This is a genomic window from Serratia proteamaculans, from assembly GCF_946227095.1.
Taxonomy (GTDB): domain Bacteria; phylum Pseudomonadota; class Gammaproteobacteria; order Enterobacterales; family Enterobacteriaceae; genus Serratia; species Serratia proteamaculans_E.
The window spans coordinates 115,343-172,392 of sequence record NZ_CAMISV010000012.1; the positions used below are offsets into that span (position 1 = coordinate 115,343).

Annotated in this window: 54 protein-coding genes and 1 pseudogene (2 of these 55 running past the window's edge); 37 read left to right on the plus strand and 18 right to left on the minus strand. The window is 56.4% G+C overall.

The window, feature by feature from the left end:
• Positions 1–79: pseudogene (locus OC597_RS26665) on the minus strand (GNAT family N-acetyltransferase); its annotated part reaches 17 nt to the left of the window's first position; the annotation flags it as partial.
• 127 nt (positions 80–206) lie between these two features.
• Positions 207–872 (minus strand): 7-cyano-7-deazaguanine/7-aminomethyl-7-deazaguanine transporter, encoded by a 666-nt coding sequence (locus OC597_RS21105; RefSeq protein WP_261259497.1) that lies wholly within the window; start codon positions 870–872, stop codon positions 207–209.
• Positions 873–1,092: 220 nt separating this feature from the next.
• On the opposite strand from OC597_RS21105, the gene tusA reads away from it, so the two are divergent.
• Positions 1,093–1,344: a sulfurtransferase TusA gene (gene tusA / locus OC597_RS21110; protein WP_219015106.1), complete on the plus strand. Its 252-nt coding sequence runs from the start codon at positions 1,093–1,095 to the stop codon at positions 1,342–1,344.
• Positions 1,345–1,359: 15 nt separating this feature from the next.
• Here the strand turns inward: tusA and OC597_RS21115 are convergent, their stop codons facing one another.
• From OC597_RS21115 to OC597_RS21130, 4 genes are all read right to left on the minus strand, one after another.
• A complete protein-coding gene (locus OC597_RS21115) occupies positions 1,360–2,478 on the minus strand; it encodes a DUF4056 domain-containing protein (RefSeq protein ID WP_261285749.1) in 1,119 nt (372 codons plus the stop codon).
• Positions 2,478–3,614, minus strand: a complete 1,137-nt coding sequence (locus OC597_RS21120) for a BamA/TamA family outer membrane protein (protein WP_262210376.1) — start codon at positions 3,612–3,614, stop codon at positions 2,478–2,480. The genes OC597_RS21115 and OC597_RS21120 overlap by 1 nt, the downstream gene beginning before the upstream one ends.
• A complete protein-coding gene (locus tag OC597_RS21125) occupies positions 3,614–4,678 on the minus strand; it encodes a hypothetical protein (RefSeq protein ID WP_262210378.1) in 1,065 nt (354 codons plus the stop codon). Before OC597_RS21125 ends, OC597_RS21120 begins: the two co-directional genes overlap by 1 nt.
• A 171-nt stretch (positions 4,679–4,849) precedes the next feature.
• Positions 4,850–7,165: a zinc/cadmium/mercury/lead-transporting ATPase gene (locus OC597_RS21130; RefSeq protein WP_262210380.1), complete on the minus strand. Its 2,316-nt coding sequence runs from the start codon at positions 7,163–7,165 to the stop codon at positions 4,850–4,852.
• Between the two features lie 613 nt (positions 7,166–7,778).
• Here OC597_RS21130 and OC597_RS21135 point away from each other — a divergent pair.
• Positions 7,779–9,242, plus strand: a complete 1,464-nt coding sequence (locus OC597_RS21135; RefSeq protein WP_261425628.1) for a serralysin family metalloprotease — start codon at positions 7,779–7,781, stop codon at positions 9,240–9,242.
• 52 nt (positions 9,243–9,294) lie between these two features.
• On the plus strand, positions 9,295–9,672 hold the full coding sequence (locus OC597_RS21140) for an AprI/Inh family metalloprotease inhibitor (RefSeq protein ID WP_261425626.1): 378 nt from the start codon (positions 9,295–9,297) through the stop codon (positions 9,670–9,672).
• Positions 9,673–9,709: 37 nt separating this feature from the next.
• On the opposite strand, the gene OC597_RS21145 is transcribed toward OC597_RS21140, so the two are convergent.
• Positions 9,710–10,336, minus strand: coding sequence for a lysoplasmalogenase (locus OC597_RS21145; protein WP_261259476.1), 627 nt, complete (start codon positions 10,334–10,336; stop codon positions 9,710–9,712).
• 160 nt (positions 10,337–10,496) lie between these two features.
• Between OC597_RS21145 and OC597_RS21150 the strand changes: the two genes are divergently transcribed.
• A complete protein-coding gene (locus OC597_RS21150) occupies positions 10,497–10,862 on the plus strand; it encodes a DUF2500 domain-containing protein (RefSeq protein WP_262210383.1) in 366 nt (121 codons plus the stop codon).
• On the opposite strand, the gene OC597_RS21155 is transcribed toward OC597_RS21150, so the two are convergent.
• The gene (locus OC597_RS21155) at positions 10,863–11,135 is read right to left on the minus strand and encodes a DUF1145 family protein (protein WP_006317223.1); all 273 of its coding nucleotides are present in this window, start codon (positions 11,133–11,135) and stop codon (positions 10,863–10,865) included.
• On the minus strand, positions 11,125–11,745 hold the full coding sequence (rsmD, locus tag OC597_RS21160; protein ID WP_262210384.1) for a 16S rRNA (guanine(966)-N(2))-methyltransferase: 621 nt from the start codon (positions 11,743–11,745) through the stop codon (positions 11,125–11,127). Before rsmD ends, OC597_RS21155 begins: the two co-directional genes overlap by 11 nt.
• A 223-nt stretch (positions 11,746–11,968) precedes the next feature.
• Here rsmD and ftsY point away from each other — a divergent pair, with 223 nt between their 5' ends.
• From ftsY to rpoH, 4 genes are all read left to right on the plus strand, one after another.
• Positions 11,969–13,513 carry a signal recognition particle-docking protein FtsY gene (gene ftsY / locus OC597_RS21165; RefSeq protein WP_262210386.1) on the plus strand — a complete coding sequence of 515 codons (1,545 nt, stop codon included), beginning with the start codon at positions 11,969–11,971 and terminating at the stop codon, positions 13,511–13,513.
• A gap of 5 nt (positions 13,514–13,518) precedes the next feature.
• Complete coding sequence (ftsE, locus tag OC597_RS21170) at positions 13,519–14,190, plus strand: cell division ATP-binding protein FtsE (RefSeq protein ID WP_012004692.1); 672 nt, start codon at positions 13,519–13,521, stop codon at positions 14,188–14,190.
• The gene (ftsX, locus tag OC597_RS21175; protein WP_012004693.1) at positions 14,180–15,133 is read left to right on the plus strand and encodes a permease-like cell division protein FtsX; all 954 of its coding nucleotides are present in this window, start codon (positions 14,180–14,182) and stop codon (positions 15,131–15,133) included. The genes ftsE and ftsX overlap by 11 nt, the downstream gene beginning before the upstream one ends.
• A gap of 315 nt (positions 15,134–15,448) precedes the next feature.
• On the plus strand, positions 15,449–16,306 hold the full coding sequence (gene rpoH, locus OC597_RS21180) for an RNA polymerase sigma factor RpoH (protein WP_085116506.1): 858 nt from the start codon (positions 15,449–15,451) through the stop codon (positions 16,304–16,306).
• 59 nt (positions 16,307–16,365) lie between these two features.
• Here rpoH and OC597_RS21185 read toward each other — a convergent pair whose 3' ends face one another.
• Genes OC597_RS21185 through panM form a run of 3 tightly spaced genes read right to left on the minus strand, consistent with a single transcriptional unit; the run spans position 16,366 to position 20,016 of the window.
• Positions 16,366–18,363: a hypothetical protein gene (locus tag OC597_RS21185; protein WP_262210413.1), complete on the minus strand. Its 1,998-nt coding sequence runs from the start codon at positions 18,361–18,363 to the stop codon at positions 16,366–16,368.
• A 46-nt stretch (positions 18,364–18,409) separates the two neighbouring features.
• Positions 18,410–19,627 (minus strand): DUF3142 domain-containing protein, encoded by a 1,218-nt coding sequence (locus OC597_RS21190; protein WP_262210389.1) that lies wholly within the window; start codon positions 19,625–19,627, stop codon positions 18,410–18,412.
• Entirely contained in the window at positions 19,624–20,016 is a 393-nt protein-coding gene (panM, locus tag OC597_RS21195) for an aspartate 1-decarboxylase autocleavage activator PanM (protein ID WP_085116510.1), read from the minus strand. Before panM ends, OC597_RS21190 begins: the two co-directional genes overlap by 4 nt.
• Before the next feature lie 406 nt (positions 20,017–20,422).
• Between panM and OC597_RS21200 the strand changes: the two genes are divergently transcribed.
• The 11 genes from OC597_RS21200 to ugpQ all read left to right on the plus strand — a co-directional run bounded on the left by OC597_RS21200 (position 20,423) and on the right by ugpQ (position 31,893).
• Positions 20,423–21,538 (plus strand): branched-chain amino acid ABC transporter substrate-binding protein, encoded by a 1,116-nt coding sequence (locus tag OC597_RS21200; protein ID WP_012004698.1) that lies wholly within the window; start codon positions 20,423–20,425, stop codon positions 21,536–21,538.
• A 116-nt stretch (positions 21,539–21,654) separates the two neighbouring features.
• Positions 21,655–22,581 carry a high-affinity branched-chain amino acid ABC transporter permease LivH gene (livH, locus tag OC597_RS21205; RefSeq protein ID WP_012004699.1) on the plus strand — a complete coding sequence of 309 codons (927 nt, stop codon included), beginning with the start codon at positions 21,655–21,657 and terminating at the stop codon, positions 22,579–22,581.
• Positions 22,578–23,861: a high-affinity branched-chain amino acid ABC transporter permease LivM gene (locus tag OC597_RS21210; protein WP_261463632.1), complete on the plus strand. Its 1,284-nt coding sequence runs from the start codon at positions 22,578–22,580 to the stop codon at positions 23,859–23,861. Before livH ends, OC597_RS21210 begins: the two co-directional genes overlap by 4 nt.
• Positions 23,858–24,625: a high-affinity branched-chain amino acid ABC transporter ATP-binding protein LivG gene (gene livG / locus OC597_RS21215; RefSeq protein WP_262210393.1), complete on the plus strand. Its 768-nt coding sequence runs from the start codon at positions 23,858–23,860 to the stop codon at positions 24,623–24,625. The genes OC597_RS21210 and livG overlap by 4 nt, the downstream gene beginning before the upstream one ends.
• Positions 24,626–24,628: 3 nt before the next feature.
• A complete protein-coding gene (livF, locus tag OC597_RS21220; protein ID WP_085116513.1) occupies positions 24,629–25,330 on the plus strand; it encodes a high-affinity branched-chain amino acid ABC transporter ATP-binding protein LivF in 702 nt (233 codons plus the stop codon).
• Between the two features lie 198 nt (positions 25,331–25,528).
• A complete protein-coding gene (locus OC597_RS21225) occupies positions 25,529–26,716 on the plus strand; it encodes an aminotransferase-like domain-containing protein (RefSeq protein WP_099065495.1) in 1,188 nt (395 codons plus the stop codon).
• 190 nt (positions 26,717–26,906) lie between these two features.
• Positions 26,907–28,226 (plus strand): sn-glycerol-3-phosphate ABC transporter substrate-binding protein UgpB, encoded by a 1,320-nt coding sequence (gene ugpB, locus OC597_RS21230; protein WP_261259405.1) that lies wholly within the window; start codon positions 26,907–26,909, stop codon positions 28,224–28,226.
• Between the two features lie 113 nt (positions 28,227–28,339).
• A complete protein-coding gene (gene ugpA / locus OC597_RS21235) occupies positions 28,340–29,227 on the plus strand; it encodes a sn-glycerol-3-phosphate ABC transporter permease UgpA (protein WP_099065493.1) in 888 nt (295 codons plus the stop codon).
• Complete coding sequence (gene ugpE, locus OC597_RS21240; protein WP_135314718.1) at positions 29,224–30,069, plus strand: sn-glycerol-3-phosphate ABC transporter permease UgpE; 846 nt, start codon at positions 29,224–29,226, stop codon at positions 30,067–30,069. The genes ugpA and ugpE overlap by 4 nt, the downstream gene beginning before the upstream one ends.
• Before the next feature lie 4 nt (positions 30,070–30,073).
• Positions 30,074–31,150 carry a sn-glycerol-3-phosphate import ATP-binding protein UgpC gene (locus tag OC597_RS21245; RefSeq protein ID WP_261259389.1) on the plus strand — a complete coding sequence of 359 codons (1,077 nt, stop codon included), beginning with the start codon at positions 30,074–30,076 and terminating at the stop codon, positions 31,148–31,150.
• Entirely contained in the window at positions 31,147–31,893 is a 747-nt protein-coding gene (gene ugpQ, locus OC597_RS21250; protein ID WP_261259386.1) for a glycerophosphodiester phosphodiesterase, read from the plus strand. The genes OC597_RS21245 and ugpQ overlap by 4 nt, the downstream gene beginning before the upstream one ends.
• A gap of 62 nt (positions 31,894–31,955) precedes the next feature.
• Here ugpQ and OC597_RS21255 read toward each other — a convergent pair whose 3' ends face one another.
• Complete coding sequence (locus OC597_RS21255) at positions 31,956–32,285, minus strand: hypothetical protein (RefSeq protein WP_261259377.1); 330 nt, start codon at positions 32,283–32,285, stop codon at positions 31,956–31,958.
• 151 nt (positions 32,286–32,436) lie between these two features.
• Between OC597_RS21255 and OC597_RS21260 the strand changes: the two genes are divergently transcribed.
• Positions 32,437–33,300 carry a carboxylate/amino acid/amine transporter gene (locus tag OC597_RS21260; protein ID WP_085116521.1) on the plus strand — a complete coding sequence of 288 codons (864 nt, stop codon included), beginning with the start codon at positions 32,437–32,439 and terminating at the stop codon, positions 33,298–33,300.
• A 31-nt stretch (positions 33,301–33,331) separates the two neighbouring features.
• Here OC597_RS21260 and metR read toward each other — a convergent pair whose 3' ends face one another.
• Positions 33,332–34,282 carry an HTH-type transcriptional regulator MetR gene (gene metR, locus OC597_RS21265; RefSeq protein WP_261259376.1) on the minus strand — a complete coding sequence of 317 codons (951 nt, stop codon included), beginning with the start codon at positions 34,280–34,282 and terminating at the stop codon, positions 33,332–33,334.
• A gap of 105 nt (positions 34,283–34,387) precedes the next feature.
• Between metR and metE the strand changes: the two genes are divergently transcribed.
• A complete protein-coding gene (gene metE / locus OC597_RS21270) occupies positions 34,388–36,664 on the plus strand; it encodes a 5-methyltetrahydropteroyltriglutamate--homocysteine S-methyltransferase (RefSeq protein ID WP_261285757.1) in 2,277 nt (758 codons plus the stop codon).
• Between the two features lie 90 nt (positions 36,665–36,754).
• On the opposite strand, the gene OC597_RS21275 is transcribed toward metE, so the two are convergent.
• Positions 36,755–37,591, minus strand: coding sequence for a dienelactone hydrolase family protein (locus OC597_RS21275; RefSeq protein WP_261285758.1), 837 nt, complete (start codon positions 37,589–37,591; stop codon positions 36,755–36,757).
• 506 nt (positions 37,592–38,097) lie between these two features.
• Between OC597_RS21275 and udp the strand changes: the two genes are divergently transcribed.
• The 12 genes from udp to hemB all read left to right on the plus strand — a co-directional run bounded on the left by udp (position 38,098) and on the right by hemB (position 48,765).
• Entirely contained in the window at positions 38,098–38,859 is a 762-nt protein-coding gene (gene udp / locus OC597_RS21280) for a uridine phosphorylase (RefSeq protein WP_085116533.1), read from the plus strand.
• 172 nt (positions 38,860–39,031) lie between these two features.
• Entirely contained in the window at positions 39,032–39,814 is a 783-nt protein-coding gene (locus OC597_RS21285) for a tyrosine-protein phosphatase (RefSeq protein WP_261259367.1), read from the plus strand.
• An 87-nt stretch (positions 39,815–39,901) separates the two neighbouring features.
• Positions 39,902–40,432 (plus strand): DedA family protein, encoded by a 531-nt coding sequence (locus OC597_RS21290; protein ID WP_261259365.1) that lies wholly within the window; start codon positions 39,902–39,904, stop codon positions 40,430–40,432.
• Positions 40,433–40,572: 140 nt separating this feature from the next.
• Positions 40,573–42,120: a DNA recombination protein RmuC gene (gene rmuC / locus OC597_RS21295; protein ID WP_261463638.1), complete on the plus strand. Its 1,548-nt coding sequence runs from the start codon at positions 40,573–40,575 to the stop codon at positions 42,118–42,120.
• A gap of 79 nt (positions 42,121–42,199) precedes the next feature.
• The gene (gene ubiE, locus OC597_RS21300) at positions 42,200–42,955 is read left to right on the plus strand and encodes a bifunctional demethylmenaquinone methyltransferase/2-methoxy-6-polyprenyl-1,4-benzoquinol methylase UbiE (protein WP_085116537.1); all 756 of its coding nucleotides are present in this window, start codon (positions 42,200–42,202) and stop codon (positions 42,953–42,955) included.
• Between the two features lie 13 nt (positions 42,956–42,968).
• The gene (gene ubiJ / locus OC597_RS21305; RefSeq protein ID WP_261259352.1) at positions 42,969–43,577 is read left to right on the plus strand and encodes a ubiquinone biosynthesis protein UbiJ; all 609 of its coding nucleotides are present in this window, start codon (positions 42,969–42,971) and stop codon (positions 43,575–43,577) included.
• Complete coding sequence (gene ubiB / locus OC597_RS21310) at positions 43,574–45,205, plus strand: ubiquinone biosynthesis regulatory protein kinase UbiB (RefSeq protein WP_261285760.1); 1,632 nt, start codon at positions 43,574–43,576, stop codon at positions 45,203–45,205. The genes ubiJ and ubiB overlap by 4 nt, the downstream gene beginning before the upstream one ends.
• An 80-nt stretch (positions 45,206–45,285) precedes the next feature.
• Complete coding sequence (gene tatA / locus OC597_RS21315; RefSeq protein ID WP_085116539.1) at positions 45,286–45,549, plus strand: Sec-independent protein translocase subunit TatA; 264 nt, start codon at positions 45,286–45,288, stop codon at positions 45,547–45,549.
• A 3-nt stretch (positions 45,550–45,552) separates the two neighbouring features.
• Positions 45,553–46,119 (plus strand): Sec-independent protein translocase protein TatB, encoded by a 567-nt coding sequence (gene tatB, locus OC597_RS21320; RefSeq protein ID WP_261463640.1) that lies wholly within the window; start codon positions 45,553–45,555, stop codon positions 46,117–46,119.
• A gap of 3 nt (positions 46,120–46,122) precedes the next feature.
• Entirely contained in the window at positions 46,123–46,893 is a 771-nt protein-coding gene (gene tatC / locus OC597_RS21325) for a Sec-independent protein translocase subunit TatC (protein WP_085116541.1), read from the plus strand.
• A gap of 52 nt (positions 46,894–46,945) precedes the next feature.
• Entirely contained in the window at positions 46,946–47,728 is a 783-nt protein-coding gene (gene tatD, locus OC597_RS21330; protein ID WP_261285762.1) for a 3'-5' ssDNA/RNA exonuclease TatD, read from the plus strand.
• Positions 47,729–47,742: 14 nt separating this feature from the next.
• Positions 47,743–48,765, plus strand: coding sequence for a porphobilinogen synthase (hemB, locus tag OC597_RS21335; protein WP_261259327.1), 1,023 nt, complete (start codon positions 47,743–47,745; stop codon positions 48,763–48,765).
• Positions 48,766–48,809: 44 nt separating this feature from the next.
• Here hemB and rfaH read toward each other — a convergent pair whose 3' ends face one another.
• On the minus strand, positions 48,810–49,298 hold the full coding sequence (rfaH, locus tag OC597_RS21340; protein ID WP_261285763.1) for a transcription/translation regulatory transformer protein RfaH: 489 nt from the start codon (positions 49,296–49,298) through the stop codon (positions 48,810–48,812).
• Positions 49,299–49,542: 244 nt separating this feature from the next.
• On the opposite strand from rfaH, the gene pepE reads away from it, so the two are divergent.
• From pepE to fre, 3 genes are all read left to right on the plus strand, one after another.
• On the plus strand, positions 49,543–50,268 hold the full coding sequence (gene pepE / locus OC597_RS21345; protein ID WP_261259323.1) for a dipeptidase PepE: 726 nt from the start codon (positions 49,543–49,545) through the stop codon (positions 50,266–50,268).
• 88 nt (positions 50,269–50,356) lie between these two features.
• On the plus strand, positions 50,357–51,853 hold the full coding sequence (ubiD, locus tag OC597_RS21350) for a 4-hydroxy-3-polyprenylbenzoate decarboxylase (RefSeq protein ID WP_099065500.1): 1,497 nt from the start codon (positions 50,357–50,359) through the stop codon (positions 51,851–51,853).
• Positions 51,854–51,903: 50 nt separating this feature from the next.
• Positions 51,904–52,605, plus strand: coding sequence for an NAD(P)H-flavin reductase (fre, locus tag OC597_RS21355; RefSeq protein ID WP_085116546.1), 702 nt, complete (start codon positions 51,904–51,906; stop codon positions 52,603–52,605).
• Between the two features lie 171 nt (positions 52,606–52,776).
• Here the strand turns inward: fre and fadA are convergent, their stop codons facing one another.
• Positions 52,777–53,940 (minus strand): acetyl-CoA C-acyltransferase FadA, encoded by a 1,164-nt coding sequence (gene fadA / locus OC597_RS21360; RefSeq protein ID WP_262210403.1) that lies wholly within the window; start codon positions 53,938–53,940, stop codon positions 52,777–52,779.
• Between the two features lie 10 nt (positions 53,941–53,950).
• Entirely contained in the window at positions 53,951–56,140 is a 2,190-nt protein-coding gene (fadB, locus tag OC597_RS21365; protein ID WP_262210405.1) for a fatty acid oxidation complex subunit alpha FadB, read from the minus strand.
• A 453-nt stretch (positions 56,141–56,593) separates the two neighbouring features.
• On the opposite strand from fadB, the gene pepQ reads away from it, so the two are divergent.
• Positions 56,594–57,050 carry the 5' end (the start) of a Xaa-Pro dipeptidase gene (gene pepQ, locus OC597_RS21370; protein ID WP_262210406.1) on the plus strand. Its footprint extends 875 nt past the window's final position, so only the first 457 of its 1,332 coding nucleotides appear in the window; it begins with the start codon at positions 56,594–56,596; the stop codon falls past the right edge of the window.

Below are 57,050 nucleotides of genomic sequence, written 5' to 3' on the forward strand. Positions count from 1 at the left end.
GTAATAGCCGATAATCAGCCACTTCGCCTTTCTTTTCCAGCTGAACAATCTGATAGTGACGGCCGATGAGCATCATCAGCGGCTGTGCAGGCTGCCGAATTCGGGGATTTGTTGGTACAGGCGGTGAATTTCTTCGAGGGTGGCGTGGCGGGGGGCATAGTCATGGCGGCCTCTGGGTCGATGCAGGCCGCCAATGATAACACGGGTCAGCCTGCTTGCAGGCTGCCGTCGCCTTGGCGGGCGGCAATACGCTTAAGCAGCATATTCAACAGAACGCCATACATCGGCAGGAAGAACAGCATGCAAATCAGCACTTTGAAGCTGTAGTCCACCAGGGCGATCTCAACCCAGTTGTTGGCCATAAAAGCATCGCTGCTCTTGTAGAACGCAATAAAGAAGAACGACAGCGTATCGCTGATATTGCCGAGGAACATGGCTGCTGCGGGGGCAACCCACCAGGCACTGCGCTGACGCAGGCGGTTGAAAACGTGAACGTCGAGGATCTGACCGAGTACATAAGCCATAAAGCTGGCGACGGCGATACGCGCCACAAACAGATTAAAACTGCCCAGTGCGGCAAAGCCCTGCCACTCACCCTGATAGGTCACGGTGGAGATCACGTACGAGATAAACAGCGCCGGTACCATCACCGAAAGAATGATACGTCGCGCCAGTGGGGCGCCGAAAATTCGCACCGTCAGATCGGTAGCCAGAAAGATAAACGGGAAGGTAAATGCACCCCAGGTGGTATGAAAGCCGAAAATGGACATCGGCAACTGCACCAGGTAGTTACTGGAGGTAATGATGACAATATGGAACAGTGATAGCCAGACTAACGCGGTAAGGCGCTGCCGAGCAGTAAACGAATACATGTTGTAGCCTTTTTAATAGTGGGGTGAGGGAACCCAGAATGTCTTGTCTACGCCGCGAAATAAGCTGCGCGGCCGCATGATACGCGTTTGCGCAACCAATGCAATGGTTAAATTTAACGCAAACGTTAACGCATCTTGCACAGAAAAACTACCGGCGTAAACTAGGCGCTGATGAGATGCGGCGAGCGTTCGCCGATCGCTTTTGACCGAGAAAAATTGCATGACTGACTTATTTGCCCAGGCCGACCAGACGCTTGATGCGCTGGGACTGCGTTGTCCGGAACCGGTAATGATGGTACGCAAAACCGTGCGCCATATGGATGACGGTGAAACGCTGCTGATTATTGCTGATGATCCGGCCACCACCCGCGACATTCCGGGTTTCTGCCGCTTTATGGAACACACGCTGGTGGCGCAGGAAACCGACGCCGCGCCTTACCGCTATTTATTGCGTAAAGGCGTTGAACGTTAATAACCATTTGTTTACTTAGCGTTTTTGCAATATTTGCTGTGCGTCCAATGCGCGAGCATGCCATGCCAATCCATTGAAGTCCGGCGGGCGGTAATAGTGGTGCGGAGCCGGTAGATTGCGCATGGCATCCGTCGGCCAGAGCTGCAGCTCGCCCAGGTTTGCCAGCCTGAATCCCTGAACCTGTAGCGGTAACATCAGGCGCTGTGGGGCGGTCTTCTCGAACGTAGGCAGCGCGGGCAGGCGATTGCTTGCGGTGGTGTAATCCCGTTTTAACACCAAAAACTTCTCCGGCACCCGGCGATGGCTGTCCCACCAGTCACCGTCAATACCGTCAAACTGCCGCTGAGTTGCCCTGATGGATACCGCGCCAAGCTGGTGCAGAGCCTGAGGGAGCAGCCTCTCCATGGCGCTGTTGTAGGCAGTGAGAGATACCGCCTGTCCTTGCAAAATTGCATCAATCGCCAGTCGTGCCCCCAGCAGATTGGAATACAAATCCTCCGGTGAAAAAGCCGAGACCTCCTCAGAAAATCCCGGTACGGAACGGTAGCCATACCACTGTGCAATCTCATGCCATGCCGCCATTTGAAAGGCGATTTCCCCTGCCAAATAGGCCGCCAGCGTATAGCGCTGTGCTGCATCCTGAGGTGGGGTAAAGGCGTTAAGCTGTATGCGACGCGTTGCCAGCTCAGGGCTAAGATCGATATGCCACTGCTGACCCAATCGGGGGAGCAGTTGGCTGAACAGGAAGAGGGTATTGTCGGCGGTATCGCGTACGTGAGCGATATCGATAAATCCCCCCCGATGGCTGTATATCAATCCCAATTGTTCACTGCCAAACCCCAGCAAGTTGCTGATGGCGTTGAAAGCGCTGTCGTTATAGTGATGGGTGCCAAGCCGGTCTGCATCCACCACGTTACTCAACTGATAAAACGGCACTGGGATGCCCAAGGCTTGCGCTTTGAGGTTATAACCAAAGGCGCAGCAGGGACGTAAACCGTCCGGCGGTGACAGAGGCGCCGTCACCGGCCAGGCTATCCGGCTTTCGCGGGTGGGTTGCGAGGTGAGCAGCGTTTCCAGTTGCTTGGCGGGCAGCATAGGGGCAAACAACAGAAATAGCAGCACAACAGAACGCATTAAAAAGCCTCCCCAACCTGAAAGTAAAATCCGCTGCTTCCACGCCCGATCCCAAAATCGAGCCGTACGTTCATTTGCGGTTTGAATTCAAAGCGATAACCCGCACCCAGCGTGGGTAACCAGGGCCCCTGGCCCAGATCGCCGGCCTTATCGCTTAGCGTTCCGGCTCCGGCCCAAAGCACATAACCGTGCCGCCAGTTCAACTTGCGACGGTACTCTATCTGGCTGCTGAACACATTCCTGTCGCGGTAGCGGCCTTGATAATAGCCACGCATTCGTTTGTCATCGCCCAGCTCAGACAACCTGTCCCAGGGGATATCACCAGTGGTCAGGCGGCTGTAGGCATCAAACGCCAACACGCTTTTCGCACTCAAACTGTGATAGGCATTGTATTGACCCTCAACGGCATTGAAACGACTGTCGCCGCCCAATTCCGGTGCAAAATAAGTGTCGCTCAGACGAATAAACTGGCCGCGTGTGGCATTAGAAACGAAATCACGCGTATCGTAATTCAGCGAACCGCTGATCCCCGAGCTTAACGATGAAACCCCGGCTTTTTGGGCCCTGAACAGGCTGCTGTCACCCTCTTCAGTTTTGCTGGCGTGCGTTGAGGACAAATCCCAGCCAATCCCAGCGTAGGTTGCATTTGCAATGCGGTACAGCAGCTGTGGTGCTATCTGGAATGACTGCTGAGTATACTTTTCCTTGTTACCGTCGTTATGCCCAGCCTGGTAGCCGGTGCCCCAGAAGTAGGTAGGCATATTATTGAGCGAACCGTCGGCAAAGAAGCGCCATTGGTCTTCAGCGAAAAAACTGTGGTTTTGAAAACCAACACCAAAGGCTCCGGTCGAGCTGAAAAAGCCTTTTAACGCCAGCGTCGAATTTTGACTGATGCTGTCATGGCGGTCTGGTCGGTATATCCCCACCACGGCGGTGCCGATGCCAAGACCGAGTTCTGGAGTATAAAACGGGCCGGGCAAGACACCCCAATCGATGGTTTTACTGCTGTCGAAATGGTTGTTAGACCCCAGAGGGGCCAACATTTCATCTATTTGTTGATGTGACAACAGAGCGGCATGGGCACCGGACAGCAGAACCAACAAGACCAGGGGCAAACTGCGAATCGATATCGCCATCAGAAGCGATATTCACCCGAGACCATAAAGCTGTTGCGTTGGCTAAAGCCAAACTCGGTCAACAAGTTAAAGTGTCGTGTGATCTCATATTGCGTACCGAGCAAGATATTCCAGGGGGATTGCAGATGCTGCTTTACCTCGAAACGACCTTCACCTTTCTGATTGGCCAGGGCCATCAGGGACTGAAGTTCTGCCGGCATTCTTAAATCAGACAGGCTGCCTTTGAACTCTTGCTGCACGTCCTGATACATGGTGCCGACCCAGAGGTTTAGATGAGTCTGCCCACTGATACCGGGCACCAGGAAGCGGTAACCTACGCGGGGTGACACCGTCAACGCGGAAATTTGGCCATCAAGGATATCGAAATTGGTGCGGGTGTAGTTGGTATCAACCGAGGCGAACCAGTTCTCATATCCCCCGACCAGCGTGGCACCTGCGCCGTAAGTGGTGCCCTTGAAATCGAGTTTGAAATCCAGATCGCGTAGCGTCCCTTGTTTATTCATGCCGTGTACGACATCGGCGATGATTTTTTCCATCATTTCTGTGTGTTGGCTGGGATCGGCATCAACGGAGACCTGGGACAACGAACTGCCTTTGGTATGGCCGACGATGCCGTAAACATTGAGGAACGGCAGCACCCAGGTATCCAGCCGCATGGTTTCCGTTTTGCTCTGCTCGCGGGTTTTGCCCACATCGATTTTGAACAAATTGGATGGCAGATTGAATGTGTCCCAACCTAATCCAGTAAAGTTGATGCTATCGACGTTAATATTCTGCCGCATGTTCATGTAATTGATACCGATCCCGAAGGGTTCCGGCAGGTCATAGCCGCGGGCTCGTGCTTCATCCCCCCAAATAGGCAGCAGGCGATGCTCTGGCTTGGATTTCGCCGTAGGCTCAGGGGATTGGGATGCCGGCAAGGTATTTTGGGTGATGAACATGGGGCGATCTGCTTTATCGATGAGCTGTGCGGTGGCGGCAGAATCAGGCTGCTGCGCCAGAGCCAGTGTAGGGATAAAAAGGAGGGTGCTCAGGTTCAGAGCTTTAAAATATGACGATTTCATTCGACCATTACTCTAATAAGCTTCATGGGCTTACCGGATTTCAGTGAATAGGAGGCGGAAGAATATAGTAAAGGCATGCTTTGATTATGGTTATTACGTGCGCCTTGCCGCTGTTATTTTTTAGGTCTGTGTGTCGGGGCGCCATAGGTGGCGCCCCGACACGCTGTTTTATTACTGACGCTTCTTCAGCAGTCGCAGGGCATTGGCGGTGACCAGCGCGGTAGCGCCAGAGTCAGCCAGCACCGCCAGCCACAGTCCGGTCAGGCCCAGCAGGGTGGTGATCAGGAATACCCCTTTCAGCCCCAGTGCAATGGTGATGTTCTGCCGAATATTGGCGTGTGTGGCGCGTGAGATGCGGATCATTTCCGCCACGCCCACCAGCCGGTTATGTGTCAGCGCCGCGTCGGCGGTTTCCAGCGCCACGTCGGTACCGCTGCCCATCGCGATGCCGATACTGGAGGCTTTCATCGCCGGTGCATCATTGATGCCGTCGCCGATCATCGCCGTTGGCCGCAGTTCGCTCAGTTCGGTTACCGCCTTCACTTTATCTTCCGGCAGCAGCCCGGCCCGGTAGTCCAACCCCAGCTCAGTGGCAATCGCCGCCGCCGCGCGCGGGTTGTCACCGGTTAACATCACCCCGTTGATCCCCAGCGCTTTCAGTTCGGCAATCGCCTGTTTGGCATCGCTACGCAGTGTGTCACGCAGTGCCAGCAGGCCAATCGGCACGCCGTCTTCCAGAACCACCACCGCCGTTTTACCGGCATTTTCCAGCCGTTCGACCTGACTGGCACCCTGTGGAGTGAGCAGGCCAGCGGCCAGCTTGGCGGGAGCACTGATCAGCAGGGTTTTGCCGTCGATCATACCCTCGACCCCAACGCCCGCCAGTGCGCGACGGCCCTGTGCCAGCGGCAGGGGCACGCCATACTGTTCGGCGCGGTTGATAATCGCTTGCGCCAATGGGTGATGGGAACCGGCCTCGACGGCAGCGGCCAGGGTCAGCAGTTGCTGTTCGCTGATGCCATTGAGCGGTAGCACATCGGTAACCGTCGGTTTGCCTTCTGTCAGCGTACCGGTTTTATCGAAGGCGATGGTTTGCACCTGGCCTAACTGCTCCAGCGCCGCACCGCCTTTAATCAGAGCACCGCGACGGGTGGCGGCTGCCAGCCCGGAGGTGATCGCCGCCGGGGTAGAGATCACCAACGCACAAGGACAGCCGATCAGCAGCAGGGTCAGGCCGCGATAAATCCAGGTATCCCAGGGTTGTGCATACAGCAACGGGGGCACCAGGATCACCGCGATGGCCAGCAACATAATTGCTGGGGTGTAGTAACGGCTGAAACGGTCGAGGAAACGTTCGATCGGCGCACGGCGCTCTTCGGCTTCTTCAATCAGTTGCAGAATACGGTCGATGGCGTTTTTACCCGGCTCGGAAATGACCTTCATCTGTGCGGCCTGATCGACCGACAAACTGCCCGCTGCGACTTTCTGGCCCTGCTGACGTTCGACCGGTACAGATTCGCCGGTCAGGGCGCTTTCGTCGAAGCTGGCAAACGGGTTGAGCAGCTCGGCATCGGCCGGCAGACGGCCGCCGGGGGCAATTTCAATCACATCGCCGGGGCGCAGGCTGGCAACGGGGACGCGCTTGCGTTGTGTTCCCTGCAACAGCAGGGCGTCTTCCGGCACCAGCTCCATCAGTGCCTTCACGCCGCGTCGCGCGCGGTTAGCGGCATAGGATTCCAGCATCTCGCCAACCATAAACAGCAGCAATACCATTGCCGCCTCGGCGGTAGCACCGATAAAGAGTGCGCCAATGGCCGCCACGCTCATCAGGGTTTCGATGGCAAACGGTGTGCCGGAGCGGATCAGTCGTACCGCCTTGGTAGCGACCGGGGCCAGGCCTACCAGCGTGGTGGCGATAAAGGCAATGCGGCTTAGCTCGGGGTTGACCATGCTGAGTGCCCAACTGACGATCATCAGCGTAGTGAGCAGCAACAGTGGGCCAAACTCGCCGAGTCGCGACGTTTTTGGCAAATCGGCTTGGGTGGTCTGGCTGCCGAGCAGGGTAAAGCCAGCTTGTTTCACCGCATCCTGAATGCGCAGGCTGATATCGGATTGGGCGTCGACCACCAGTTTTTCGGTGGCAAACAGTACGCGGGCGTTGTCGACACCCTGAAGTGCGGTCACCGCATTTTCAATTTTCTTGGCACAGCTTGGGCAGTCCATACCCGTGACTTTCCAGCTGTAGCGTTGGCTACCGGAGAGAGGGGCGGCAGTTAACCTGTCGTTTTCCTCATCCGGATCCTCATGATCGTCAGTGCTGCAACCGCCAGCGCCATGATCGTGCGTATGGGCATGTTCGCCAGGGCTGGCGACATTTGGCTTTTCACTGCTGCAACCGTGCTGGGTTTTACTGTGGCTGTGGTTGCAACCGCAGCCGCCTTCCGCATGGTGATGTTCCTGATGATTATGCTTTTCATGGTGAGTCATAGCGTCCCCCTCCGGGCCGTTAATGAAGTTCATTGGGCAGACTCTACACCCTGGAGTCAACTCCAGAGTCAAGCGACGGATGAGAATTATTGCTAACTGTGAGGCGGGAGTTATCGCGGTGATGTAAGGCCGTTAGGCGAAATAATAAAATGTTATTCCAATACAAACTTAAAAGTTCCGGTGGCTAATAATAAAGAGTTATTAATCTATAACTCTTTAGCTAAATTTAACTTTTTGTCACTTAAATGCCAGCACGATCCGCTTGCACCTGCAGGCCGCATTTTTGTTGAAGTTTGTTGCCAACATGTGACTATTAAGTTTCATTTAGATTGTAAAGATCGCCAAAAACCAGCATAAGTCTCCTTCGTTGTGAAAATATATAGCTGATTATTTTATGTTCAGTTTTGCGAGCCTGCCTATAATTGGAATCGATTACCATTTATAGCGGTAATCTTATTTGCTGATATATATGCATTAATTCTATCTAACACACTGCCGGTAACGGCGCATAAGTCCCTTCCGGTTAGCTGGCGGATCGTTCTCCGTGGCTAGCGGGCAGGTTATGTCTATCTGTCTGATTGATAACGATCAGCTAATGAGTGGAATCGAACCAATGCAATCTACTAAAAAGGCAATTGAAGTTACTGAATCCAGCCTCGCAGCGACCGGGTCCGGCTACAATGCTGTAGACGATCTGTTGCATTACCACGAGCGTGGCAACGGGATCCAGGTTAATGGCAAGGACTCATTTTCAAACGAACAAGCTGGGCTGTTTATTACCCGTGAGAACCAAACCTGGAATGGTTATAAAGTTTTTGGGCAACCGGCCAAATTAACTTTCTCGTTCCCGGACTATAAATTCTCTTCCACCAACGTCGCCGGCGATACCGGGCTGAGCAAGTTCAGCGCGGAACAGCAGCAACAGGCCAAACTGTCACTGCAATCCTGGTCTGACGTGGCCAATCTCACCTTCACCGAAGTTGCCGCCGGCCAAAAGGCCAATATCACCTTTGGCAACTACAGTCAGGATCGTCCCGGCCATTATGACTATGGCACCCAGGCCTACGCCTTCTTGCCGAATACCATTTATCAGGGCCAGGATCTGGGCGGCCAGACCTGGTACAACGTCAACCAATCCAACGTTAAACATCCGGCCAGCGAAGACTATGGCCGTCAGACGTTTACCCACGAGATTGGTCATGCGCTGGGCCTGAGCCATCCGGGCGAGTACAACGCCGGTGAAGGCAACCCAACCTACAATGACGTTACCTATGCCGAGGACACCCGCGAGTTCAGCCTGATGAGCTACTGGAGTGAAACCAACACCGGCGGTGATAACGGCGGACACTACGCAGCGGCACCGCTGTTGGATGACATTGCCGCTATTCAGCACCTGTATGGTGCCAACCTGTCGACCCGCACTGGTGACACAGTGTATGGCTTTAACTCCAATACTGGCCGCGATTTCCTCAGCACCACCAGCAACTCGCAAAAAGTGATCTTTGCTGCCTGGGATGCGGGCGGTAATGACACTTTCGACTTCTCCGGTTACACCGCCAACCAGCGTATCAATCTGAACGAGAAGTCCTTCTCCGACGTGGGCGGCCTGAAAGGCAACGTGTCTATCGCGGCGGGTGTGACTATTGAGAACGCCATCGGCGGCTCGGGCAATGACGTGCTCGTGGGCAACGCGGCCAACAACGTGCTGAAAGGTGGCGCGGGCAACGACGTGCTGTTTGGCGGTGGTGGAGCGGATGAACTGTGGGGCGGCGCAGGCAAGGATATCTTTGTTTTCTCTGCGGTCAGCGATTCCGCACCGGGCGCTTCCGACGTGATCAAGGATTTCCAGAAAGGCACCGATAAAATTGACCTGTCGTTCTTCAATCAGGGCAAACAGGCTGGCGATCAAATCCACTTCGTCGATCATTTCAGCGGTGCAGTGGGCGAAGCCTTATTGTCCTACAATGCGTCAAATAACGTCAGCGATTTGGCACTGAATATCGGTGGCCATCAGGCACCGGACTTCCTGGTGAAAATCGTGGGTCAGGTAGACGTCACCACTGATTTTATCGTGTAACCGTGAGGGTAACGCCCGGCGTAATCTGGCCGGGCGTTATGCAGGAGCCGATATGAAAGGCAGCTTGGCGCGTGCCGCCATAATGGCGGGGAGCATAATGGTTACGGGGGCAGTTATGGCCAGCAGTTTGGTTCTTCCGACCGCGCAGTCACTGGCGGGACAATGGCAAGTCGCTGATGCACAGCAGCAGTGCCAGATCGAGTTTTTGGCCAGTGAACAAAGTGCAACTAACGGCTATCACCTGGTGGATCGGCAGGATTGCCTGAAGAAAGTGTTAACGGCTGAGGTGGTCGGCTGGCGTCCGGCGCCGGATGGCATCGCTTTACTACAGGCGGACGGCAGTACGCTGGCGTTCTTTTCGCGCGACGGGGATATTTATCGTAACCAGCTTGGTGCGGATGACGGCCTGACGCTGAAGGCGCTGTTGTAATCATAGCGGGTTCGGCAGCCGAACCCGCCCTGAGAAATTACAGGTAAAGCGAACGTACAATCAGGAAATGGCCGGAGAAGTAGCAGAATGCCACCAGCGCATCGGCCGCGCGGAAGGTAAAGCGATAGCGATTAAGCAGCCACACTACGTTGGCCAGCAACAGCAGTGAGGTCCCCGCCAGCAGCGAAAAACCAAAATCGGTGCTGCGCATGAAGTATTGCTCCCCCGCCAGCCACACCATCAGCAGCGTCATCGCTACCAGAGTGGCAATCGGCCAGCGCATCTCTTCCAGCCGGGTCCAGATAGTCGCCAGCAACAGCACCCCAATCACCAGCAGCGCCAACGGCAGCGGCCAAAACAGGCTGAAAGTCATCTGACTGGCGAAGCTCAGGGTATACAGCAGGTTCGACAGGAAAAATGCGCCAATGGCATACAGCACGCGTTCACGCGGTAGCAGCAACAGAGCGTCGGCGATCAGCGTCGCCAACAGGCCAAGAACGATCAAATAGCCCGCAGCGCCCAGAACCGGCGCTTGCCAGGCCAGCAATAACAGCAGCAACAGGGTAACCGGTTTAAACACCCAACGTTGCCAGCGTGGCCCGCGGTAGGAGGCATCAACGAACAGCCAACCGGAAAAGAATACGGCAAGGAACGGCCAACTCATATGTCTTCCTTATTCATTATGGGAGCCACAGCCTCCGGCTCCAAATTGTCACCAGTGTCACTTCCTGATTGCAGTGTAGGCAGCGCGCCTGCAATCGACAATGCTTTCTTGAGAATGCTATGTTTACGCCGATTTAACTGCGAAGGGAATGGGAATCAAGATGAGTAAGCCGCCGCTGTTTTTTGTCGCCGTGATTGCGTTGATCGCCGTACTGGCGACGCATCGCTATTTCAACCAGCGCCGTTCGGAGGCGGAAAACGACCGCGCACCGGTGCGCAGCCTGCAGGTCACGGTGAGCGATAAACGTGAATTCCCCGTCGCCAAGACCCGCGCGCCCCAGCGTGAGACAATGGTCAACGAACCGATGAACTATGAGATCGTGTTCAGTCCGTTGGGCGGCAGTGAGGATATTCGGCTACGGCTGAAGCAGTGGCAATACCATCCGATAGAAAAGGGCGCGCAGGGCACGCTGAAGATGCAGGGAACTCGCTACCTCTCCTTTACCGCCCAGTCGGCGCCGCAATAGTTATTTTCTTTTGATCGGCGGCTGTTTTTTCTGCCAGGCCAGCAGCTCGAAGACGCCAAAGATGAAGATCTTGGCTTCCTGCCAGTAGCTTATCGGCTGATCTTTAGGTTGCGTCGACTTCAGCAATACCAACTGCAGCCCGTGCATCACCACCATAAAGAACAGCGCCACGTCGATGAAGTACTTCAGCGGCTTGGGAAAAGGGTGGAACAGGTTGGAGAGCAGAAAGCCCCATACGCACAGCATCAGCAGGCGACCCAGATTAATCAGCATTGTCGGTTTTCTCTTGAGAACGGATATAAAGACGGTAAGCCACCTGACCGGCCACTTTTTCACGGTGTAGCTGCCAGTTGGCCGGGACGTCCGTGGCGGCGCTTTCGGCTTCGGCTTCTACATAGATCCAGGCCTCGTCGGCCAGCCAGCCCTGTTGCTCCAGCAGCGTGACGGTTTCCGCCAGCAGCCCTTTGCGAAACGGTGGATCGAGGAATACGACGTCAAACGGCTGAGCTTTGCCCGCCAACCAGCTTAACGCGTTGGTATTGACCACATTGCCTTTCCCTTGCAGCAACGCCAGATTTTTTTCCAGCTGCTGTGCCACCGGGCGTTCAAACTCCAATAGCGTGACGCTGCCAGCATAGCGTGACAGCGCTTCCAGGCCGAGTGCACCGCTACCGGCGAAACAGTCCAGGCAGCGCGCGCCCTGGATCACCGGCGCCAGCCAGTTGAACAGGGTTTCACGGACGCGGTCGGTGGTCGGACGCAGCCCAGGGCTATTCGGTACCGGCAGTTTTCGCCCGCGCCATTGGCCGCCGATAATGCGGATCTGCCCGGCCGCAGCCTGAGCCGGTTTTTTGGCCGACGCCCGTGGCGATATTCTTGTCATAGGTTTGCTTTATTTCTTTCTGGGGCGGTGAAGGCCGCACAAGTTAACGAAAAGTTGCCTCTATTCTACCGGTGAGACGCGCCGGGGGAAACGGTAAAACTTTGTTGCCTGATTTCACAGCGGAAAGCATACCGGATGCGTGTTGCTGCGCGAGGGAAAGTGATAGACTCGGCGGAATAATTATCAGTATAAGCAAGCCTTCGGTACGGAGTAGAGTCATAACATGGCAAAAGATAAGAAACGCGGGTTTTTCTCCTGGCTGGGCTTCGGCCAGAAAGAAGAAGAGCAACAGCAACCTGAAACGTCGGTAGAACCGGCGGAAAATCAGGCCGTGGAAACACCGGCTGAACCGGTTGTTCCCAAGCTGGATGACCAGCTCCCCGCCCAGGAATCTGAACCTGCCGCCTCCGTAGAGACCCCTGGCGAATGGGACGGCAGCCTGACCGGCGAACATATCGCCGAAAGCGTGCCGGTGGTGACCGAGCACTCTGCACCAGCAGAAACGCTGGCGGAAGAAATTGTTGCTCTTACCGAACAGGTGGCGGCAGATCAACAACCTGTGGTAGCGGAAGAGATCGCCGAGCCGATTGTCGAGCCTGAGCCGGTTGTCATGATTGAACCGACAGTGGTTGAGCCCGAACCAGAGGTGATTGCGCCAGAACCGGTTATCGAACCAGAACCTGAAGTGATTGCACCTGAGCTGGTTATCGAACCTGAGCCAGAGCCTCTGCCGGCCAGCGTGGCGCTGGAGCCGATTATCGTCGCACCGGCCATTATTGAAGAGATTGAAGAACAACCACTTGAGCTGCTGGCCCCTGCGGTGACTCAGGAACAGGAGCGCCCGACCAAAGAAGGCTTCTTTGCCCGCCTGAAGCGTAGCCTGGTGAAAACCAAGCAGAATCTGGGTTCCGGCTTTATCGGTCTGTTCCGTGGCAAGAAAATTGATGACGATCTGTTTGAAGAGCTGGAAGAACAGCTGCTGATTGCCGACGTCGGCGTGGAAACCACGCGTAAAATCATTACCTCCCTGACCCAACACGCCAGCCGCAAGCAGTTGAAAGATGCTGAGGCGTTGTACGGCAAGCTGAAGGAGGAAATGTCTGAAATTCTGACTAAAGTTGAACAGCCGCTGGATGTTAGTGGTAAAACCCCGTATGTCATTCTGATGGTTGGGGTGAACGGCGTGGGTAAAACCACCACCATCGGTAAGCTGGCTCGCCAGTTCCAGGCGGAAGGCAAATCGGTGATGCTGGCAGCAGGGGATACTTTCCGTGCGGCGGCGGTGGAGCAGTTGCAGGTGTGGGGCGAACGTAACCGTATTCCGGTCATCGCGCAGCAAACCGGCGCAGACTCCGCCTCGGTGATTTTCGATGCCGTACAGGCCGCCAAGGCGCGCGGTATCGACGTACTGCTGGCCGATACGGCAGGGCGTCTGCAGAACAAAGCGCACCTGATGGAAGAGCTGAAGAAGATCGTCCGCGTTATGAAAAAACTGGACGACCAGGCCCCCCATGAGGTTATGCTGACTCTTGATGCCAGCACCGGACAAAATGCGGTCAGCCAGGCGAAATTATTTAATGAAGCCGTAGGCTTAACCGGTATCACACTGACTAAACTGGACGGTACCGCCAAGGGCGGGGTGATCTTTGCCATTGCCGATCAGTTCGCTATCCCGATTCGCTATATCGGCGTTGGGGAAGGCATCGAAGATTTGCGGCCGTTTAAGGCTGACGATTTTATTGAGGCACTTTTTGCCCGAGAGGATTAATACGGATGATTCGCTTTGAACAGGTCAGTAAAGCTTATCTGGGCGGACGGCAGGCACTGCAGGGGGTAGATTTCCATCTGCGCCCGGCAGAGATGGCGTTTCTGACCGGCCATTCCGGCGCGGGTAAAAGTACCCTGCTGAAACTGATTTGTGGCATTGAACGGCCGAGCGCCGGCCATATCTGGTTTGGTGGTCACGACATCAGTCGCCTGAGAAACAGTGAGGTGCCGTTCCTGCGTCGTCAGATCGGCATGATTTTCCAGGATCACCATCTGCTGCTGGATCGTACGGTGTATGACAATGTGGCGATGCCGCTGATTATCGCCGGTGCCAGTACCGAAGACATCCGCCGCCGCGTTTCTGCTGCGCTGGACAAGGTCGGGCTGCTGGATAAGGCGAAAAACTTCCCGATCCAGCTTTCTGGTGGTGAGCAACAGCGCGTGGGTATTGCCCGTGCGGTGGTGAACAAACCGGCGGTGCTGCTGGCGGATGAGCCAACCGGTAACCTGGATGACGCGCTGTCGGAAGGCATTCTGCGCCTGTTTGAAGAATTTAACCGTGTTGGCGTGACCGTGCTGATGGCCACCCATGACACCGGGCTGATTGCCCGTCGCAATTACCGCACTCTGCGCCTGAGCCAGGGTCGTATGGCTGGAGGAGCGCATCATGGCGAATAACGCAAAAACCGCCAAGAGCAAAGCGCTGCGCGGCGGCTGGCGTGAACAATGGCGTTACGCCTGGATGAACGCTATCAAGGATATGCTGCGCCAACCCTTGGCAACGCTGCTGACGGTGATGGTGATTGCCATCTCCCTGACACTGCCGAGCGTGTGTTACATCGTTTGGAAAAACGTCAGTACCGCCGCGACCCAATGGTACCCAACGCCGCAGTTGACGGTTTATCTGGATAAATCCCTCGATGACGACGCGGCGGTGAAAGTGCTCGATGCCATCAAGGCGGAAGCCGGCGTAGAGAAAGTGAATTACCTGTCGCGCGAAGAGGCCCGGGGCGAATTCCGCAACTGGTCCGGCTTTGGCGGCGCACTGGATATGCTGGAAGAGAACCCACTGCCAGCGGTAGCCATCATCACGCCGAAAATGAGCTTCCAAAGTTCCGACACCCTCAATACCCTGCGCGATCGCGTGGCGGCGGTACAGGGCGTGGATGAGGTAAGGATGGATGACAGCTGGTTTGCCCGCCTGGCGGCGCTGACCGGGCTGGTGGGCCAGGTCGCTGCGATGATCGGCGTGCTGATGATTGTGGCGGTGTTCCTGGTGATTGGTAACAGCGTGCGGCTGAGCATCTTCAGCCGTCGTGACACCATCAACGTGATGAAGCTGATCGGTGCGACCGACGGCTTTATCCTGCGGCCGTTCCTGAACGGTGGGGCGATGCTGGGCTTCTTTGGCGCATTGCTGTCGTTGCTGTTGTCCGGCGGGATGGTGTGGCGTCTGGAGTCTGTGGTCACCGGCGTGGCCAAGGTCTTTGGCACCACCTTCACCCTGCACGGGTTAGGCTGGGATGAAGCGCTGTTGCTGCTGATTGTCTCCGCGATGATCGGCTGGATCGCCGCCTGGCTGGCGACGGTGCAACATTTACGTCGATTTACACCACAATAAAGTTTTTTTGGTATACTCTTCTCCTGCTGCTCCGAGCGTGTTGCGGGAGAAGAGCTACCGGCACCAACCCAAGCACCATCCAGTCTCTTCTTTGCGCACAAATTCCCTATCGGCCTGAGTCTTCGTCACGTATTGTCATGCACAATATGATCGAAAAACTGTGAACTAATAGGGCGGAACACGGTCAAAATCTGCAGCAAAATGTTATGGTGCCCGGCGTGTGGACCGCTTTTGCAATAGCAACTGCCGTAGAATCAATCATTTCCCCGCCGTGATAATCACCTGCATGATCTGTTTTTTCAAGAGAGGGTTTGAATGACCAAAGAAATGCAAACTTTAGCTTTAGTGCCCCTGGGCAGTTTGGAAGCCTATGTTCGGGCCGCCAACACCTATCCGATGCTGACGGCAGAGGAAGAGCGGGAGCTGGCTGAACGGCTGCATTATCAGGGCGATCTGGAAGCCGCTAAGCAGCTCATCCTGTCTCACCTGCGCTTTGTCGCTCATATTGCCCGGAATTACTCTGGTTACGGCCTGCCGCAGGCGGATCTGATCCAGGAAGGTAATATCGGCCTGATGAAAGCTGTTCGCCGCTTCAACCCAGAGGTTGGGGTGCGTCTGGTTTCCTTTGCGGTGCACTGGATCAAGGCAGAAATTCACGAGTATGTACTGCGCAACTGGCGTATCGTTAAAGTTGCGACCACCAAGGCACAGCGTAAGCTGTTCTTTAACCTGCGTAAAACCAAGCAGCGTCTGGGCTGGTTTAATCAGGATGAGGTGGAACTGGTGGCCCGTGAGTTGGGCGTGACCAGCAAAGACGTGCGCGAGATGGAGTCCCGCATGGCGGCACAGGATATGACTTTCGATCCAACGCCGGACGACGACGCCCGTGAAGGTCAGTCGATGGCGCCAGTGCTGTACCTGCAGGATAAAAGCTCTGACTTTGCCGAAGGTATCGAAGAAGATAACTGGGAAAGCAACGCCGCAGACAAACTGGCCTATGCGATGGAAGGCCTGGACGAGCGTAGCCAGCATATCATTCGTGCCCGTTGGCTGGACGACGACAATAAGTCCACGCTGCAAGAGCTGGCCGATCAGTACGGTGTCTCCGCTGAGCGCGTACGCCAGCTAGAAAAGAACGCCATGAAGAAACTGAAAATGGCGATCGAAGCCTAATCCCGCGTAAGCGTTAAAAAGCCCGGCTAGCCGGGCTTTTTTGTGCCTGAAATTCGGCGTTATGGGGCAACGGCGGCGAAGTCCGGTGCCGGGCAGCTATAGCCAAACTTGTTGGCCCAGGGGTAACGAGTCCCGGTGTTGATATAGCGCTGGTACAACGCCTGACCGGTTTTTGCATCACGTTTGATCACCCAACCGGCGGCATTACACAGCACGGCAGCATAGGCCTGGCTTTTTGGCGGCAGCAAGTCGGCGGCCTGTTGAGCCAGTGTGACGGCCTGCCAACGATAGTGCAGGAAGCGATTATCCTGCGGTGGCAATGCCGCTTTGGCCCGCGCGGCCTCTGCGCTGCTGATCCAACTCTTATGCTTCAATTCGCGGGTATCAAAGGCATCCCCCAGATAGGAATAGCCCGCGTCATAAATCGCGTAATCCGGCGTCATCTCATAACCGGTGAACGTTAACCCCTGGGTGCGTAGCAGCGTTGCGGCCTGATAATAGGCTTGGGCGCGCGCCAGTTTATCGGTGGTTTTGTCCTGCGCCGTTTTCAGCGTATCGGCGTACTGTTGCGCCACCTGGCGATAGTTAGGGATGTCAAAATAACCCATGGCCTCTTGAGGACGTCCGGCGCGCATCAGCCGCCGCGCCAGCAGTTCACGCAATTGCACTTCCGGCGTGAGGGGCTGGCCGTTGTATTCGTCCGGGTTGACCGGTTTCAGCGGCGTGGTCGGCGCTGGCGCATGCTTATCGACAAAGCCTTTCAGTTCGTCGACGGTCAGCACCCGTTCGGCCACGTCGGCGACGTCCGCCCAATAAAGCGCTTTGCCGCGATACAGGAAATCCATTGCCTGCAGATAGTCACCGCGATCCAACGCCAGGATCGCCTGTTCCCCGGCCACCCGACACTCGGGGACGATAGTTTCCGGCGTAAAGTCTGTATTGCGCTGCTCGCCCCAGCTTTCACTGGATGGGAAAGCGGCCGCCGCTTTGGCGTAGTCTGCGGTCGCGACTTTAACATCACCGTCACGCAGCGCCATCTTGGCGCGCAGCCACCAGGCCAGGCCGCTGTCACCGGCGTGTTTCAGCAGGCTGGCCGCCATCGGATATTGTCCGGCGCGGTAAGCCAATGCCGCCAATCGATCGCTGCCGCTGAAGCCGCTTTTTACCGAGGCATCCAACAGCGTCAGAATTTGGCTGACGATCTGTGTTGAGCGGCTGCTGGTGCCGTCGGTGTCGGCCATTTGCAGATTACTGCTGCGGGCGAACAGTTCGATGGTCACCAACTGTTGGATCAGCGGATCGGCAATCGCCTGTTTTAGCGTCTCGAAGTGGTCAGGGTTGACCAGATAACTGGAGACGTACTGCAGCGACAGTCCACCTTCTTGATCGCCCTGTGCCGCCTGCTGCGCATACAACCGCGCCGCTTGAGTGACGTCATTCAGCCACAGGTGAATACGTGCCTGTTGCCCCAGGCTGCTCAGCGCCAGCTGATCCGGATCGGCCGTGCCGGTTTTCACTCGCTCAATCACCTGCTGGAAAGCCGCCAGCGCTTGCTCCAGCTGTGGTTTCGCCGGGTTTTTAACTGCCGGGGTCGCCGCGCCGTTCTCATTCTCTGGCGTGCCATGGTCGTTCATCAGCAATCGACCCAGTGAGTATTGCGCCCGCAGCCCCCAGTCGCCCTGCTCGGCGGCGGGCAGTGCCAGCACCTGCTGAAAGTATTCGCCGGCACGTGGATCTTCACCGGCAAAAGCTACGGCGCCCAATTGGTAAAGGCGCGCAGCGTCAGACAGCCCCTGGGTATTGACCGCATCGGCTTCTTCAACCGTCTTGGCGGCGCGCATTTTGCCTATGATGATGGTTTCCGGCGACTGCGGCATGGGTTTCGGCGGCATAGGCGGCGGTGGCGCTTTCCATAACGGCAGCTGTTTATCCACGGCGACCAGGCGGCCGGCTTCAAAGGCAAAGTTGCCTTCCGGCATGTACAGCAGCGTGCCATTGCGATCGACCAGCAACCGGTTAGGGAAATCCGGTCCGCAGGCGTAACCGTTAATCGGCATCGCTAACGCTGAGCCGATCAGAGCAGCCAGTGGTAGGGTGCGAATATTAAGGTGTGACAAGGGTGCCTCCTGGCGTCAGTTGTTGGCAGCGTAGCCAGCCCAGTGGCCGGGATTGCCCGGCGCGTAGTTGGTCGCCGCTAATCAGGACAAAGCGTTGCCGTTGAGGCTCACTTTCCAGCCGGTAATTGCCCGCCGCATCCGCCGCCAGGCACTCGCTGGCGGTGATGACGATTTCATGGGGCAGCGGGGCGTCAACCGGCCCGTTATTATGAATTATCAGATCATTCAACCCATTTTGCTGTGGCTGAGGGCTAAATTTTACCTGCCAGTTGACGCTGAGCGGCTGGTTTTCTATCACCGCCCGTAGCGTAGCCAGCGACCAGGCGCGACGATCGTCCGCCAGTGGTAGCCGGAACCAGATAATGCCACGCAGGTGCGGCGTGGCCTGGGTGTTCAGCTGATGCAGAAAATCGGCCACCTGTTGCGGCGCGACCGTCAGCTCGTGCGAGGTGCCCGCCACGCGTAGCGAGGCTTCGCTTTCAATCTGTGCGCCTTGCGCATCAAACCCCACCAGACCCATGCCATAGGCGGGTAACGCCACCCGGAAGGGTTTCGGCGTGATTTTCGCGTACTGTTTTATCCAGCGCAGTGCCAACGGGCCGGAAAATAACCCTTGCTGAGGAGACAGCACCGCATGCACCTGCAGTACCGAGCTGTCCACCTGTTGTAATACACCCGGCAACGCCGCGGAGCCGATCCAGGCCGGTAAGGCGGTAATGCCCAGTTGCAGTGAGTGAGGGAGCTGTTGACGCAGTTGCTGGAGGAAATGCTGATAGTCAGGCAGGCGAGCGGTAGCGGCGTCATGGTCTATTTCAACGCCGACGACCTGCAGCCCGGCGGCCTGCCATTGTTGCACCTGTTTTAGCAGGCGCTGGCGAATGGCGGGCTCATCCAACTGCGCCAGTTGCCCGTCCAGACGTGCCACCAACCACAGCGGGCGGCCATCTTGTTTCAGTAACGGCAGATTGACCGGGATCTCACGCCAGCCTTCGCGCGGATGCACCTGCAAACCCAGCACCCGCAATGCAGGGAACAGATCGCGGCTTTGCGCCAACGCCGCAGCATGTTGCGGCGTCCAGACCCGTTGCCAAACGTAGGCCTGGTTATCCCAGGGATGCGGTAACCGCAGTGCCTGCTGACGGCCGCCAAACCAGGCGAACGATGCCAGAGCCAGCAGGAGTAGCGCTATTAGCCCGCGTTTCATTGCTGCCAGAGCTCGCCTTGCTGAGTAAAGCCGCAGGCGCGCATAAAGTTATCCACTTCACCGCGTTCGCGTGGCGTCAGACCGGCGGTAGAAAGCTGCCAATGCGTTATCTGCGGCAGCTGGCGTTGGGCATCCTGTACCAGATACAGCCCGACACCGCGGCGGCGCGTCACTTCGCGCACCAGTAAATCCTGCAACTTGGCGTGATCACCGTTCAGCTCGATTTTCACTGCGCCCAGCAGGCGTTCGTTGAAGCGAGCGGCAAACAGGGCTTTATCGCCGCCCAGCCAGCTTTCCCACTGTTCCGGCTGCTGATGCGGCCAGATTTTGCCAAGATCGATAAGGTCTTGTGGGGACAGCGTGGTTAATCGCTCAATAGTCAGTTTCATGCAGGATTTCCGAACGGCTAATCGATGCCGACAGTGTAATAGATCTTGCGCAGAGCGATGTGTAAGTTTTTCTGTACGATTACTGCGCGAAATGTTTTTTGCAAGACGCATTTTCCGAGTAAATATGTAGTGAATCGATCGGGAACCAGCATAACGCGCTGCGCCTGATGCTAAACATCGCAGATTTAATCCGGATTTTATGCTGTTTACACCGCTTGTTCCTGATTGTGCAAGTTGATTTGCAGCAGAAAATTCCTGTTTAATGGCATGAAAAATAAAGTCTTATTAGAAAATATTGCCATGAAAACACCTAAATCATTATTACTTATGAATAAAAGCAGTAAATAAGGGTCAGGTGCAGGCAAACACAACAGGTACGTTCACAACGACAGATGGGGATTTGCGGATGAAATTAACAAAAGGTAAGGCGCTGTTGGCGGGTTGTATCGCGATGGCTATCGGACATGCGGCAATGGCCAAAGACATTAAGGTCGCCATCGTTGGGGCGATGTCAGGGCCGGTCGCGCAGTATGGTGACATGGAGTTCACCGGTGCCCGTCAGGCGATTGCCGACATCAATGCCAAGGGCGGTATCAAGGGCGATAAGCTGGTCGGCGTGGAATACGATGATGCCTGTGACCCGAAACAGGCGGTAGCGGTGGCCAACAAGGTGATCAACGACGGTATCCGTTATGTGATTGGCCATCTGTGTTCTTCCTCGACGCAGCCGGCTTCCGATATTTATGAAGATGAAGGCGTGATCATGATTACCCCGGCGGCCACCAACGCCGATCTGACCACCCGCGGTTACAAGATGATCATGCGCACCACCGGCCTGGACTCCGATCAGGGCCCGACGGCGGCCAAGTATATCCTCAGCGAGATCAAACCCAAGCGCATTGCGGTGATCCACGATAAACAACAGTACGGCGAAGGTCTGGCGCGCTCGGTGCGTGACAGCCTGAAAAAACAGGGTACCGACGTGGTGATGTTTGAAGGCATCACCGCCGGTGATAAAGATTTCTCCACTCTGGTGGCGCGTCTGAAGAAAGAGAACGTCGATTTCGTTTACTTCGGCGGTTACTACCCGGAAATGGGTCAGATCCTGCGCCAGGCCAAACAGGCCGGCCTGACCACCCGCTTTATGGGGCCAGAGGGCGTGGGCAACTCCTCACTGTCTAACATCGCCGGTGCCGCTTCTGAAGGCATGCTGGTGACCTTGCCGAAACGCTACGACCAGGTTCCTGCCAACAAACCTGTGGTGGATGCGTTGAAAGCCAAGAAACTGGATCCGACCGGTCCGTTCGTCTGGACGACTTACGCTGCACTGCAATCGCTGACCACCGGGATGGAGCGCAGCGGCAGCCAGGAGCCGGCCGACATCGTCAAGGATTTGAAAACCGGCAAGCCGGTGGACACCGTGATGGGGCCACTGAGCTGGGATGATAAGGGCGATCTGAAAGGCTTCGAGTTCGGCGTGTTCGAGTGGCATGCAGACGGCACATCAACACCGATTAAATAAGCCATAATCATCAGGGTAGGGCGCAGTTCTGCTGCGCCCGCGGGCCGGTTCGCCGGCTCCGTATCCCTTTACCTGAATGATCTTCGCGTTCAGGTTTCGCAGCCAAGGGTTAGAGTATGTCAGAGCAGGTTCTCTATTTTCTGCAGCAGATGTTCAACGGCGTCACGTTGGGCAGCACCTATGCATTGATCGCCATCGGTTACACCATGGTCTACGGCATCATCGGCATGATCAACTTCGCCCACGGCGAGGTGTATATGATCGGCAGCTATGTCTCCTTTATTGTTATCGCCGCCCTGATGATGGTGGGTATCGACGTTAGTTGGCTGCTGATTGGCGCCGGTTTCCTGGTGTCGATCGTCATTGCCAGTGCCTACGGCTGGAGTATTGAGCGGGTGGCCTACAAGCCGGTGCGCAACTCCAAGCGTCTGATCGCGCTGATCTCCGCCATCGGGATGTCGATATTCCTGCAAAACTACGTCAGCCTGACGCAGGGCTCGCGCGATCTGGCGCTGCCAAGCCTGGTCACCGGCCAGTGGGTGTTGGGTGAAAGCAACGGCTTTGCCGCCACCATCACCACCATGCAGTTGATTATCTGGGTCGTCACCTTCCTGGCGATGCTGGCGCTGACGATATTTATTCGTTACTCACGCATGGGTCGCGCTTGCCGTGCCTGCGCGGAAGATTTGAAGATGGCCAGCCTGCTGGGTATCAATACCGATCGGGTGATCTCACTGACCTTCGTGATTGGCGCGGTGATGGCGGCGGTGGCTGGCGTGCTGCTGGGCCAGTTCTACGGGGTGATCAACCCCTACATCGGCTTTATGGCCGGTATGAAAGCCTTTACCGCGGCGGTACTGGGCGGCATCGGCAGTATTCCCGGCGCAATGATTGGCGGCCTGGTACTGGGCGTGGCAGAAGCGCTGACTTCGGCCTATCTGAGCACCGAATATAAAGACGTGGTGTCGTTCGCGCTGCTGATCGTGGTGTTGCTGATCATGCCAACCGGCATCCTTGGACGCCCGGAGGTTGAGAAAGTATGAAACTCAATCTGCTTAACGCGTTGATCTCCACCCTGGTGCTGTTTGTGATGGCTTCATTCCTGATGGGAATGCAACTGAGTCTCGACGGTACCAAACTGGTGGTGCATGGCGCGGCGGAAGTCCGCTGGATGTGGATCGGCATTGGCTGTGTCATCGTGTTTTTCTTCCAGTTACTGCGCCCGCTGATGCAGCAAGGGCTGAAAAAAATCTCCGGCCCTTCATTCGTCTTACCGAGCTTTGATGGCACCACCGCGCGTCAGAAGCTACTGGCGGCTGCGATCATTGTTGCCGCCGTCGCCTGGCCGTTCCTGGTGTCACGCGGCACGGTGGATATCGCCACCCTGACGTTGATCTACGTGATGCTGGGTCTGGGCCTGAACGTGGTGGTTGGGCTGTCCGGGCTGCTGGTGCTGGGTTACGGCGGCTTTTACGCCATCGGCGCTTACACCTACGCGCTGCTGAACCACTACTATGGCCTGGGTTTTTGGGAAAGCCTGCCGCTGGCGGGCATAGTCACCGCCATCTTTGGTTTCCTGCTTGGTTTCCCGGTGCTGCGACTGCGCGGCGACTACCTGGCGATTGTGACGCTGGGCTTCGGTGAGATCGTGCGGATCCTGCTGCTGAACAATACCGAGATCACCGGCGGGCCGAACGGTATCAGCCAGATCCCGAAACCGACCTTCTTTGGGCTGGAGTTCAACCGCAGCCTGCGCGACGGCGGTTGGGACACCTTCCATAACTTCTTTGGTCTGAAATACGATCCGAGCGATCGCATCGTGTTTTTATATCTGGTGGCGCTGTTGCTGGTGGTACTGACGCTGTTTGTGATTAACCGTCTGCTGCGCATGCCGCTGGGCCGTGCCTGGGAAGCGCTGCGCGAAGATGAAATCGCCTGCCGTTCACTGGGCCTTAACCCGACCAAAATCAAACTGACCGCCTTCACCATCAGCGCCGCCTTCGCCGGGTTTGCCGGTACGCTGTTTGCTGCGCGTCAGGGCTTTGTCAGCCCGGAATCCTTTACCTTCGTCGAGTCGGCCTTCGTGTTGGCGATTGTGGTATTGGGTGGCATGGGGTCACAGTTTGCGGTGATCCTGGCGGCGATTCTGCTGGTGGTGTCGCGCGAATTGATGCGTGATCTGAACGAATACAGCATGTTGTTGCTGGGTGCCCTGATGGTGTTGATGATGATTTGGCGGCCGCAGGGGCTGCTGCCGATGAAGCGCCCACAGCTCAAACTGAAAGCGGCAGATATCCACGCGGGCAAGGGGGAGCAGGCATGAGTGTGCAACCTTTGCTGAAGGTCGAGGGGCTGTCGATGCGTTTCGGCGGTCTGCTGGCGGTCAATAACGTGGCGCTGGAGCTGAATGAAGGCGAAATTGTTTCGTTGATTGGCCCGAACGGTGCGGGAAAAACCACGGTGTTTAACTGCCTGACCGACTTCTACCGCCCGACTGGCGGCACCATCAAACTGCGCGAACGTCACCTGGAAGGGTTGCCCGGCCAGACGATTGCTCGTATGGGCGTGGTGCGGACTTTCCAGCACGTGCGGCTGTTTCGCGAAATGACGGTGATCGAAAACCTGCTGGTCGCGCAGCATCAGCATCTGAAAAGCGGCGTTTTCGCTGGGCTGCTGAAAACGCCGGCCTTCCGTCGCGCCGAAGCTGATGCACTGGAACGTGCTGCGGTATGGCTACAGCGGGTTGGCCTGCTGGAGATGGCTAACCGCTCAGCGGGCAATCTGGCTTACGGGCAACAGCGGCGGCTGGAGATTGCACGCTGCATGGTTACCCGACCGGAACTGCTGATGCTGGACGAGCCGGCGGCGGGGCTGAACCCGAAGGAAACCGACGAACTGGACCACCTGATTGTCGAACTGCGTAATCAGCATAAGGTGTCGGTACTGTTGATTGAACATGACATGAAGCTGGTGATGGGCATTTCCGACCGCATCTACGTGGTGAACCAGGGCACGCCGCTGGCGCAGGGCACCCCGGCAGAAATCCGTAACAACCCGGATGTGATCCGGGCCTATCTGGGCGAATAATTTATGTTGTCATTTAATCAGGTATCCGCCCATTACGGCAAAATCCAGGCGCTGCATCAGGTCAGCCTGAACATTAAGCAGGGCGAGATAGTCACGCTGATCGGCGCTAACGGCGCCGGTAAAACCACGCTGCTCGGCACGTTGTGCGGCGAACCCCGCGCCAGCGAAGGCAGCATCACCTTCCTCGATCAGGACATCACCCAGTGGCAGACCTCACGTATCATGCGTGAGGCGGTGGCCATTGTGCCGGAAGGACGGCGGGTGTTCTCGCGCATGACGGTGGAAGAGAATCTGGCGATGGGCGGTTTTTTTGCCGACCGTCAGCAGTATCAGCAACGCATCGAGCGGGTGTTCGAGCTGTTCCCACGCCTGCTGGAACGCCGTGCTCAGCGCTCCGGCACCATGTCCGGCGGTGAGCAACAGATGTTGGCGATCGGTCGTGCGCTGATGAGCCAGCCAAAGTTACTGTTGCTCGACGAACCCTCCCTGGGGCTGGCGCCGATCATTATTCAGCAGATTTTTGACATCATTCAGCAACTGCGCGAAGAGGGAATGACCATCTTCCTGGTGGAGCAAAACGCCAATCAGGCGCTGAAACTGGCAGATCGTGGTTATGTACTGGAAAACGGCCGCGTGGTGTTGGAAGATACGGGAGCCGCATTGTTAGCAAACGAAGCAGTACGGTCGGCGTATCTGGGCGGCTGAAATACCCGTCGTCTTTCAAGCTACAGCGTTGTTAACTGCACTCGCTTACCCCAGTCACTTACTAAAGTAAGCTCCTGGAGGATAAGCGAGCTGGTCGCCTGGCTGTAACTTGAAATCCATAGGGTATTAGTGGGAATTTACCGATAGAGGTAACTCAGGCTGCATCTGCATTTTTAACGATTACGAGAAGAAGAAGAAATGAACACAGAAGGGTTACTCGCGCAGCGCATCGTAAAAGTAAAAAGCTCGGCAATCCGTGAATTGCTCAAGCACAGTAAGATGGAAAACGTCATTTCGCTGGCGGGCGGCATCCCCTCTGATGCCCTGTTTGATTTCGAAGGTCTGAGCATCGCTACCCATCAGGCGATCACCGAGCAACCGAAAAGCGCCTTCCAGTATGGTCTGACCGAAGGCAGCCCGGTGCTGCGTGAGCGCATTTGCGAGCTGTGCGCCCAACGTGGTGTTTCTGCCACCGCCGAAGAAGTGATGGTGACCGCAGGATCTCAGCAGGCGCTGGATCTGGTGATGCGTGCCATCGTCAACCCGGGCGACGTGTTTGTGGTGGAGCGTCCGACCTATCTGGCGGCGTTACAGACGCTGGAGTTGGCGGAAGCCAACATCATGTCGGTGTCGTCCGACAGCGATGGCATGGTGGTCGAAGAACTGGCTGAGCTGCTGAAAACCCAGCGTATCAAGGGCGTGTATGTGGTGCCGAACTTTGGCAACCCGAGCGGTATCACCCTGAGCGCAGCCCGTCGCGAGCTGTTGGTGAAGCTGGCTGCAGAGCACAATTTCCTGATCATCGAAGATGACCCGTACGGCGAGCTGCGCTTTACCGAAGAGCGCCACGCCACGCTGCACCAGATTTCACAGCAGGTCTTGGGTCATACCGATAACATTATCTACACCTCGACCTTCTCCAAGATCCTGGCGCCGGGCCTGCGTCTGGGCTGGGCAATTCTGCCGCCGTTCCTGCTGCACAAAGTGGCGATCATCAAGCAGGCGGCGGATCTGCACGCCAGCGCGCTGTCGCAGAGCATCGTAGAATGTTACCTGGGGCTGGATCGTCTGCCAACGCAGATCGAGAAGATCCGCGCGGCCTACAAGCAAAAAGGTGAGATCCTGGCCGGGTTGGTGGAACAAGAGCTGGGCGACCACATCAGCTTTGATATGCCGAAGGGCGGTATGTTCCTGTGGGCGCGTTTCCGTCAGCCGTTCAATGCCACCGAATGGCTGAAAACCACCCTGCAGCAGGGCGTGGTCTTCGTGCCGGGGGAATACTTCTTCTCTGACAACCCGGATCGCTCGACCTTCCGCCTGTCGTTCGCCACGGCTACTGAACAGCAGATGCAGGAAGCCGTTGCCCGCCTGCGTCGTTCACTGTAATTCCCACGGCGGCGGGGCACTTTTCCCCGTCGCCGACATCAAACCGCAATCTGCACTTCACTCTCCCGTCATATGGCTGTCATCTAACGGTTATTTTTCTGTCATCCGAGCATGGCATGTTAGCTTCCGAACAAAAAACTGATTCTTTTCGCTCACGCGCTTATTACACCAGCTTTTTCAGGAGTTAGGCATGCTCACCTACGCTATTCGCAAAACTACGCTGTGCGTCGCGTTGACCCTGGCGGTCAGCACTCAGGCACTGGCGGCGACCGAGATCCCGTTCTGGCATTCGATGGAAGGTGAATTGGGTAAAGAAGTGGATTCTCTGGCGGACCGCTTTAACCAGTCGCACACCGACGTCAAAATTGTCCCGGTTTATAAAGGTAACTACGAACAGAACCTGGCGGCGGGCATTGCGGCCTATCGCTCCGGTAAAGCACCGGCGATCCTGCAGGTGTACGAGGTGGGTACGGCAACCATGATGGCCAGCAAGGCGATCAAGCCGGTGTATGAGGTGTTTAAAGACGCCGGTATCAACTTTGACGAGTCGGTGTTCGTGCCGACGGTGTCCGGTTACTACACCGACAACAAGAGTGGCCACCTGCTGTCCCAGCCGTTCAACAGCTCCACCCCGGTGCTGTATTACAACAAGGACGCGTTTAAAAAAGCCGGTTTGAACCCGGACCAGCCGCCAAAAACCTGGCAGGAACTGGCGGCGGATACCGCCAAGCTGCGCGAGGCCGGCATGAAGTGCGGTTACGCCAGCGGTTGGCAGGGTTGGATCCAGCTCGAGAACTTCAGCGCCTGGCACGGGGTGCCGTTCGCCACGGAAAACAACGGCTTTGGCGGTACCAGCGCCAAGCTGGAGTTCAACAAGCCGTTGCAGGTCAAGCATATCCAACTGCTGGAAGAGATGAACAAGAAGGGTGACTTCACCTATTTCGGCCGTAAAGACGAATCCACCGAGAAGTTCTACAGCGGCGACTGCGCCATTACTACCGCGTCATCAGGCTCACTGGCGGATATCAAACACTACGCCAAATTCAACTACGGCGTGGGCATGATGCCGTATGACGCCGACGCCAAAAATGCACCGCAGAATGCCATCATTGGCGGTGCCAGCCTGTGGGTGATGAACGGCAAAGATGCTGCCACCTACAAGGGTGTCGCCGAGTTCCTGCAGTATCTGGCACAGCCGGAAATTGCCGCCGAATGGCACCAGAAGACCGGCTATCTGCCGATCACCACCGCCGCTTACGATCTGACCAAGCAACAGGGCTTCTACGAGAAGAACCCGGGCGCCGATGTGGCGACGCGTCAGATGCTGAACAAGCCGCCGTTAGCGTTCACCAAAGGCCTGCGCCTGGGCAATATGCCGCAGATCCGTACCGTGGTGGATGAAGAACTGGAAGGTGTGTGGACCGGTAAGAAAACGCCACAGCAGGCACTGGACGCTGCCGTACAGCGCGGTGACGTGTTACTGCGTCGCTTCGAGTCCCAGACCAAGTAGCGTCAACCGGGACTCCGTTCCGGCGAACGACACCGATCCACACCCTCTCCCCTGGGAGAGGGCCGGGGTGAGGGGCCCAGTCGGCCCTTCCCCCACATTAACGGTTAACCCCTATGTCATCTTCCCGTCCCGGTTTTGGCTGTAGCTGGCTGCCCTACGTATTGGTGCTGCCGCAACTGTTGATCACCGCAATCTTCTTCCTGTGGCCCGCCGGCGAGGCACTGTGGTATTCGGTGCAAAGCCTCGATCCGTTCGGCCTGTCCAGCCAGTTTGTCGGGCTGGATAACTTTACCCAGTTGTTCCAGGATCCTTACTACCTTGATTCGTTTTACACCACGTTGATCTTCAGCTTCCTGGTGGCGGGGATTGGGTTGGTGGTGTCCCTGTTTTTCGCCGCGCTGGTGGACTACGTGCTGCGCGGCAGCCGAATTTACCAGACGCTGATGATCCTGCCTTATGCGGTGGCCCCGGCGGTGGCGGCGGTGCTGTGGATTTTCCTGTTTAACCCCGGTCTGGGGCTGATTACCCATTTCCTCAGCGGGTTGGGCTACAACTGGAACCACGCCCAGAACAGCGGGCAGGCGATGTTCCTGGTGGTGTTGGCTTCGGTCTGGCAGCAAATCAGCTATAACTTCCTGTTTTTCCTGGCGGCATTGCAGTCCATTCCGCGCTCGCTGGTGGAAGCGGCGGCCATCGACGGTGCCGGACCGGTGCGGCGTTTCTTCAATCTGGTGCTGCCATTGATCACGCCGGTAAGCTTCTTCCTGTTGGTGGTGAATCTGGTGTACGCCTTCTTCGACACCTTCCCGGTGATCGATGCCGCGACCGGCGGCGGGCCGGTACAGTCCACGACCACGCTGATCTACAAGATCTACCGCGAAGGCTTTGCCGGTTTGGACTTGTCCAGCTCTGCGGCGCAGTCGGTGATCCTGATGCTGCTGGTGATTGGCCTGACGGTGATCCAGTTCCGTTTTGTCGAACGTAAGGTGCGCTACCAATGATTGAGAACCGACGCGGGCTGGATATCTTCAGCCACGTAATGCTGATTATCGGCGTGCTGGTGGTGCTGTTCCCGCTGTACGTGGCCTTTGTCGCCGCCACGCTGGACGACAAACAGGTGTTCCAGGTGCCGATGACCCTGATCCCGGGCGGCCACCTGTGGGAAAACATCAGCAATATCTGGCAGGGCGGCGTGGGCAACCTCAAGGTGCCGTTTTCGCTGCTGCTGCTCAACAGTGTGATCATGGCGCTGGCCATTACCTTCGGCAAAATCGTGGTGTCGGTGCTGTCGGCCTACGCGATTGTTTATTTCCGTTTCCCACTGCGCAGCCTGTTTTTCTGGCTGATTTTCATGACGCTGATGTTGCCGGTGGAAGTGCGTATCTTCCCGACGGTGGAGGTGATCTCCAACCTCAACCTGCTGGACAGTTACACCGGCCTGACGCTGCCGCTGATGGCTTCTGCCACCGCCACCTTCCTGCTGCGCCAGTTCTTTATGACCTTGCCGGACGAACTGCTGGAAGCCGCGCGTATTGATGGTGCTGGCCCGATGCGCTTCTTCTGGGACATCGTGCTGCCGCTGTCGAAAACTAACCTGGCGGCGCTGTTTGTCATCACCTTTATCTACGGCTGGAACCAGTACCTGTGGCCGATCCTGATCACCAGCGACGCCTCAATGGGCACTGCGGTGGCGGGTATCAAAAGCATGATCTCCACCTCCGGCGCGCCGACCCAGTGGAATCAGGTGATGGCAGCGATGATTTTGACTTTAATCCCACCGCTGGCGGTGGTTCTTCTGATGCAGCGCTGGTTTGTTCGCGGCCTGGTTGATAGCGAGAAGTAACGAAATGGCAGGTTTAAAACTACAGGCAGTCACCAAATCCTACGACGGTAAAACGCCGGTAATTAAGCAGATCGATCTCGATGTGGCGGACGGTGAGTTTATCGTGATGGTCGGCCCGTCCGGCTGCGGAAAATCGACACTGCTGCGCATGGTTGCCGGGCTGGAACGGACCACCAGCGGAGATATTTATATCGATGGCCAGCGCGTGACCGATATGGAGCCGAAAGATCGCGGCATCGCGATGGTGTTCCAGAACTACGCGCTGTATCCGCATATGAGCGTGTATGACAACATGGCCTATGGCCTGAAAATTCGCGGCTTTGGCAAACAGCATATCCAGCAGCGGGTAGAAGAAGCGGCGCGCATTTTAGAACTGGAGCCGCTGTTACAACGCAAGCCGCGTGAGCTTTCCGGAGGACAGCGTCAGCGGGTGGCGATGGGGCGCGCTATCGTGCGTGAACCGGCGGTATTCCTGTTTGATGAACCCTTGTCCAACCTGGATGCCAAGCTGCGCGTGCAGATGCGTTTGGAATTACAGCAACTGCACCGCCGACTGAAAACCACCAGCCTGTACGTCACGCACGATCAGGTGGAGGCGATGACGTTGGCGCAACGGGTGATCGTGATGAACAAAGGCGTGGCGGAGCAGATTGGTACCCCGAGCGAGGTCTACCAGCGCCCGGCGTCGCTGTTTGTCGCCAGCTTTATTGGCTCCCCGGCGATGAATCTGTTGCCTGGCACCCTGAGCGCCGACGGCAGCCAACTGCGGCTGGCAGACGGCATGATGCTGAATTTGCCGCAGGCGAAAGCGCAGTGGGGCGGCCGCCCGTTGACGCTCGGTATCCGTCCGGAGCATATTCAACTGACTACCGAGCAACAGGGCGGCGTGCCGCTGGCGTTGCAAACGCTGGAGCTGTTGGGTGCGGATAACCTGGCACACGGGCAGTGGGGCGGTCACGGCGTGATTGCACGGCTGTCGCATGAAACTATGCCGGCGGCGGGCAGCACGCTATATTTACAGCTGCCTGCACAGGCACTGCACTTTTTTGATACTGATAGCGGATTACGGATGGAACAATGACCACAGCCTGGCCTTATCCACACATTGTCGCCCACCGTGGCGGCGGTTCTCTGGCGCCGGAAAATACCCTGGCGGCGATCGACGTTGGTGCGCGTCACGGCCACAAAATGATTGAGTTCGACGCCAAGCTGGCGCAGGACGGGCAAATTTTTCTGCTGCATGACGATACCCTGGATCGCACCAGCAACGGCTGGGGCGTGGCGGGTGAGTTGCCGTGGGACAAGCTGGTGCAACTGGATGCCGGCAACTGGTATAACTCCGCCTACAAGGGCGAGCGTTTGCCGCTGCTGGCCGAGGTGGCGGAACGCTGCCTGCAGCACGGCATGATGGCGAACATTGAAATCAAGCCCACCACCGGCAGTGATGACGAAACCGGCCGGGTGGTGGCGTTGGCGGCGCGTCTGCTGTGGCAGGGACAGACCGACCCGCTGCTTTCATCATTCTCGGTTGAGGCACTTGAAGCGGCACAGCGCACGGTGCCGGAGCTGCCGCGCGGCCTGCTGCTGGATCAGTGGGACGACAACTGGCTGGCGCTGACCGAACGTCTGGGCTGCGTATCGTTGCACATCAACCACAAAGAACTGACGGAAGAACGGGTGGCGGCGCTGAAAGCGGCGGGATTACGCATTCTGGTTTATACCGTTAACCAGCCGGCGCGTGCGCGCCTGTTGTTGAACTGGGGCGTTGATTGTATTTGTACTGACCGGATAGATTTGATTGGCCCCGATTTTCCGAACGGTTGATCACCTTGGTTAAAAATTTGCCGCTGCCCGCTCTACCCTGCTGACAGCGGCTACCATTATCCTTATGGACGCATCGGCGCAGCTGGCAATGGAGCCTGCGGCACCGAAGGCGTGGTGCGGTTGAACGGATTGCGTGGTTGGTTGCCATTTGGCAGCAGTTGTCCACCGTTCGGCGAATTTCGCTGCAGTTGCTGCTGATTGTTGTCGAACTGCCGTTGTTGTTGCAGGCGGCGCTGATCCAACTGCTGGTTATTCAGCATGCGCTGTTGTTGGGTTTGCTGATTGCGTTGGTTGAGAAACTGCTGTTGCGAACTGAGCTCGGTGACACCGTTGGCTGCGGTGGCCAACCCGGACAGCAACAACAGGCCGTAGAGCAGGTGATAACGCTTCATGATGTTTACCTCCATTTTCTATTAAGACTAACCCACCGGTGAAATTCTGCCGACAGTTTGTATTTTGCACAGATGTAAACCGCCTTTTCGTCACGACCTTTCCTGCCTTCCGTTACAATCGCCCTTTGTGAATTTTTAGGGTGAACCCATCGTGCTACTTCTGGTGATTACTACCATTCTGTGGGCGTTCTCTTTCAGTCTGATTGGTGAATATCTGGCGGGTCAGGTCGACAGCTGGTTCTCAGTGCTGATGCGCATCGGCCTGGCGGCATTGGTGTTCCTGCCGTTCCTGCGTTGGCGCAATATCAAACCGAAAGTGATCCTGATGTACATGCTGGTGGGGGCCTGTCAGCTCGGCATCATGTACCTGTTCAGCTTCCGCGCTTACATGTACCTGACGGTGCCGGAATTCCTGCTGTTTACCGTGCTGACGCCGCTGTACGTCACGCTGATTTATGACCTGATCAGCGGCCAGCGTCTGCGCTGGAGCTACGTATTCAGTGCGCTGCTGGCGGTGCTGGGGGCGGCGATCATCCGTTACCACCAACTTAGCGAGCATTTCTGGTGGGGATTACTGCTGGTGCAGGCGGCGAATATCAGCTTTGCCATCGGCATGGTCGGTTACAAGCGCCTGATGGAAGTGCACCCGTTACCACAGCACACCGCGTTCTCCTGGTTCTACCTGGGCGCGTTAGTGGTGGCGGTGGTGGCCTGGTGCCTGTGGGGCAACCCGCAGCAGTTACCGACCACCAACCTGCAGTGGGGCATTTTGGTATGGCTGGGCGTGGTGGCTTCCGGGCTGGGCTATTTCATGTGGAATTACGGTGCAACGCAGGTGGATGCCGGCACGCTTGGCATCATGAATAACATGCATGTGCCCGCCGGGCTGTTGGTGAATCTGGCCATCTGGCAGCAACAGCCGCACTGGCCAAGTTTTATTATCGGTGGGGCGGTGATAGTCGCTTCGCTGTGGGTGCATCGCCGTTGGGTGGCACCCAAGATAATCAGTAAATAAACCGGGCCGCCCAAGCGCAGGCAGCCCTGTTTCAGGGTTGTGAAGCCAGCGGTTTGACGCTGGCAACACCGGCACTTGGGCGGGCGGCATCACGCACGAAGGGCAGATGGTTGCAGGCGTGCTGGCGTGCCGAACGGATAAAGGCTTCGGTTACCGCCTGGCGCTGCTCGCCATCACGTACCGCGGCATACAGACGGCTCCACAGGCCATCCCCCAGGGTTTTGGTCACTACCAGCCCCTGGCGTTCAAAGCTCTCCACCACCCAATGCGGCAACGCCGCAATCCCCATCCGTGCCGACACCATCTGGATCAGCAGCAGGGTGTTATCGACGTTCTTCAGTGCCGGGCTAATGCCTGCCGGTTGCAGGAAATGGCGCCAGATATCCATCCGCTGACGTTGTACCGGATAAATCATCAGCGTTTCATCGATTAAATCTTCAGGCTCAATATGCAGCTTGCTGGCCAACGGGTGATCCGGTGCCAGCACCAACCGCACTTCAAAATCAAACATCGGTGCATAGTGCAGACCGCTGCGCGGCAGAATGTCGGAGGTCAGCACCACATCCAACTCACCCTGCTGCAATGCCGGCTGCGGGTCAAAGGTGACGCCGGACTTGAAGTCCATCACCACCTGCGGCCAGCTCTGACGGAAGTTATCCAGCGCCGGTGTCAGCCACTGAATACAACTGTGGCATTCAATGGCGATACGCAACGTGGCCTGATGCGGTTCGTGGCACGCTTGCAGCGCCTGCTGAATTTGTGGCAGCACCTGCTCCGCCAGCTGTAACAGGATCTCTCCCTGCGCGGTAAAGCGCAGCGGTTGGCTTTTGCGAACGAACAGCTTAAAGCCCAGACGCTGCTCCAGATCGCTGAACTGATGCGACAGAGCAGACTGAGTCTGATGGAGTTGGGCTGCTGCGGCCGCCAGCGAGCCGGTATTGCGCAGAGCCTGCAGCGTCCGTAAGTGTTTCAGTTCGATCATGAGAGTCCTTCACAGTGACAGTGAATAAATTGCGCTTGTGGTTAATACAGTACCTGCGGATTATGGATGTGTAAACATCTGGACGGCTAAATGGGGAATATGACGATGGCAATTTTAAATCACACACTCGGTTTTCCACGCGTTGGGCTACGACGTGAGCTGAAAAAAGCTCAGGAAAGCTACTGGGCAGGTAACTCAACGCAGGAAGAACTGCTGGCAGTTGGCCGCGAGCTGCGCGCTCGTCATTGGCAACAGCAACAGCAGGCCGGAGTGGATTTAGTGCCGGTCGGCGATTTCGCCTGGTATGACCATGTGTTGACCACCAGCCTGTTGCTGGGCAACGTACCTGCGCGTCATCAGAATGCGGACGGTTCGATCGATCTGGACACGTTGTTCCGTCTGGGCCGTGGCCGCGCACCGACCGGCGAACCGGCGGCAGCGGCGGAAATGACCAAATGGTTTAACACCAACTACCACTACATGGTGCCTGAATTCCATAAGGGCCAGCAGTTCAAACTGGGCTGGACCCAATTGCTGGACGAAGTTGACGAAGCGCTGGCGCTGGGTCACAAAATCAAACCTGTACTGCTGGGGCCGGTTACTTATCTGTGGCTGGGCAAAGTAAAAGGTGAGCCGTTTGACCGCCTGTCGCTGCTGAACGATATCCTGCCGGTTTACCAGCAGGTGCTGGCCGAACTGGCGAAACGCGGCGTTGAATGGGTGCAGATCGACGAGCCTGCACTGGTGCTGGAGTTGCCGCAGGAGTGGCTGAACGCCTTTAAACCGGCTTATGACGCGCTGCAGGGCCAGGTAAAACTGCTGCTGACCACCTACTTCGACAGCGTTGGCCACAATCTTGACACTATTCGTGAGTTGCCGGTGCAGGGGCTACACGTTGACCTGGTCGGCGGTCATGACGATATCGCGGTATTGAATAAAGCGCTGCCGAAAGAGTGGTTGCTGTCACTGGGGGTGATCAACGGTCGAAACGTCTGGCGCGCCGATCTGAGCAGCTGGTTTGAGCGTTTGCAGCCATTAGTGGGCAGTCGCCCGCTGTGGATCGGGACTTCCTGTTCACTGCTGCACAGCCCAATCGATCTGAGCGTGGAAACCCGCCTGGATGAAGAAGTGAAAAGCTGGTTCGCCTTCGCCCTGCAAAAATGTGCCGAAGTGGCGTTGCTGAGCGCGGCGTTAAATACCCCGGGCGCAGCAAAACAGGCAGAACTGGATGCCTACAGCGCGCCAATCCGTGCCCGTCGCCAGTCCAGCCGTGTACATAATGCGCAGGTAGGTCAACGCCTGGCGGCGATTACCGCGCAGGACAGCGAACGTCAGCGTCCTTACGTCGAGCGTGCTCAGGCACAGCGTGAGCGTTTTAACCTGCCGGCCTGGCCGACCACCACTATCGGTTCATTCCCACAAACCACCGAAATTCGTGGCCTGCGTTTGGACTTTAAACAGGGGCGCTTGGACGGTAATAACTACCGCACCAGCATTAGCGAGCACATCAAACAGGCGATCACAGAACAAGAGCGTCTGGGTCTGGACGTATTGGTACATGGCGAAGCCGAGCGCAACGACATGGTCGAGTATTTCGGTGAGAACCTCGACGGCTTTGTCTTCACCCAAAACGGCTGGGTACAGAGCTACGGTTCCCGCTGCGTAAAACCCCCGGTGATCATCGGCGATATCAGCCGCCCGGAAGCCATCACCGTTGAGTGGGCGAAGTATGCTCAGTCACTGACCGACAAGCCGGTAAAAGGCATGTTGACCGGTCCGGTGACCATTCTCTGCTGGTCGTTCCCGCGTGAAGACGTGACCCGTGAAGTGATTGCCAAACAGATCGCCCTGGCGCTGCGTGACGAAGTGGAAGATCTGGAAAAAGCCGGTATCGGCATCATCCAGATTGACGAACCGGCACTGCGTGAAGGTCTGCCGTTGCGTCAATCCGACTGGGCTGCTTACCTGAATTGGGCGGTGGATGCGTTCAAACTGAATGCCGCCGTGGCGCAAGACGACACACAGATCCACACCCACATGTGTTACTGCGAGTTCAACGACATCATGGATTCGATTGCCGCGCTGGATGCCGACGTGATCACCATTGAAACTTCACGTTCCGATATGGATCTGTTAGAGGCCTTTAAAGAGTTTGAATATCCAAACGAAATTGGCCCGGGCGTGTATGACATCCACTCGCCAAATGTGCCAAGCGTAGAATGGATCGAAGCGTTGCTGCGTAAGGCTGCGCAAAACATCCCGGCAGAACGCCTGTGGGTCAACCCGGACTGCGGCCTGAAAACCCGTGGCTGGCCGGAAACCCGTCAGTCGCTGGCCAACATGGTGTTGGCTGCACAGCGTCTGCGCGAACAGCAGGCCTGATAACCCTATTTTGGTGTGATGATTCTGGGCGCTTCAGCGCCCTTTTTTATGTCGCAGCGGCTGCCTGTTCAGGCAGCCGTAAGGGGAGCATTACTTGACACCGGGCACACCATGTTGGACGAACCATGCCAGCATGCGCTGCCAGCCATCTTCTGCCGCTTCGGCGTTATAGCTCGGCCGATAGTCGGCATTGAAGGCGTGGCCCGCTTCGGGATAGACCACGATCTCGGCATCGGCGTTGGCCGCGCGGATAGCCTGACGCATGCTTTCTACTGTATCCAGCGGGATACTGGTGTCCTGCCCGCCATATAATCCCAGTACCGGCGCAGAAAGCTGCGTGGCCACATCGATCGGATGTTTTGGCGAATTCAGCGTTTTTTCGCCCACCAGTTTGCCGTACCAGGCGACAGCGGCTTTCAACTGAGGGTTATGCGCGGCATACAGCCAGGTAATGCGCCCGCCCCAGCAAAAACCGGTAATTGCCAACTTGCCGGCATCGCCGCCGTGGCGCATCGCCCAATGAGCGGCATGATCCAGATCCGCCAGCACCTGACGATCTGGCACCTTGAGCACCAGCTTTTGGAACAACTCGCCGATGTCGGTGTAATCTTTGGCATCGCCCTGGCGGAAATACAGCTCCGGCGCGATCGCCAGATAACCCTGCTTTGCCAGGCGACGACAGACATCCTGAATGTGTTCATGTACGCCAAAAATTTCCTGTACCACCAGCACCACCGGGAAGGGGCCGCTGTGATCTGCAGGTTTGGCGATGTAGGCCGGCAGATTATCCCCCTGAGAGGGAATGGTGGTTTCCCCGGCATGAATGCCTTGTTCATCGGTGAGAATAGTAGAAGCTGCCAAGGGTGTAATGGCCGGGGTGAATCCCCCCTGGGCCTGTTTTAATGTCATCACTTGATCGGTTTTCATTGCGGTCTCCGTGCAATCGAGAAAAGCGCTGAGATTAACTATAGGAAAGATTACCCGTTATTGGCACCGGGTGGAGCATTTTCGGTCAAGTCTGTAAAAAACGAATAATTATCTGGCTTTAGCGCATTTTTGTTGTCTTTTTATCATGCTATTACGCATGTTGGTCTGCATTAATACCATAAGGTGCGTTAGCTCCCTTTATCGCGGCTAAGTCACCGATAAAATAGGGTTATTTTCTGTCGCCGAGTAAATAGTTTCATCAGGGAATCAGCCCTGTGCCCAGGAGACAGGGTGAAAAACGGCGATGCATTTGTCGACTAGACTTGGGGCATCTGAGACGTTCATATCAACTTCTGACCTGGTTTTTGTGACTTTAATCACAAAAGTTATGTAGATTGCATTCTGTTTCTTTATTCATAGTGATGGTTGTCACGAAAATGAGTGGCAATTTTCAGTAGAGTACTTTTTTGTTCCTCCCAATAAACATGATCCATGAGGAGTCTCGCATGTCCCAATCTGACGTTTTTCATCTCGGCCTCACTAAAAAAGATTTACAAGGGGCCCAGCTTGCCATCGTTCCAGGCGATCCACAGCGCGTAGAGAAAATTGCCAAGCTGATGGAAAATCCGGTGCATCTGGCTTCCCATCGTGAATTTACCTCCTGGCGCGCAGAGCTGGACGGCAAGGCAGTGATCGTCTGCTCTACCGGTATTGGCGGCCCGTCTACCTCAATCGCGGTTGAAGAGCTGGCGCAATTGGGTATCCGTACTTTCCTGCGTATCGGCACCACCGGTGCGATCCAGTCGAACATCAACGTTGGTGATGTCCTGGTCACTACCGCGGCAGTTCGCCTCGACGGTGCCAGCCTGCACTTTGCACCGATGGAGTTCCCGGCCGTGGCCGACTTTGCCTGTACTACGGCATTGGTCGAAGCCGCCAAGGCTGCCGGCGCCACCACGCACATTGGCGTGACCGCGTCTTCCGATACCTTCTATCCGGGCCAGGAGCGTTATGATACCTACTCCGGTCGCGTCGTCAGCCGCTTCAAAGGGTCGATGGAAGAATGGCAGTCGATGGGCGTGATGAACTATGAAATGGAATCCGCCACGCTGTTGACTATGTGCGCCAGCCAGGGCCTGCGTGCCGGTATGGTTGCCGGTGTGATTGTTAACCGCACCCAGCAGGAAATCCCGAACGCAGAAACCATGAAAAACACCGAAAGCAAAGCGGTGCAGATTGTGGTTGATGCGGCGCGTCGCCTGCTGTAATTACCCCGCAGTTCAGCGGGTCGCCGACGCGGCCCGTTTCTCCATTCAGCCGTAATCTGTTACGGTTAACCTCATCAGCGCCATCTTTATGGCCACTTCTATGACCCGTGGAGCCGGGCTTTGCTGCTGCTCTCTGGTTGCGTTTTTTCAGACAATAACCACGAGGATGTCTATGACCGCCCAGATCTTGCTTCATCCCTCATTGGCGCCGCTTGATGGCGGCATTAACTTTCGCGATCTCGGCGGCAACAGCGTCGCCGACGGCCGCCGTATCAAGCGTGGCCTGCTGTTCCGCTCCGGTTCGCTGGAACGTCTGACGGAAAACGACTGCACCTTCCTGGCCGGTGTGCCGGTACGCTCGGTGCTGGATTACCGGGACCCCGATGAAGTTCAGGCCAAGCCAGATATTCTGTGGCGCGGTGCCGATTACCATCATTTCCCGGCCAATCCGTTGAGTAATGAAGTGAATGCCAATCTGGAAAAACTGACCAGCGACACGTTGGCCGATTTCGACGCGCAGGCGTTTATGCTGGAGCTGTACCGTCGGCTGCCCTTCGGTAATGCGGCGTACAAACAGTTGGCCCAATTGCTGAGCAACGTCGATAACGGCGCCATCGTCCAGCACTGCGCGGTGGGTAAGGATCGCACCGGGGTCGGATCGGCGCTGGTGCTATTCGCGCTGGGGGCTGATGAAGCGACGGTGGTAGAAGATTACCTGCTGACCGAAACCACGCTGGCGACCTTCCGCGAACAGATGCTGGATCAACTGTCTATCCGCCTCAACGCCTCTGCATTGGGGCAGTTTGCCTACGTGCTCAGTGCCCGCGAAGAGTTCCTGATGACCGCCCTGAACGGCATCCGTGACCAATATGGTTCTACCGATCGCTGGCTGGAGGCGGAGTACGGCCTGGGCCAACATCAGCGTGAAGCACTGCAGGCGTTCTACCTCGAGTAAACCTCGCAGGTGTTTAGCCGGGGTTTAATCGGCCCCGGCCAACATTGCGTATTCTTGGGGCCATAAATCCCGCATCAGGAGCCCATATTGAGCCTCAATGACATTATCCACTGGGTCAGCGACACCGTGCGTCAGCACGAAGGCTGGGCTATCCCGATTATTTTCTTCCTAGCGTTCGGTGAATCACTGGCGTTCCTGTCACTGCTGTTACCGGCCACGGTGATCTTGCTGGCGCTGGGGGCGCTGATTGGTGAAAGCGGCATTGCATTTTGGCCTATCTGGGCCGCCGCTGCCGCCGGGGCATTCTTTGGCGACTGGCTTTCTTACTGGATTGGCTACCACTATCAAGACCGTGTGGCGCACATGTGGCCGTTATCGCGTAATCCGCAATTGTTGACGCGTGGCCATGCGTTCTTTGAACGTTGGGGCGTACTGGGCATTTTCATCGGCCGCTTCTTCGGGCCGTTGCGTGCTGTGGTACCGCTGGTCGGTGGCATTTGCGGCATGCCACAGCGTTATTTTCAGGTGGCGAATATCACTTCGGCGATGATCTGGGCGTTCGGCATTCTCGCGCCGGGGGCGTTTGGCATCAAGTGGTTAAGCCAGTGGTTTGGCTAGTTTGGGTCTGACTTGCGTAGCGTTTCGCAATTTTGCGCCGTTGGGGCAAAAACAGACTGGACATCCATACAGCATCCCCTTAACGTGACGGGCAACAGGCGCATAAAACGCCGGAACGGTCAGGTGTAACAGGAGGCAGGGTGGATACCAGTTTGGTTTACGGTATGGGCGGGGCGGCAATCGGCCTGCTGCTGGGGTGGCTAATTGCCAGCCTGCGGGTGCAGCAGACACATGCACAGCATGAAACCGAGCTACGGCTGTTGGAACAATCACTGCAACAGGCGCAGCAGGAAATTGCGGCCCGACAAGAAACGCTGCAACGTAATGAACAGCAAATGCGGCAGAGCGATCTGGAACTGCGCAATTTGCACAGCCAGTTGGCGGCCGGGCATGAAAAGCTGCAACAGCTCGATCACTGGCGCAACGAATGTGAGTTGCTGAATCAGGAACTGCGCGCCCAGCGTGAGGTTAACAGCGCGCAAGAGGCCGAACTGCGGGAGGTGACCATTCGCCTGGAAGAAACCCGCATGGCGGCAGAAGAGAAGCAGCGTCTGCTGATCAACAGCGAACAGCGCCTCACTACCCAGTTTGAAAATTTGGCCAACCGCATTTTTGAACACAGCGGGCGCAAGGTTGACGAGCAGAATAAGCAAAGTCTGGATCGTTTGTTGTTGCCGCTGCGCGAGCAACTGGACGGTTTCCGCCGCCAGGTGCAGGACAGTTTTGGCCAGGAAGCACGCGAACGCCATACGCTGACCCACGAAATACGTAACCTGCAGCAGCTCAACGCACAAATGGCGCGCGAAGCCATTAACCTCACCAAGGCCCTGAAAGGGGACAATAAAACTCAGGGTAACTGGGGTGAGGTGGTGTTAAGTCGGGTGCTGGAGGCCTCAGGCCTGCGTGAAGGGCACGAATACGAAACTCAGGTCAATGTGCGGCTGGACCATCAGAGCCGTATGCAACCCGACGTTATCGTTCGTCTGCCGCAGGGTAAGGACGTGGTCATCGATGCGAAAATGTCGCTGGTGGCCTACGAACGGTACTTTAACAGTGAAGATGAAGCCGAGCGCGAGGCGGCGCTGAGTGAGCATATTGGCTCGCTGCGCGGCCATATCCGCCTGCTGGGGCGTAAGGATTACCAGCAGTTGCCTGGCCTGCGTTCGCTGGATTACGTGTTGATGTTTATTCCGGTCGAGCCGGCTTTCCTGTTGGCCATCGACCGTGAGCCGGAGCTGATCAGCGAGGCGCTCAAGCACAATATCATGCTGGTCAGCCCGACCACCTTGCTGGTGGCGCTGCGTACTATTACCAACCTGTGGCGCTATGAGCATCAGAGCCAGAATGCTCAGCGCATTGCCGACAGAGCGGCGCGGTTGTATGACAAAATGCGGCTGTTTGTTGACGATATGTCGGCGCTGGGGCAGAGCCTGGATAAGGCCCAGGGGAGTTATCGCCAGGCGATGAACAAACTGAGTGAAGGCCGTGGTAATCTTATCGGCCAGACCGAGGGGTTCCGTGCGTTGGGGGTTGAGGTGAAAAGACCGATCAACCCGCTGCTGGCTCAACAGGCCAGTGAGCAGCATGATGAAGAATTCGAGGCGGCGGGCGACGATGAAGTTGACGCGCTGCCGGAGGCGGAAGACGACAACTCCGCAGAGGAACCCCGCTCCGCATCGCAGGCATGACAACCGCTGCGAGGTGGGGTATTCCGTGGGGTTCTGGTACACTCATCCACACTAAATTGACTGAATAGCAGGCAGGACAATGGCAGATCAACCGCAGGAAACCACTGACTTTGGTTTTCGCACCGTAGCTCGAGACGAGAAGCAGGCCATGGTGGCAGACGTTTTTCATTCGGTAGCTGCAAAGTATGACGTGATGAACGACTTGATGTCGTTTGGCATCCACCGTGTCTGGAAGCGTTTTACCATTGATTGCAGCGGCGTACGCCGTGGGCAGCGGGTGTTGGATCTGGCCGGGGGTACCGGTGACCTGGCCGCCAAGTTCTCCCGCATGGTCGGTGAGCAGGGGCAGGTGGTACTGGCGGACATTAATGATTCGATGCTGAAGATGGGGCGCGAGAAGCTGCGCGATCGCGGCATTATCGGCAACATTAGCTACGTGCAGGCCAATGCCGAAGCGCTGCCGTTCCCGGATAACTATTTCGACTGCATCACCATTTCATTCGGCCTGCGCAACGTCACAGACAAAGACAAAGCGCTGCGTTCCATGTTCCGCGTGCTGAAGCCGGGCGGTCGTTTGCTGGTGCTGGAGTTCTCCAAACCGCTGCTGGCGCCGCTGAGAAAAGCCTATGACGCTTATTCTTTCCATGTGCTGCCGAAAATCGGCGAGCTGGTGGTGAAGGATCCGGAAAGCTACCGTTATCTGGCCGAGTCGATCCGTATGCATCCCGATCAGGAAACTCTGAAGGGCATGATGGGGGCCGCCGGTTTTGACAACGTGACCTATTTTAACCTGACCGGCGGTATTGTAGCCCTGCATCGCGGCTTCAAGTTCTGATATGGATATGCCGATGCTGTTAACCCCGTTGTTAACCGGCGTGCTGGAAACATCGCTCAACAGCCTGCTGTTCCGCGATCGCAGCATGAAGGCCGCCCGTCTGCGCCTGGCGGGTAAGGTATTGCGTATTGAGTTGCAGGAGCTTGCTTCACCGCTGGTGCTGATCTTCAGTGAGCAACGCGTCGATGTCCTTGGCCAGTCTGACGATACCGCCGACTGCACGGTGCGCAGCCGCATTTCGGTGCTGCTGAAGCTGCGAGATCGCCAACAACTCTCGCCATTGATGCGCAGCGGTGAGCTGATTGTCGAAGGTGATATTCAGGTGGTTCAGCAACTGGTTGGGCTGCTCGATCTGGCGGAGTGGGATCCGGCTGAATGGTTGGCTCCCTACATCGGCGATATTGCCGCGCAGGGTGTCACGCAGGTGCTCGGTAAAGGTGCGAACCTGCTGAAGACCGGCTTCCAGCGGCAACAGCATTATGTGGCGGAAACGCTAACGGAAGAGTGGCGTGTGGCGCCAGGCCCACTGGAAGTGGTGTGGTTCAACGAGGAAGTTGATGCCACCGTTCGTAACCTCGAAGCGCTGAGTGCTCGCATGGACAAGTTGGAGGGTAAACGATGACCCCTGGCGAACTACGCCGCCTGTATTTGATCGTCCGCGTTTTTCTCAGCTATGGTCTGGATGAATTGATCCCCCAGATGCGTTTGACGTTGCCGCTGCGATTTGGCCGCCGCCTGCTGTTCTGGATGCCAAACCGCCATGCGGATAAGCCTTTGGGTGAACGTCTGCGTTTGGCTCTGCAGGAACTGGGACCGGTATGGATTAAGTTTGGCCAGATGATGTCCACTCGTCGCGACTTGTTCCCACCACAGATCGCCGATCAACTGACGCTGCTGCAGGACCGGGTTGCACCGTTCGACGGGGCACTGGCGCGCAAGCATATTGAGTTGGCGATGGGTGGCCCGCTGGAAACCTGGTTTGATGATTTTGACCAACAGGCGCTGGCTTCGGCATCGATAGCCCAGGTTCATACCGCCCGGCTAAAAACGACCGGGCAGGAAGTGGTACTCAAGGTGATTCGGCCCGATATCCGGCCGATCATCAAGGCCGACGTCCGCCTGATGTACCGTTTGGCGGCCTGGGTGCCAAAGCTGATGCCGGATGGTCGCCGTCTGCGTCCGCGCGAAGTGGTGCGCGAATATGAAAAGACCTTGCTGGATGAGTTGAACCTGCTGCGTGAAGCGGCCAACGCCATCCAGCTGCGTCGCAATTTCGACGGCAGCCCAATGCTGTATGTGCCAGAAGTGTATTCCGATTACTGCCGCGAAAGCGTATTGGTGATGGAGCGCATCTACGGGATCCCGGTTTCGGATATCCCTACGTTGGAAAAGCAGGGCACCAACATGAAACTGTTGGCCGAACGCGGGGTACAGGTGTTCTTTACCCAGGTATTCCGTGACAGCTTCTTCCATGCGGACATGCATCCCGGTAATATTTTTGTCAGCTATGAGCACCCTGAAGATCCCTGCTATATCGGCATTGACTGCGGTATCGTCGGCTCGCTGAACAAAGACGATAAACGCTATCTGGCGGAAAACTTTATCGCCTTCTTCAATCGTGATTACCGCAAGGTCGCGGAGCTGCACGTTGATTCGGGCTGGGTGCCACGGGATACCAATGTGGAGGATTTCGAGTTCGCTATCCGCACCGTGTGCGAACCGATCTTCGAGAAGCCTCTGTCGGAAATTTCGTTTGGCAACGTGCTGTTGAACCTGTTCAATACTGCACGCCGGTTCAATATGGAAGTCCAGCCCCAACTGGTGTTATTGCAGAAGACCTTGCTGTATGTTGAAGGTCTGGGGCGGCAGCTCTATCCACAGTTGGATTTGTGGACCACCGCCAAGCCGTTCCTGGAAAGTTGGATGCGCGATCAGGTCGGTATACCGGCGGTGATCCGCGCACTGAAAGAAAAAGCGCCGTTTTGGGCCGAGAAATTGCCCGAACTGCCTGAATTATTTTACGATAGCCTGCAGCAGCATAAACTGTTGCAACAAAGCGTTGATAAGCTGACCCATCAGATGCAGGCCCAGCGCGTCCGTCAGGGACAATCGCGTTATTTGTTCGGCGTTGGCGCTACACTGTTGGTAAGCGGTACGATTTTGCTGTTGGGGGAGGTTGAAGTGTTCCCTGCATGGCTGATAGCGGCCGGCATCGTATCCTGGGTGATTGGCTGGAAGCGAACCACCTGAATTGATTCGAAACTCTGGTAAAATCTGCCGTATAATGCGGCGGATTTTGAGAAAACCCTGTAAAAATAGAGGTAATTGCAATGGGCGGTATTAGTATTACGCAATTGTTGATCATCGCAGTGATCGTGGTGCTGCTGTTTGGTACCAAAAAGCTCCGTACGTTGGGCTCTGATCTCGGTGCATCAATCAAGGGCTTCAAAAAGGCGATCGGTGACGAAAATACGCCGCCGACCAACACGGCTGAGAAAAGCAGCCTGGACGACGCTGACTTCACGGCCAAGCCTATTACCGATAAGCAGCCGGAAGTGAAAACGGAAGAGTCGAAGAACAAAGAGCAGGTATAAACCGTGTTTGACATTGGGTTTAGTGAACTGCTGCTGGTTCTGGTTATCGGCCTGGTGGTACTCGGGCCGGAACGGTTGCCGGTAGCGGTAAGAACAGTTTCGGGCTGGATCCGCGCGCTGCGTTCGTTGGCGGCTTCGGTGCAGAACGAACTTTCTCAGGAACTGAAGCTGCAGGAATTGCAGGACAGCCTGAAAAAGGTAGAGAAGGCGGGCATGCAGAATTTGTCGCCGGAGCTGAAGGCGTCAATGGATGAGCTGAAAGACGCGGCGGAATCGCTGAAACGTTCTTATCAGGGCGACAGTGACATCAAAACCGAACCTGCGCACACCATCCATAACCCTCTGGTCACCGATCCTGAAGCCCTTCATGACGGCGTGACGCCGGCAGAAGCTGCGGCCGTGGCATCGTCCCCGGCTGTCGTGCCGGAGCCGGTGGTTTCGGTAACGCCGCCGGTTGCACAACCCGTGGTCGAGCCGGTTAAACAACCGGCCGCTTCGGCTGCTCAGGCGACCCCAGAACCTGTTGTGGATAAAACCCCAGCGTCTCACCAACCTAGTGGCGATCGTTAAAACATGGCAGTTGAAGATACCCAACCCCTTATCAGTCATCTGATAGAACTGCGTAAGCGGTTGTTAAACTCGATTATCAGCATACTGGCGATCTTCCTGGTGCTGGTTTTTTTCGCCAATGACATTTATCAACTGGTGTCAGCGCCGCTGATCAAGCAGTTGCCCGCTGGGGCGAGCATGATCGCCACCGACGTGGCTTCACCCTTCTTTACTCCAATCAAGCTGACCATGATCGTCTCGGTGTTTGTTTCTGCGCCGGTGATCCTGTACCAGGTCTGGTCCTTTATTGCACCGGCGTTATACAAGCATGAACGCCGCCTGATGATGCCTTTGCTGGTTTCCAGCAGCCTGCTGTTTTATCTCGGCATGGCGTTTGCCTACTTTATCGTGTTCCCGCTGGCGTTCGGCTTTTTTGCCAAGACCGCACCGGCCGGGGTGATGATAGCGACCGATATTAATAACTATCTCGATTTCGTCATGGCGCTGTTTATGGCGTTTGGCGTGGCGTTTGAGGTGCCGGTTGCCATTATTCTGCTGTGCTGGAGTGGCGTCACTTCACCGGAAGACCTGAAAAAGAAACGGCCTTACGTGCTGGTCGGGGCTTTTGTGGTTGGCATGCTGTTGACCCCGCCGGATGTGTTCTCGCAGACGCTGCTGGCGATCCCTATGTATCTGCTGTTTGAAGTGGGCGTGTTCTTTGCCCGTTTCTATACCGGCAAGCGTCGTTCGCAACCGGAAGAAGAAGACGAGGGTGACGAACCCCCGGCACCTTAAAGCTTATTTGTCTCTGAGCCGCCCGATGGGCGGCTTTTGCTTTGGAAAAACCATGTTTGATATCGGCGTCAATCTCACCAGTTCACAGTTTGCCAAAGACCGCCCTGCGGTAGTGGATCGTGCACGCGCCGCCGGCGTGAAAGGATTGCTGATTACCGGTACTGACCTGCAGGAAAGTCTGGCGGCCAGTGAACTGGCGCAACAGCATGCGGGTTTTTGTTGGTCCACCGCCGGGGTGCATCCGCACCATGCCAGCAACTGGGACGATAGGGTCGCCGACCAAATCCGCGAGTTGGCCTCCCGGCCGCAGGTCGCAGCCATTGGTGAGTGTGGGCTGGATTTCAACCGCAACTTTTCTACTCCAGAGCAGCAGGAGTTGGCCTTCAGCGCACAACTGGCGCTGGCGGCAGAGTTGGCGATGCCGGTTTTTCTTCATTGCCGTGATGCACACGCACGTTTTGCCGCGCTGCTGGCGCCGTGGTTGGATAAACTGCCCGCGGCCGTGGTGCACTGTTTTACCGGCACCGCCGAAGAATTAGAAAGCTGTCTATCGCTAGGCCTGTCTGTGGGGATTACCGGGTGGGTCTGTGATGAGCGGCGTGGCCTGGAGTTGCGTGCATTGTTGCCGCATATTCCGGCGGATCGTCTGTTGTTGGAAACCGACGCCCCCTATCTGTTGCCCCGGGATTTACATCCGAAACCTGCATCTCGCCGCAACGAACCCTGTTTTTTGCCTCATATCGTCCGGCAAGTGGCCGCCTGGCGACAAGAAGACCCCGAATGGCTGGGGCAGAAAACCGATGAGAACGCCCGCCGGCTATTCCGGCTGGAATGAGTTAGGAGAAAACTATGAGCTATGCATTTCCGGGTACCTTCCCAGGTCGTCGTATGCGCCGTGTGCGCCGTCATGATTTCAGTCGTCGCCTGGTGGCGGAGAACCAACTGACGGTTAACGACCTGATCTATCCGGTATTTGTCATGGAAGGCAGTAACCGTCAGGAAGCGGTGGCATCCATGCCTGGCGTATCGCGCATGAGCATCGATCTGCTGGTTAAAGAGGCGGAAGCTATCGCCAAGCTGGGTGTGCCGGTGATCTCCCTGTTCCCGGTGATTGAGTCTGGCCTGAAGTCACTGCATGCAGAAGAAGCTTATAATCCGGACGGTTTGGTGCAGCGTACGGTACGCGCGTTGAAAGACGCGGTACCTGAGCTGGGCATTCTGACGGATGTGGCGCTCGACCCGTACACCACCCACGGTCAGGACGGCATCATTGACGAGCAGGGTTATGTCATTAACGACATCACCAAAGAGATCCTGGTGCGTCAGGCGTTGTCCCATGCCGAAGCCGGGGCAGAAATCGTGGCGCCAAGCGACATGATGGATGGCCGTATCGGTGCGATCCGCGATCAACTGGAGCATCAGGGCCTGATTAATACTCAGATCATGGCTTACTCCGCCAAATATGCGTCCTGCTATTATGGCCCGTTCCGTGATGCGCTCGGTTCCAGCGGCAATCTGAAAGGCGGCAATAAGAAAACCTACCAGATGGACCCGGCCAACAGCGACGAAGCCCTGCAGGAAATTGCACAGGATCTGCAGGAAGGCGCGGATATGGTGATGGTGAAACCGGGCATGCCGTATCTGGATGTGGTGCGTCGGGTAAAAGACACCTTCGGTGTGCCGACTTTCGCCTACCAGGTTTCCGGTGAGTATGCGATGCACATGGCGGCGATTCAGAACGGTTGGTTGCAGGAACAGCCGGCGGTGATGGAGTCGTTAATGTGCTTCAAGCGTGCCGGTGCCGATGGTGTGTTGACCTACTTCGCCAAGCGGGTCGCTCAGTGGATGCATGACGAAGCAATGCAGCGCTAAGCCGTCAATCTCCAATAACAAAGGCGCCTAGGCGCCTTTTTGCATTACAGCTTTTGGAACTGTCGATTGTCCACGCTTTGACTGACCTGCTTGTTGATCAGATTCAGCAACAGCATTGAGCGTGCTTCACCATCCGGCTCGGTGTAAATCGCCTGCAGGCCTTCAAACATACCGTCGACGATCAACACGCTGTCTCCCGGTTGCGGCGTTTCCGGATCGAAGTAGGTTTCGCAGGTATGTGTCTGCAACTCTTCGATCACCTTCTGCGGGATGGTGGTCGGTGTTGAACCAAAGCGCACAAAGTGGCTGACACCACGTGTTGCACTGATGGTAGTGGTATGGATACGCTCCGGATCAAATTCCACAAACAGATAGTTGGGGAACAAAGGTTCGCTGACCGCGATGCGTTTACCGCGCACGATCTTTTCCATCGTAATGATCGGGCTCAGGCAGCTCACTTCCTGCCGTTCCAAATGTTCTTGCGCCCGTAAAAGTTGGCCGCGTTTGCAATACAGTAGATACCAGGATTCCATAATTTCACATGCCTTTCTGTCAGCCGGTAAGCATATCAAAAGCCATTACGGATACATAGTGATGCAAGTTTCAGCATGTAACAGCCGCTATCTGTATGAATCGTTGGCAATTAGCGAGGGGTCACACACTTATCCGCACGGCTTGGGTATAACAGAGGGATGAAAATTTGCTACCGTCGCAGTATGCCTTGAGGCGCTGTCGCCTGATGTGACGGTATTCATCGTTTTTGATTGAGGGGGAGAAATGGAGTTATTTCTGTTGAGCAACGGCAAGTTGTCCGGTGAGAGTGAACTGCTGGGCTATGCCAAGAGCCACCTGTTGGCGATGATCGCGCGTCGCGGTATTACATCTGCCGTCTTCATCCCATATGCCATGATCCGCAGTGATTACGATCAGCGCGCGCAGGATCTGGCACAAACTTTAGGTATCAAGGTCACCAGTATTCACCATGCCGAGTCTCCTGCGGCGGCGATTGAACAGGCAGAATGTATTTTGGTCAGCGGCGGCAATACCTGGATGCTGAACCAGATGCTGCATGAGAAGGGTCTGATCGTCCCGATCCAGCGAGCCGTTGGTGAACGTAGCATTCCCTATGTTGGCTGGAGCGCCGGGTGTAACGTGGCCACGCCTAGCATTCGTACCACCAATGACATGCCGGTGCGCAACAGTGTCGTGTTGCCGGCGTTGGGTTTATTCCCGGTGCAGATTAATCCGCATTACATTGACGCCCATATCAGTGGCCACATGGGTGAAACTCGTGATGAGCGCCTGGCGGAGTTCTGCGCGGTCAATCCGAGCGAATCTGTGGTGGCGTTGCGCGAAGGCAGCCTGTTGCACGTTGAGGGCAATGATCTGCGTTATTTCAGTGCCAGAGACCAGGGCTTCAAGGTGTTCCGCCACGGCGTGGAGACCCAGGAGTATCAGGATACGCAGGCATTAAGCCCGCTGGTGCCGTTCACGTGCCACTGAGTGCCGGCGTGGTCTTTACCGGTGTTTAACAAAAGTGCAGCAACAACCGTGAAGAGGGCTTATAATGCCCTCCTCACTGGCCGTTATAATGATCAGCATGAAATACCGTGACTTACGCGATTTCCTCTCGTTGCTGGAAAAGAGAGGCGAACTAAAACGCATTAGCCAGCCTATTGATCCCTATCTGGAAATGACAGAAATTGCCGATCGTACTTTACGTGCGGGCGGTCCGGCGTTGCTGTTCGAAAACCCCAAAGGGTATGACATGCCGGTGCTGTGCAATCTGTTCGGCACTCCCGGCCGCGTAGCGCTGGGGATGGGCCAGGAGGATGTCAGCTCGTTGCGCGAGGTCGGCAAGTTGCTGGCGTTCCTCAAAGAGCCGGAGCCGCCAAAGGGCTTTCGCGATCTGTTCGATAAACTGCCGAAGTTCAAGCAAGTATTGAACATGCCGACCAAGGTGCTGGGCTCAGCACCTTGTCAGGAGCAGGTATGGCAGGGGGATGATGTCGATCTCAGCCGTATCCCGGTGATGCACTGCTGGCCGGAAGACGCCGCACCGCTGATCACCTGGGGGCTGACCGTGACCCGTGGGCCGCAAAAAGAGCGACAGAACCTGGGCATTTATCGCCAACAGGTGCTGAGCAAGAATAAAGTCATCATGCGTTGGCTGTCGCACCGCGGTGGCGCGCTGGATTACCAGGAATGGTGCCAGGCGCATCCCGGTGAGCGTTTCCCGGTTGCGGTTGCGCTGGGCGCAGATCCCGCCACCATTCTCGGCGCGGTAACACCGGTGCCGGATACCCTGTCTGAATATGCCTTTGCCGGGCTGCTGCGCGGCAACAAAACCGAAGTGGTCAAGTGCATCTCCTGCGATTTGGAAGTGCCTGCCAGTGCGGAAATCGTGTTGGAAGGCTATATCGAACCGGGTGAAATGGCGCCTGAAGGTCCGTATGGCGATCACACCGGTTACTACAACGAAATAGACCACTTCCCGGTATTCACCATCACCCATATCACCCAGCGTCGTGACGCCATTTATCACTCGACCTACACCGGCCGTCCGCCGGATGAGCCGGCGGTGTTGGGTGTGGCGTTGAATGAAGTCTTCGTTCCTATCCTGCAAAAGCAGTTCCCGGAAATTGTTGATTTCTATCTGCCACCTGAGGGTTGCTCTTATCGCCTGGCGGTGGTGACAATCAAGAAACAGTATGCCGGTCATGCCAAACGCGTAATGATGGGTGTCTGGTCGTTCCTGCGCCAGTTTATGTACACCAAGTTTGTTATCGTCTGTGACGATGACGTCAACGCACGCGACTGGAATGATGTGATTTGGGCGATCACCACCCGAATGGATCCGGCAAGGGATACCGTTTTGGTGGAAAATACGCCGATCGATTATTTGGACTTCGCCTCACCGGTTTCCGGTTTGGGATCGAAGATGGGGCTGGATGCCACCAATAAATGGCCGGGTGAAACCCAGCGCGAATGGGGCCGTCCGATTCAGATGGATGAAAAGGTGCGTGCGCGCGTCGATGACATCTGGGATGAGCTCGCAATTTTCAGTGACAGAGAACCGACGCTGTAGCGCCAGGCTTTGTTCTCAGTTTTGCATTGATGACCCGACAGAGGGAACGCATGACAATATTGAGCTGTAAAGTGACCTCCGTAGAGGCCATTACCGATACGGTTTATCGGGTACGTTTGGTGCCTGAGGCACCGTTTTCTTTCAAGGCAGGGCAGTATCTGATGGTGGTGATGGATGAGCGCGACAAGCGTCCATTCTCCCTGGCATCGATTCCGACAGACAAGGATTACATTGAGCTGCATATTGGCGCTTCGGAGCTGAATCTGTACGCTATGGCGGTGATGGATCGTATTCTGAAAGAGCAGGCGATTACCGTTGATATTCCGCACGGTGACGCCTGGCTGCGTGAAGAAGGCAGCCGTCCGCTGGTGTTGATCGCCGGCGGCACGGGCTTCTCCTATGCGCGCTCGATTCTGTTGGCCGCACTGGAACAGCAGCCGGATCGCGATATCTCTATCTACTGGGGCGGGCGTGAGCTGAAGCACCTGTATGACTTGAGCGAACTGGAAGCCTTGTCGTTGCAGCACCCGAATCTGAAAGTGATCCCGGTGGTTGAACAACCGGAAGAAGAGTGGCGTGGCCGTAGTGGCACGGTGCTCAGCGCGGTGTTGCAGGACTTCGGCACGCTGGCAGAACACGACATTTACATTGCCGGCCGTTTCGAGATGGCAAAAATTGCTCGCGAACGTTTCTGCGCCGAACGTGGCGCGCTGGAAGCGCATATGTTTGGCGACGCCTTCTCGTTTATCTGAGGCGCGAAGCAGTATCAAACGGGGTGGCCAATGGCTGCCCCTTTTTATTGGGGGCGTCAGCGGATTTCAGGCATAAAAAAACCCGCCCCTGACAGGCGGGAAGTACGGCAACTAAACTTGGCGGGATACTGCGGTTTTAAGTGTTGACGCAGGCATCCCAAATAGACACAGCTAAACGCGTTCGAAGACGGTGGCAATCCCCTGACCCAGACCGATACACATGGTCGCCAGACCAAACTGCACGTCACGGCGTTCCATATTGTTCAGCAGGGTTGTAGAGATACGTGAACCCGAGCAACCTAATGGATGGCCCAGGGCAATGGCGCCACCGTTCAGGTTGATTTTGTCGTCAATGCTGTCCAGCAACCCCAGATCCTTGATGCACGGCAATGACTGGGCGGCAAAGGCTTCATTCAGTTCAAACAGATCGATGTCCTGCACGCTCAGTCCGGCGCGTTTCAACGCCAACTTGCTGGCAGGTACCGGGCCATAACCCATGATGGACGGGTCGCAACCGACCACCGCCATCGAACGAATGCGGGCTCGGGCTTTCAGACCCAGTGCTTTGGCACGTGACTCACTCATCAACAGCATGGCGGAGGCACCGTCAGACAAGGCCGAAGAGGTACCGGCGGTGACGGTACCGTTAACCGGGTCGAATGCTGGACGCAGCGCCGCAAGGCTGGCGACGGTAGTTTCTGGGCGGATCACTTCGTCGAAGTCATAGCGGGTCAGCACCCCGTCGGCGTCGTGGCCGGTGGTTGGTATGATTTCATTCTTGAAATAGCCGGCCAGAGTGGCGGCGTGCGCACGTTGGTGCGAGCGTGCCGCGAACTCATCCTGCATCTGGCGGCTGATATTGTGCATCTTGGCCAGCATCTCGGCAGTTAGCCCCATCATACCGGCGGCTTTTGCTACGCTGCGGCTCAGACCCGGGTGGAAATCCACACCGTGATTCATCGGCACGTGGCCCATATGTTCTACGCCACCAATCATGCTGACGTGTGCATCGCCGACCATAATGGCGCGTGCGGCATCGTGCAGCGCCTGCATGGAGGAACCGCACAGTCGGTTGACGGTGACCGCAGGAACGCTATGCGGGATCTCGGCCAACAGTGAAGCGTTACGGGCGATGTTAAAGCCCTGTTCCAGCGTTTGCTGCACGCAACCCCAGTAAATGTCGTCAATTTCGGCGGCATCCAGTGACGGATTACGGCTCAGTACGGCGCGCATCAGGTGAGCGGAAAGATCTTCAGCACGTACCTGGCGGAAGGCGCCGCCCTTGGAGCGACCCATCGGCGTACGTACGGCATCAACAATAACTACGTTTTCCATCTTTATGACCTCATGCCGGTTGGCCAGTGGAGACATCGGACAGCGGGGCTGCCACCGGGTAGTAGCTTTCATTATGTTCGGCTTTGGCGCGCAGGCCTGCAGGCACCTGATACAGGGCACCAAGATGCGCATAACGCTGGGCCAGTTCAACATAATTGGCGGTGCCAAGCGTATCCAGGTAGCGGAACGCCCCGCCGTGGAACGGAGGGAAACCGATGCCGTAGACCAGCGCCATATCGGCTTCGGCCGGGCTGGCAATAATGTTTTCTTCCAGGCAGCGCACCACTTCGTTAATCATCGGGATCATCATACGGGTGATAATTTCTTCGTCGCTGATGGTCTGACGCGGTTGGCTGACTTCGGCCAGCAGCACATCGGTCTGCTCATCGTTGTCTTTACGCGGCTTGCCTTTGTTGTCCTGGCTGTAACGATAGAAGCCCAGCTGGTTCTTCTGGCCAAAACGCTGGTTATCGAACATCACGTCGATAGCGTCGCGGTAATCTTTCCCCATACGCTCCGGGAAACCGGCTGCCATCACCGCCTGAGCGTGGTGTGCGGTATCAATCCCCACGACGTCGAGCAGGTAAGCCGGGCCCATTGGCCAGCCAAACTGTTTTTCCATCACTTTGTCGATCTGGCGGAAGTCTGCACCGTCGCGCAGCAGCATGCTGAAACCGGCAAAATACGGGAACAATACGCGGTTGACGAAGAACCCTGGGCAATCGTTAACCACAATTGGCGTTTTGCCCATACGGCTGGCATAGGCCACCACGGCGGCGATGGTGCTGTCGCTGGTCTGCTCACCGCGGATAATTTCCACCAGTGGCATGCGGTGTACCGGGTTAAAGAAGTGCATACCGCAGAAATTCTGTGGGCGCTTCAGCGATTTTGCCAGGTGATTAATCGGAATGGTCGAGGTATTGGACGCCAGCACGGTATCTTCACCGATCAGGCCTTCCACTTCGGACAGTACTGCTGCCTTAATCTTTGGATTCTCGACCACGGCTTCGACGATCACCTGTGCGCGTTCGATACCCGCGTAATCCAGCGTTGGTTGAATGGTCGACAGCACCTGGGCCATCTTCATGCCATCCAGCTTGCCACGTTCCAACTGCTTGTTCAGCAGTTTGGCGGCTTCATTCATACCGAGAGTCAGGGACTTGTCGCTGATGTCTTTCATGATCACCGGCACGCCTTTCAGCGCGGACTGGTAGGCGATACCGCCACCCATAATACCGGCCCCCAACACTGCAGCCTGCTTCGGTGCTTCGATACCCTTCGCCAGCTTCTTCGCCTGACCTTTCACAAACTGGTCATTAAGGAAGATACCGACCAGCGCCCGGGCCTCTTTGGAGCGGGCCAACGGCACAAAGCTGGCGGTTTCCAGTTTAAGAGCTTCATCTCGGCCCAGCTTGGCGGCGGCCTCAATGGTTTTAACTGCGGTCATTGGCGCCGGATAATGTTTGCCGGCGGTTTGCAGCACCATGCCTTTGGCGGTGGTGAAGCTCATGGCCGCTTCGATTGGGCTGAGTTTCAACGGCTCGAGTTTGGGCTGACGATAAGCGCGCCAGTCCAGTTTGCCTTCAATGGCCTGTTGCAGCATTTTCAGCGCGGCTTCCACCAATTTTTCCGGTGCAACGACCGCATCCACCAGGCCGACCTTCAGCGCGTCTTTGGCGCTGACATCTTTACCGGCGGCGATAATTTCCAGCGCGCTGTCATTACCCAGCAGGCGGGGCAGGCGAACCGAACCGCCGAAGCCCGGCATAATGCCTAGTTTGGTTTCCGGCAGGCCGATGCGCGCATCCGGTGACGCGACGCGGAAGTCGGTTGCCAGAATGCATTCGCAGCCGCCGCCGAGCGCATAGCCGTTAATGGCCGAAATGGTCGGCACCGGCAGATCTTCCAGCCGGTTAAAGATCGCATTGGCGAAGGCCAGCCACTGCTGCAGCTTTTCAGCCGGAGCAGCAAACAGCGAAAGGAATTCGGTGATGTCGGCGCCGACAATAAAGGCGGCCTTGGTGGAACGCAGCAGCAAGCCTTTCAGCTCGGTCTGCTTTTCCAGCACCGTGAGCGCTTCGCCCAGGCTGGCAACGGTGCGGGTATCCAGCTTGTTGACCGAGCCTGGGGCATTGAACACCAGCTCGGCGATGCCGTTGTCGAGCCACTGTAGTTGTAATGTTTCGCCTTGGTAGAGCATGTCTATCTCCTGAATCAGCGTTTGATCTGGTATGACCAGATGATGAGGAGTGTGGTTTTTATGTTAACAATATGCAAATGAGAGATTGCATTTTTGCTGGTCTGATCACATGACTTTGGGTTAGTGTTTTGATTTAAAACGAAGTTATATTTTATGCTTTATGGTGATTTGTCGGCGTGTGAAAGCCCCATACACTTGCCAGAGCAGAGCGCTGCCCACGCAGAGGTGTGAAATGAGTAAAGCAGTATGTGTAAAACACAGCGGTTTCTGGAGTGTACCTGCCAGAACCATGACGTTGGCCTGATCGCCTGGCTAATTGTTAAGCTACGGATGTAACGACGTTTACAGTGATTTGCGAACCGCTCCGCATGCCAGAGCTGATGGGGTTGGTGCACCTGAACGGTGTGCTAAGATGACTCATTCCGTTCTAATGGTATGTATAAGGGTATTGTGATGGAAACACTGGCTTCTTTGTATAACGACCACCTGGCAGAACTGCAAAAACGGGCGCGTGAAGTGTTAACGCGCAACAAACTGGATGCGTTGCTGATTCACTCCGGGGAATTGCAGCGGATATTCCAGGACGACCGTAGCTACCCGTTCAAAGTGAACGCGCACTTTAAGGCCTGGGTGCCCGTCACTTCAGTGCCAAACTGTTGGCTGTGGGTGGACGGCGTTAACAAACCGAAGCTGTGGTTCTATTCGCCGGTAGATTACTGGCACAGCGTTGAGCCACTGCCGGAGAGTTTCTGGACCAAGTCCGTTGAACTGATACCGCTGGCCAATGCTGATGAAATCGTACAGCAGCTTCCTGCCCAGCGTGAGCGCGTGGGCTATATCGGTTATGCACAGCAGCGTGCTCGCGATCTCGGTATCCTGGCGGAAAACGTTAACCCTAAAGCAGTGTTGA

Coding starts and splice junctions, on each gene's coding strand:
- fre (WP_085116546.1), top strand. CDS start 51,904: ATGACAATATTGAGCTGTAAAGTGACCTCCGTAGAGGCCATTACCGAT.
- OC597_RS21210 (WP_261463632.1), top strand. CDS start 22,578: ATGAAACTCAATCTGCTTAACGCGTTGATCTCCACCCTGGTGCTGTTT.
- OC597_RS21185 (WP_262210413.1), bottom strand. CDS start 18,363: ATGCCGATTAACGGTTACGCCTGCGGACCGGATTTCCCTAACCGGTTG.
- OC597_RS21225 (WP_099065495.1), top strand. CDS start 25,529: ATGAACACAGAAGGGTTACTCGCGCAGCGCATCGTAAAAGTAAAAAGC.
- tatC (WP_085116541.1), top strand. CDS start 46,123: ATGGCAGTTGAAGATACCCAACCCCTTATCAGTCATCTGATAGAACTG.
- fadB (WP_262210405.1), bottom strand. CDS start 56,140: ATGCTCTACCAAGGCGAAACATTACAACTACAGTGGCTCGACAACGGC.
- OC597_RS21145 (WP_261259476.1), bottom strand. CDS start 10,336: ATGAGTTGGCCGTTCCTTGCCGTATTCTTTTCCGGTTGGCTGTTCGTT.
- OC597_RS21150 (WP_262210383.1), top strand. CDS start 10,497: ATGAGTAAGCCGCCGCTGTTTTTTGTCGCCGTGATTGCGTTGATCGCC.
- ugpB (WP_261259405.1), top strand. CDS start 26,907: ATGCTCACCTACGCTATTCGCAAAACTACGCTGTGCGTCGCGTTGACC.
- ubiB (WP_261285760.1), top strand. CDS start 43,574: ATGACCCCTGGCGAACTACGCCGCCTGTATTTGATCGTCCGCGTTTTT.
- OC597_RS21135 (WP_261425628.1), top strand. CDS start 7,779: ATGCAATCTACTAAAAAGGCAATTGAAGTTACTGAATCCAGCCTCGCA.
- OC597_RS21190 (WP_262210389.1), bottom strand. CDS start 19,627: ATGAAACGCGGGCTAATAGCGCTACTCCTGCTGGCTCTGGCATCGTTC.
- OC597_RS21140 (WP_261425626.1), top strand. CDS start 9,295: ATGAAAGGCAGCTTGGCGCGTGCCGCCATAATGGCGGGGAGCATAATG.
- ugpQ (WP_261259386.1), top strand. CDS start 31,147: ATGACCACAGCCTGGCCTTATCCACACATTGTCGCCCACCGTGGCGGC.
- tatA (WP_085116539.1), top strand. CDS start 45,286: ATGGGCGGTATTAGTATTACGCAATTGTTGATCATCGCAGTGATCGTG.
- ubiE (WP_085116537.1), top strand. CDS start 42,200: ATGGCAGATCAACCGCAGGAAACCACTGACTTTGGTTTTCGCACCGTA.
- rpoH (WP_085116506.1), top strand. CDS start 15,449: ATGACCAAAGAAATGCAAACTTTAGCTTTAGTGCCCCTGGGCAGTTTG.
- pepE (WP_261259323.1), top strand. CDS start 49,543: ATGGAGTTATTTCTGTTGAGCAACGGCAAGTTGTCCGGTGAGAGTGAA.
- OC597_RS21255 (WP_261259377.1), bottom strand. CDS start 32,285: ATGAAGCGTTATCACCTGCTCTACGGCCTGTTGTTGCTGTCCGGGTTG.
- OC597_RS21245 (WP_261259389.1), top strand. CDS start 30,074: ATGGCAGGTTTAAAACTACAGGCAGTCACCAAATCCTACGACGGTAAA.
- OC597_RS21105 (WP_261259497.1), bottom strand. CDS start 872: ATGTATTCGTTTACTGCTCGGCAGCGCCTTACCGCGTTAGTCTGGCTA.
- metR (WP_261259376.1), bottom strand. CDS start 34,282: ATGATCGAACTGAAACACTTACGGACGCTGCAGGCTCTGCGCAATACC.
- livH (WP_012004699.1), top strand. CDS start 21,655: ATGTCAGAGCAGGTTCTCTATTTTCTGCAGCAGATGTTCAACGGCGTC.
- OC597_RS21120 (WP_262210376.1), bottom strand. CDS start 3,614: ATGGCGATATCGATTCGCAGTTTGCCCCTGGTCTTGTTGGTTCTGCTG.
- OC597_RS21200 (WP_012004698.1), top strand. CDS start 20,423: ATGAAATTAACAAAAGGTAAGGCGCTGTTGGCGGGTTGTATCGCGATG.
- OC597_RS21115 (WP_261285749.1), bottom strand. CDS start 2,478: ATGCGTTCTGTTGTGCTGCTATTTCTGTTGTTTGCCCCTATGCTGCCC.
- ftsY (WP_262210386.1), top strand. CDS start 11,969: ATGGCAAAAGATAAGAAACGCGGGTTTTTCTCCTGGCTGGGCTTCGGC.
- OC597_RS21285 (WP_261259367.1), top strand. CDS start 39,032: ATGACCGCCCAGATCTTGCTTCATCCCTCATTGGCGCCGCTTGATGGC.
- OC597_RS21130 (WP_262210380.1), bottom strand. CDS start 7,165: ATGACTCACCATGAAAAGCATAATCATCAGGAACATCACCATGCGGAA.
- rsmD (WP_262210384.1), bottom strand. CDS start 11,745: ATGACAAGAATATCGCCACGGGCGTCGGCCAAAAAACCGGCTCAGGCT.
- ugpA (WP_099065493.1), top strand. CDS start 28,340: ATGTCATCTTCCCGTCCCGGTTTTGGCTGTAGCTGGCTGCCCTACGTA.
- metE (WP_261285757.1), top strand. CDS start 34,388: ATGGCAATTTTAAATCACACACTCGGTTTTCCACGCGTTGGGCTACGA.
- tatD (WP_261285762.1), top strand. CDS start 46,946: ATGTTTGATATCGGCGTCAATCTCACCAGTTCACAGTTTGCCAAAGAC.
- livG (WP_262210393.1), top strand. CDS start 23,858: ATGAGTGTGCAACCTTTGCTGAAGGTCGAGGGGCTGTCGATGCGTTTC.
- ugpE (WP_135314718.1), top strand. CDS start 29,224: ATGATTGAGAACCGACGCGGGCTGGATATCTTCAGCCACGTAATGCTG.
- rfaH (WP_261285763.1), bottom strand. CDS start 49,298: ATGGAATCCTGGTATCTACTGTATTGCAAACGCGGCCAACTTTTACGG.
- ubiD (WP_099065500.1), top strand. CDS start 50,357: ATGATCAGCATGAAATACCGTGACTTACGCGATTTCCTCTCGTTGCTG.
- ubiJ (WP_261259352.1), top strand. CDS start 42,969: ATGCTGTTAACCCCGTTGTTAACCGGCGTGCTGGAAACATCGCTCAAC.
- tusA (WP_219015106.1), top strand. CDS start 1,093: ATGACTGACTTATTTGCCCAGGCCGACCAGACGCTTGATGCGCTGGGA.
- livF (WP_085116513.1), top strand. CDS start 24,629: ATGTTGTCATTTAATCAGGTATCCGCCCATTACGGCAAAATCCAGGCG.
- OC597_RS21275 (WP_261285758.1), bottom strand. CDS start 37,591: ATGAAAACCGATCAAGTGATGACATTAAAACAGGCCCAGGGGGGATTC.
- panM (WP_085116510.1), bottom strand. CDS start 20,016: ATGAAACTGACTATTGAGCGATTAACCACGCTGTCCCCACAAGACCTT.
- ftsE (WP_012004692.1), top strand. CDS start 13,519: ATGATTCGCTTTGAACAGGTCAGTAAAGCTTATCTGGGCGGACGGCAG.
- OC597_RS21155 (WP_006317223.1), bottom strand. CDS start 11,135: ATGCTGATTAATCTGGGTCGCCTGCTGATGCTGTGCGTATGGGGCTTT.
- hemB (WP_261259327.1), top strand. CDS start 47,743: ATGAGCTATGCATTTCCGGGTACCTTCCCAGGTCGTCGTATGCGCCGT.
- fadA (WP_262210403.1), bottom strand. CDS start 53,940: ATGGAAAACGTAGTTATTGTTGATGCCGTACGTACGCCGATGGGTCGC.
- ftsX (WP_012004693.1), top strand. CDS start 14,180: ATGGCGAATAACGCAAAAACCGCCAAGAGCAAAGCGCTGCGCGGCGGC.
- udp (WP_085116533.1), top strand. CDS start 38,098: ATGTCCCAATCTGACGTTTTTCATCTCGGCCTCACTAAAAAAGATTTA.
- OC597_RS21125 (WP_262210378.1), bottom strand. CDS start 4,678: ATGAAATCGTCATATTTTAAAGCTCTGAACCTGAGCACCCTCCTTTTT.